This is a genomic window from Streptomyces sp. NPDC002643, assembly GCF_053592555.1.
In genome coordinates this window covers 1-57,671 of the sequence record NZ_JBSFVY010000024.1, presented here as the reverse complement: position 1 = coordinate 57,671, position 57,671 = coordinate 1, and the positions used below count along the sequence as shown (strand labels likewise).

The following is a 57,671-nucleotide window of genomic DNA, read 5'->3' as shown; positions in this document are numbered from 1 at the left end:
ACGCCCCCGACCCCACCGGGCGGGGCGACCCCACCGCCACCGCCTCCGGCTTCCTGAACACCTCACATCGACGGACGGCCGCGGAGCCATGGCGCTCCCGGCCGTCCGCCGTGTCCGGCCGCTCCGACGCGACGAGGGCCGCGCGACGTACGAGCTCCGGCGCGAGCCAAGGGCTACGAGGGCGACGCGAGCTGCGGAAGGCCGCGAAGAACTACGAGGGCTGCGACCAGGTCGCCACCAGGTAGCCGACGCCGTAGGGGGCGTCGTCGTACAGGAGGGTGCCGGTCAGGGATGTGTGCTCAGCGGCGCCCGCGAGGATCTGCCAGGGGGCGCGGCCGGAGGCCTTGAGTTCATGGGCCAGCACGGTGTCGAGGGTTTTGAGGGCGGCGATGTCGGCGGTGGCGAGCGCCTGAGCGATCCGGGCGTCGAAGCCGGCCGCGCGGTCGTCGAGATAGCCCGGGGCCTTCAGGGTGCGGCATGCGCTGGCGTCTCCCATCACGAGCAGGGCCACTCGCTCGGCCGATCCGGTGAGGTCCCTTCCGATGTGGATACAGCGCTCTGGGGCGAGATCCTTCGCCACGCCGAGACCGTGTACGGGGGCGCCGGACCAGTCGGCGCGGTCCAGCAGCCAGGCAGCCACCGCGAGGGAGGCGGGCAGCGTCGGTCCGGCGGGCGCCGCCTCCGGGGCCGGGCCCGCCCCGGTGGCTGGGCCGACGCCGGTCGCAGGGCCCGCGCCGGTGGCTGAGCCAGGGACGGTTGCAGGGCCAGGGACGGGTTCCGGGCTCGCGCCGGGGCCCGACCCCGCCGTACCGTCCCCGCGCCCCAGGCGGACGTCGAGGTCCACCCCGAAGCCCGTGAACGAGCCGCGCGCGCCCTCCTCGTACGCCCCGTTCTCCTCGGCGGGGCCCACGACCACCAGCCGGTCGGGGCGGGTGGCCGCGAGCGCGGCGAGCGCGTCGGCGCACGCGTCCCGCGCGGCGTCCAGCTCGGGCGCCGCCCCCGCGGCCACCTCGGGCACGAGCAAGGGCGGACAGGGGCAGACGGCGGCGGAGAGGAGCATGATCGGCAGGGTAATCCCACCGGGCCGGGCCCTGGGTAACGTTCCCGCTCGGCTCCCGGGCGGGTGCCATCCACGGAACCGTGCCGGATGCCGTCACACGACCGTGCGTCTCCGGCAGCGGTAGCCGGGGGCGTCAGTGACCGCCGCAGCCACCCGTGGCCACGGGCAGCGGCTCCGGGGCGCCGACCTTGGGCAGACCCAGCATCACACCCGCCGACTTCTCCTCCGGAGCTGTGTTCTCGACATTTCGCTTCTCCCAGGCGTCGCCCGCGCGGGTGCGGCGTACGTCGAGGACGGCGCCCTCGGCGAGGAGGTGGTGGGGGGCGGCGTAGGTGATCTCGACGGTGACGACGTCGCCGGGGCGGACCTCCTGTTCCGGCTTGGTGAAGTGGACCAGGCGGTTGTCGGGGGCGCGGCCGGAGAGGCGGCGGGTGGCGCCGTCCTTGCGGCCCTCGCCCTCGGCGACCATCAGTTCGAGGGTGCGGCCCACCTGCTTCTTGTTCTCCTCCCAGGAGATCTCCTCCTGGAGGGCGACGAGGCGCTCGTAGCGGGCCTGGACGACGTGCTTGGGGATCTGGTGGTCCATGGTCGCGGCCGGGGTGCCGGGGCGCTTGGAGTACTGGAAGGTGAAGGCGTTCGTGAAGCGGGCCTCGCGGACCACGTGCATGGTCTGCTCGAAGTCCTCGTCGGTCTCGCCGGGGAAGCCCACGATGATGTCGGTCGAGATCGCGGCGTCCGGCATCGCGGCACGGACCCTCTCGATGATCCCCAGGTAGCGGTCCTGGCGGTAGCTGCGGCGCATCGCTTTGAGGACCGTGTCCGAGCCGGACTGGAGCGGCATGTGGAGCTGCGGCATCACATTCGGCGTCTCGGCCATGGCGGCGATGACGTCGTCGGTGAAGTCGCGGGGGTGGGGAGACGTGAAGCGCACGCGCTCCAGGCCCTCGATCCCGCCGCAGGCCCGCAGCAGCTTGCCGAACGCCTGGCGGTCGCCGATGTCGCTGCCGTAGGCGTTGACGTTCTGGCCGAGCAGGGTGATCTCGGAGACGCCCTCGCCGACGAGGGCCTCGATCTCGGCGAGGATGTCGCCCGTGCGGCGGTCCTTCTCCTTGCCGCGCAGCGCCGGGACGATGCAGAACGTGCAGGTGTTGTTGCAGCCGACGGAGATGGAGACCCAGGCGGCGTAGGCGCTCTCGCGGCGGGTCGGCAGCGTGGAGGGGAATGCCTCCAGGGACTCGGCGATCTCGACCTGGGCCTCGTCCTGGACGCGGGCGCGCTCCAGCAGGACGGGCAGCTTGCCGATGTTGTGCGTGCCGAAGACCACGTCCACCCAGGGCGCCTTCTTCACGATGGTGTCGCGGTCCTTCTGGGCCAGACAGCCGCCGACCGCGATCTGCATACCGGGGCGACCCGCCTTGATGGGGGCGAGCCGGCCGAGGTTGCCGTAGAGGCGGTTGTCGGCGTTCTCGCGTACGGCGCAGGTGTTGAACACGACGACGTCGGCGTTCCCCTCGCCGCCGCCCTCGGGCGCGCGCACATATCCGGCCTCCTCCAGGAGCCCGGACAGGCGTTCGGAGTCGTGAACGTTCATTTGACACCCATAGGTGCGTACTTCGTATGTCTTGGATGATCGAACGTCCACTGCCGGGCTCCGGTCGCTGCTGCTGGTCATGGGCCAAGGGTAGGCCGTCCAGGGAAATGCGCCGCCCCGTGCGGTTCCGGGGACGCGGAGCCGCCGACCGGCGGCCGGCTCACCGCCGACATGCCTCAGCAGCTGCTCCCTTTCCGCGGCCTGAGGTCGGCAGCGGACTGGCTGCCGTCGTTGCCCGTGATGGGGAGCGTGACCGGGTTGGTGCCGACGGACAGGTACTCAAGCCGGTCGCCAGAGCTTGGGCCTTGGCAGCACAGTCGCACGCGGAACCGGCACCGTAGCCGCGGCCCGCGACGATGGCCGTGTACGTGTGGCCGCCCGGACCCGGCCGCCCGTCGAGCAGCAGGTTGGTGACCTCCGGGTCGGTGAAGGCGCCGCGCAGCGATGACCTCGTGGTTGCTGCGGCGGGTGGAGTACTTGTTCAGGTCGCGGCGGGGGACGCCCCGCTCGGTCAACCGGTGGTCGGCCACTCTGGGGGGATGTGGTCGGCGATTCGGGCGGCCACCACGCGCCGTGCGTCCAAGCGGAATCCGTCGATCGTGTAGGCGTACGGCAGATGCGAGTGGAAGGCGATGTGCAGGGGACCGGCCATCTCCCGCGTGGCGACTCACGACTGCGGCCCCAGGGACCGCTTCCCGGAGTCCACGTCCAGGGTCCGCCGCGTCACCTCCCGTATGTCCGAGCGTGTGAGCCTGATCGTCTGGGGCGGGTTCCCCGGTGAGCACGAGGGGGTCCATCCCGTCGAGTTGGCGCGCGAACTCGGGGTGGACGACCGCGTGTACTTCTGCGGCTGGCGCGGACACGACGATCTCGCCGAGGCTCTGCCCGCAGTCGACGCGCTCGTCGTTCCCCCGGTCAACGAGTCCTTCGGGCTGATGTACCTAGAGGCGATGGCCAGCGATGTGCCGGTGGCGGCCACCCGCACCGGCGGGCCCGTGGACTTCGTGGTCGACCACGGCGATTCGGCCAACGGTTGGCTTGTCCCGCCGGATGACGACGCCGTGCTTGAAGCTCATCTGGTGGAGATCATCGGGGACGGGGCGGAGCGCCGACGCCGGGGGCGAACGCCCTGCGCCGAGCCGTCGACGGATTCTCGTGGCACTCCGTCGCACGGCGTTATCGTGATCCATTCGCCGAGGCGCGTGCCGAAGGCGGACGGCGCCCCGCATCGCCGGATGCGCGGCTCGGACCGTCCGATGGCCTGGCCCTGCCCGACGCCCCCGGAGTCACGACACAAGGAGTTCGCCTGTGACCACCATTCGCAAGGCCGTTATCGCCGCCGCAGGACTGGGTACGCGCATGTTCCCGATCACGAAGGTGATCGAGAAGGCGATGCTGCCGATCGGCCGCCGGCCGACGATCGACTACATCGTGCGCGAGTGCGCTTCCGCCGGGGTGGAAGAGATCGCGATCGTGGTACGCAAGGGCAGCACGCAGATCCAGCGGTACTACGGCGACGACAGCGAGCTGCGCGCCCTGCTGAGCCGGCGCGGATGGGCGGAGAAGGCGCGCGCGCTCGACGAGATCGGCTCAGTCCCGTCGATCACCTACATCGAGCAGTCCCTGGAGGACAGCTATGGCACCGCCCTGCCGGTGATGCTCGCGAAGGACTTCATCGCCGGGGACAGTTTCTTCTTCCTCTCCAGCGACGACCTTCTCGTGGACGAGCCGGGCCGGTCCACCCTGGCGGAACTGGGGCGCGACGCCGAAGGCGGGTACGCGCTTGTGGGCCAGCCCGTGGCCAAGACGTCCCTGGAGCGTTACGGCCGCCTCCGTACGACCGAGACCGACGGACGGCTGTTGCTGACCGATCTCATCGAGAAGGACAGCAGCCTCCTCGACGGCGACCAGGCTCTGATCAACATCAGCAGGTACGCCTTCCCCGCCGGCTACCTCTCGGTTCTCGCCGCGGTGGCCGAGCACGAGGAGTCGGGGGAATACCGACTCACCGACGGGCTGCTGGAAGTCGTCCGTTCTCAGCCGGTCACCGTGACCGTCAGCCGCTGCAGCTACTACGACCTCGGCAGCGCACAGGGTCTGGCCGAAGCCTCCCAGCGGGTCGTCGGCGACTAGCACTTCACGGACAGCACGCCACCCATTCAAGGTGCCATCGTGGATACACCGGTTGAGACCAATCTGGCCCTGCTCACGCTCGTCCTCGGGGCTGCGGCCGCTACGCCATCATCGGCCTGCCCGACGTGCTTGCGATCAGCCGGTCCTGGCTCACGGCTCACCTCAGCCCGGAGCAGCTCGCCAAGGTCGAGTTCGTCGACGCCATGGACACCGACGCGCTGGCCTCGTTCGCCGGCACCAAGGCGGATGTCGTCGTGTCGACGTTCGCGTTGACCGGGATGCCCGGCGCCATGCGTCGGTGGTACGCGGCTTTCGTGCAGAGCAAGGCCGAAGCTTTCTACGTCGTCGGGCAGCGCACCTTCAAGGGCGCAATGTGGGCCGGACCGGCTGCAAAGCCCACCCGACCGAAATGTGCGGGCCGGACACTCCACACGTGATCACAAACGTGGCTACGCCACGCCCCCTGCGCACACCGCCGAAAACGCCGTGTCGGGCGACAGGCCTCGGGCCGGTCATCGCGCCTCGCACACCAGCTTGGACCGCGTCGCTCGCACCGCGTCCCGAACCCGTTCCGGGTTGCCCCGAACAAATGAAGAAGTGAAAGTGCCGACCCGTAGGTGCGGATTTCACAACTCTTGGGTGCGGGAACGTCCACTGCGAGGCTCCGGTCGCTGCCACTGGTCATGAATGTCGCTGCCGCTGGTCATGAATCACGGGTAGGCGGTCTCCTCGGCACCCCGTCCCCGGTGTCCGGAGGCCGGCGTGCGTGCGGATCATTGGTGGAGACGCCCGCCGGTGACGGACCCTGGAGCCTCGACATGAACGACGCAGCCTCTGCCCCACCGCTCGACGAGGTGGATGTACTGATCGTCGGCGCGGGCATCTCCGGCCTCGGTGCCGCGTACCATCTGCGGCGCGATCTGCCGGGGAGGACCTACGCCGTGGTCGAGGCGCGCGACGCCATCGGCGGCACCTGGGATCTGCACCGCTACCCCGGCATTCGGTCGGACTCCGACCTGTACACGTTCGGCTACGAGTTCAAGCCCTGGAAGGGCGACGCGATCGCCACGGCCGACGCCATCCTCGCCTATCTGCGTGAGGTCGCGACCGAGAACGGCATCCACGACCACATCCGCTTCCGCACGAAGGTCGTCGCCGCGTCCTGGAGCACCGCCGAGGCGCGATGGACCGTCGACGTCGAGAACACCGCGACCGGCGAACGGGGCCGGATCAGGTGCGCCTGGCTGTTCTGCGCCACCGGCTACTACCGCTACGACCGGGGTTACGTTCCCGACTTCCCGGGCCGTGAGCGGTTCGAGCGGGCCGGTGGGCTCGTGGTCCACCCTCAGCACTGGCCGGAGGACCTCGACCACACCGGCAAGCGTGTCGTCGTCATCGGCAGCGGCGCGACCGCGGTCACCCTCGTGCCCGCGCTGTCCGGCCGCGCCCGCCACGTGACCATGCTGCAGCGCTCGCCCGGCTATGTCGTGCCGCTGGCGGCGAAGGACCGGATCGCGGCGGTCCTGTACAAGGTGCTTCCGGACCGGCGTGCCCATGCGATCATCCGCAGGAAGAATGTGCTGGTGCAACGCGCGGTCTGGCGATCGTGCCAGCGGTACCCGAAGGCGACGCGGCGGCTGATCCGCCGCACGAACGCCAGGAGACTGCCGGCCGGCTATCCGGTCGACGAGCACTTCAACCCGCGTTACGACCCGTGGGACCAGCGGCTGTGCATGGTTCCGGACGGCGACCTGTTCCGGGCCATCTCCTCGGGCCGGGCCTCGGTGGTGACCGACACCATCGAGACGTTCACCGCGAAGGGCATCCTACTCACCAGCGGAAAGCGTCTGGAGGCGGATGTCGTCGTGACGGCGACCGGCCTGAATCTGCAGTTGCTCGGCGGTATCGACCTCACCGTGGACGGCACCCCGGTCGACCTGTCCGAGAAGGTCGCGTTCAAGGGCATGATGCTCACCGATGTGCCGAACTTCGCGTTCTCCATCGGCTACACCAACTCGTCCTGGACGCTCAAGGTCGGCCTCCTGTGTGAGCACTTCGCCCGCTTGCTCGCGCACATGGACGCTTACGGGTACGACAGCTGTCACCCGGCCCTGCCGCCCGGCATGGAGACCCGGCCGTTGCTCGACTTCGAAGCCGGCTACGTCCTGCGTGCCCTGGACCGGCTGCCCAAGCAGGGCCCCGGCTTCCCGTGGCTCATGTCCCGGGACTACCTGGCCGACGTCAAGCTGCTGCGGCACGGGCCGGTCGCCGACCCCAACCTCCGCTTCGCGACGAACGCGGTACGACCGGCGAAGGCGTCGGCATGACCATCGGCGCCGCCCGCGCGTGGGGTGGGGTGGGCCTACATCGACCCCTGGACGACGGAGAGCACATTGCCGGCGGGGTCCGTGAACCAGGCGATCAGTGGGCCCTCACCTCGGAAGATGCCCTTCTCGTCGGTCTCGAACTGGTCGTACCGCTCGAAGGCCACGCCCTTGCGGGTCAGCTCGTCGACAGCCGCTTCGATGTCGTCTACGGGGAAGTTGAGGATGGTGAACGTCGCCGGGGTGTGGTCGGCCTTGGGGTAGACCATGATGTCCCGGTCCCCCGCGATGTGCAGGGCCAGGTAACCGTCCTCGTCGGACACCCGCAGCCCGAGTGTCTCGCCGTAGAACGTCCTCGCCGCGTCGAGGTCGTCCACCGAGAAGCCGCTGAACGCCTTCGTCGTACCGAACATGATCGCCTCCATGGGGATGCTTCCGGTTCCGGAAATGCGTCTACGACCAGTCTGGGCACGCGGGCAGGTCACGACCACGCGGGCAGGTCACGACCATGCGGGCCAGGCACGACAAGGGCGGTCCCGGCCGCCCCTCACCCCGTCCAGCCCTGCTCCCGCAGCACGCCGGCGATGTCCGGTGCCCGGTAGTGCTCCCCCTTGAGCACCTTGCCGTCGGCGCGGCGGGCGACGCGGCCTTCGGGGCCCAGCTTGGTCATGTTGGAGCGGTGGATCTCGGCGATCACGGCGTCGAGGTCGATGCCGTGGACCAGGGCGGTGCCGTACGCCACGTACACGACATCGGCCAGTTCGTGCGCCAGCCGGTCGAGCGGGCCCTCGATGGACACCTCGGCCACCTCCGCGGCCTCCTCCGCCAGCAACTCGCCCCGGTGGGCCGCCAGCTCGGGTGAGACCTCGGTGGGCGCGGTACGGGTGTCGAGCCCGAAGGCGTGGTGGAACTCGCGGACCAGACGGGCGGGAGAGGAACTCATCCGACGAGCCTATCGACCCACCGTCCCGCCCCTCCTCCCATCGACCCACTGCCCCACCCCTCCTCCCGTCGCTTCACTGCCCCGTCCCTCCTCCCACCACCCCGGCGCCCGCAAATCCCTCTGCGGCCTGGGCTTCTGATGCCTCATCAGTAGCAGGGGGGTGGTGCGGGCCACAGTGACCACGCTCCGTACGCTTCTTTGAGTCTTCAAGAACAACCCCGAACGATTGAGGACCGACAGTGAGCGTTCCCCCCACCCCTGCCCCCACTCCCACGCACCGCGCCAAGTCCCGGATGACCCGGCGAACGGTGCTCGGCGCCGCCGGCGCGGTCGCGGCGGGTGCCGTGATCACACCGACCGTGATGGCGACGACCGGCGACTCCGAGCCGACCTCGGCCGATTCCAACGGCTCGAACGGCTCGAACGGCACCGAGGCCGGTACGACGACCGAGACCTTCCCGAAGACCCGCAGCGAGGCCGCCACCGGTGAGACACCCGTCGAGACCGCCTTCCCGATCGCCTATGTGGGTGTCCGCTGGGGCGGCACCGACGGGACCGCCGGCGGCGGTATCCGACTGAAGGGCACCGACGGCGAGCAGGGCGCGTGGAAGGCGTTCGGCGAGGGCGACTGCTCGGTGGCCAACGGCGGCGGTCTGCTGATCGCGGCCGACCAGGCCTCCGGCTACGAACTCAAGGCACCCGACGGCGCCACCGGGCTGCGTTCGCTGGCGCTCGACACCTTGCACGGGCCCGGCCGCGACTTCGACGTGCCGTCCGACCCGACCCGGGTGCGGGGCGTCCAGTACCTCTCGCGGGCCGCGTGGGGCGCCGACGAGAAGCTCCGCTTCAAGGCGGACGGGACGGAGAACACGCCGACCGCGTACTACCCGTTCCAGACGATCACCGTGCACCACACCGCGGGCATCAACAACGACCCCGACCCGGCCGCCACGGTCCGCGCGATCTACCAGATGCACGCGATCACCAACGACTGGGGCGACATCGGCTACCACTTCCTCATCGACGAGCAGGGCCGTATCTACGAGGGCCGCTACTCCGGTGACGACGGGCTGCCCGCCCACGACGCCGAGGGCAAGGTGGTGACCGCCTTCCACGTCGGCGGCTTCAACTCCGGCAACCTCGGTATCGCGCTCCTCGGCAACCTCACCGAGCAGGCGCCGACGGAGGCCGCCCAGAGGGCGCTGACCCGTCTGGTGCGCGTCCTGGTCCGGCTGCACGGGGTCGACCCGCAGGCCCGTGTGACGTACACGAACCCGGTCAACGGCACGCAGAAGGAGGTCTCGGAGATCAGCGGTCACCGGGACTGGATGGCCACGGAGTGCCCCGGCGAGATCATGTACGCCGAGCTGGACCGCCTCCGCGAGACGGTGTCGAACGGCCGCTGACCGTTCCCCACGCACCGGTGCCGGGCCCCTGGACGACGGGCCCGGCACCGTGCACCGCCGCGCCGGCACCGCTCATCACCCCAGTGTTACGAGCCGGCACCGGATGGCCCCGGTCCTTTCGGCGGGTCCGGTGAACTGGCAGGATCTCGCGCATGGTCCAGGTACTCCCCCGCGTCGGCGGGCGTCGCGCGCTGCTCGGCTCGGCGGCCGCGCTGGTGGTCCTAGGGCTGCTGGCGTGGTGGCTGTGGCCCAGCCAGGAGCCCCCGAGCGGGACGATCACCCTCAGCACGGGACCCGACCGGGGCGTCTACCAGGCGTACGGCACCCGTCTGAAGAACGCGGTCGGCGAGGACATGCCCCGCCTGACGATCGATCTGGACGAGAGCAAGGGCTCCCAGATGAACGTCCAGCGCGTCGCCACCGGAGAGGCCGACTTCGCCATCGCCGCGGCCGACGCCGTGCAGACGTACCTCGACGAGGAACGGCCCGGTGCCGACAAGCTGCGCGGCCTCGCACGGCTGTACGACGACTATGTGCAGGTGGTCGTCCCCTTCACCTCGTCCATCCAGAGCATCGCGGATCTGAAGGGCAAGCGGGTGGCCGTGGGGCCCGAGGGCTCCGGCGTACGGCTGATAGCCGGGCGGGTCCTGGCGGCGGACGGGGTGGACATCGACAAGGACATCGACGCACGGCCCGACACCATCGGCACCAGCCCCGACGCGCTCCGCGACGGAAGCATCGACGCCTTCTTCTGGTCGGGCGGCCTGCCCACCAAGGGGCTGAGCGATCTGGCGGACACGGGCTACGAGTTCCGGTTCATCCCGATCGACGGCGACCTCGTGGCGCAACTGCACGACGAGGACGACTCGTTCATCCACTACCGGGCCTCCGTGATGCCCGCCGACGCCTACCCGGACGTCGCGGGCTCCTCCGTGCCCACCATCGCCGTGGCGAACCTGCTCATCACCCGCGCCGACATGGACCCCCGGCTGACGGAGTGGCTGACCCGCACGGTCATCAAGAGCCGGGACAACATCGGCCAGGAGGTACACGCGGCCCAGCTGGTGGACCTGCGCACCGCGATCTACACCGACCCCCTGCTGCTGCAGAAGGGCGCCAAGCGGTACTACCAGTCGGTCAAGCCGTAGGAGCGGGCTCACGGGCCCTGCGTGGCCGCCGGCCGCCCTCTCAGCCCATCGGAAGCCCCATCGCCCCATCCGGGCCCGGCCCCGCGGAACTCAGCCCAGCGGGCGTGCCCTGGGCACCGTCACCGTCACCTTCAGGCCGTGGGGCTCGTGGTGGGCGTACGCGATGGCGCCGCCGCCGGAGGCGATGAGGGCCCGGGAGATGGAGAGGCCGAGGCCCGAGCCCTTGATGTTCTGGTGGGCGGTGCTACGCCAGAAGCGGTCGCCGACGCGCTCCAGTTCCTCGTCGCTGAGGCCGGGCCCGCCGTCGGTGACGACGACCGTGGAGGACTGTCCGTTGGAGGCGACCTTGACCTCGACGGTCTCCCCGGCGGGCGTGAACTTCAGGGCGTTGTCGATGATCGCGTCGAGGGCGCTGGAGAGGGCGACCGGGTCGGCCCAGGCGGTGGTGGCCGGGCAGTCGCCGACCAGTCGTACGCCCTTGTCGTCGGCGACGGGCGACCAGGAGGCGACGCGTTCGGCGGTCAGTTCGCCGACGTCGGTGATCCTCAGGTCGGCCTCGGCGTGCTCGGCGAGCGCGAGGTCGAGGAGGTCGTCGAGGACCTGGGCGAGCCGCTTGCCCTCGGTGCGTACGGAGGCGATCTCCTCGTTGTCCTCGGGGAGTTCGAGGGCGAGGAGGTCGATGCGCAGCAGCAACGCGGCGAGCGGGTTGCGCAGTTGGTGCGAGGCGTCGGCGACGAAGGCACGCTGCTGTTCGAGCACGTCCTCGACGTTGTCGGCCATCTCGTTGAACGACCGTGCCAGCCGCCGGAGTTCGGGCGGTCCGCTGGCCACTGCGACCCGGGACTTCAGACGTCCGGAGGCGATGGAGTGGGTGGTGGCGTCGAGGACGCGTACGGGCTTGAGGACCCAGCCGGTCAGCTGGAGCGCGGCGCCCACGGCGAGGAGCATCGCGGCGAACTCACCCGCGGCGATCACCAGCCAGCCGCGCAGGATCTTGGAGCGCATCTGCCCGGTGGGCGAGTCGGTGACGACGACGGCGACGACATCACCGTCGCGGATGACCGGGGAGGCGACGACGAGCCGGCCGTTCTGCCAGGGCCACACCTGTTCGGGATCGTGCGGGCGGCGACCGAGCAGCGCCTCGTCGAAGGCAGCGAGGCCCTCGCCCTCCAGGGGCACGCCCCAGTCGTAGGGGGCCCTGGCCATGGGCGGCTGCTCCTCGGCGCGGTAGAAGACACCGGCCTTGATGCCGTACACCCGGAAGTACTGGTCGAGTTCGCGCTGGAGGGTCTCCTGGCGGCCGTCGGTGGAAGTGTCCGTACGGGAGTTGGGCGGGTCGGTGACGAACTGGGCGAGGGCCGCGAAGCGCGCCGTGTCGTCGATGCGGTCGACGACCACCTCCTGCTGTCGCGCCGCCGCGAGGCTCACCGCCAGCGGGATGCCGAGTGCCAGCAGCACGGCGGCCATCAGGACGATGAGCAGCGGAAGGAGACGAGTGCGCACGCCGGAACGCTACGGTGTCGGGGCCACCAGCCGGTAGCCGACCCCTCGCACCGTCTCGATCAGGGCGGGCATGCGCAGCTTGGACCGCAGGGAGGCGACATGGACTTCGAGGGTGCGCCCGGTCCCCTCCCAGCTGGTGCGCCACACCTCGCTGATGATCTGCTCCCGGCGGAAGACCACACCGGGCCGCTGGGCCAGCAGCGCGAGCAGATCGAACTCCTTGCGGGTCAGCTGGACGACCGTGCCGTCGACGCTGACCTGGCGGGTGGGCAGTTCGATGAGCACGGGCCCGAGGCGCAGTCCCGGCTCGCCGGGTGCGGTGGCCTCGTCGGGACCTCGGCGCCGGGCCACGGCGTGGATACGGGCGAGCAGTTCGCCGGTGTCGTACGGCTTGACCACGTAGTCGTCGGCGCCGAGGTTGAGGCCGTGGATGCGTGATCGCACGTCGGAGCGGGCGGTGACCATGATCACCGGGATGCTGGTGCGTTTGCGGATCTTGCCGCAGACCTCGTAGCCGTCCTGGTCGGGCAGGCCGAGGTCGAGCAGGACGACGCCGAAGCCGGCGCCCTCGGGGACGAGCGCCTGGAGGGCCTCCTCACCGCTGCGGGCATGTGTGACGTCGAAGCCGTGCCTGGTCAGGACCGCCGACAGGGCGGCCGCGACATGGTTGTCGTCCTCGACGAGGAGAAGCCTCATTCCGGCCCCCTCCGGTTCACTCGTTCGTACGTTCGGTCATTCATGGTGGCGCATGTGCCGGGCGGACGCCCATGGACCGGGCACATTGCCCGAAGGTCAGGCGATCGCCCGAGGGTCAGACGTACATCAGACGCCAGGCGTACATCAGACGCCAGGCGCCGGTGGACGTGCATCGGCCCCATCGGTCTTGCCCACGGCCATATCCACGGCACCTGCATGCGCGGTCTGCCCCTTGGAGTCACACTGATGAGTGAGGACGCCGTCAAGGCCGTACAGGTTCCCCGAGGGTTCCGTTACGCAGCCGGTACGCACCCCCGCGCAGCCATTACGTGCGGTGTTCGCCCGGCTACCAGATCGTTATGCTCAATTCTCGCTCAGATGTAATGACGCTGGTCGTCGGCGGTCACTACTGTCCTCCCGAAACCGAGGAGGACGGAGCCAGAAAGCGATGACCGAAGTTTCGGTGGCCAAGGACGCCGTGGCCGCGACCGATGATCTGGTCGTCCTGAAGAACGTCAACAAGCACTTCGGCGCGTTGCACGTACTCCAGGACATCGATCTGACCATCGCCAGGGGTGAGGTCGTCGTGGTGATCGGGCCCTCCGGGTCCGGCAAGTCCACCCTGTGCCGCACCATCAACAGGCTGGAGTCGATCGACTCCGGCGACATCCTGATCGACGGCAAGCCGCTTCCCGCCGAGGGCAAGGCGCTCGCGCGACTGCGGGCCGATGTCGGCATGGTGTTCCAGTCGTTCAATCTCTTCGCACACAAGACGGTGCTGGAGAACGTGATGCTGGGACAGATCAAGGTCCGCAAGGCCGACAAGAAGAAGGCCGAGGAGAAGGCCCGGAACCTGCTGGACCGGGTCGGCGTGGGCACCCAGGCGGACAAGTACCCCGCGCAGCTCTCGGGTGGTCAGCAGCAGCGTGTCGCGATCGCGCGGGCGCTGGCGATGGACCCGAAGGTCATGCTCTTCGACGAGCCGACCTCGGCCCTCGACCCCGAGATGATCAACGAGGTCCTGGAGGTCATGCAGCAGCTCGCCCGGGACGGCATGACCATGGTCGTGGTCACCCACGAGATGGGCTTCGCCCGTTCGGCGGCCAACCGGGTGGTCTTCATGGCGGACGGCCGCATCGTCGAAGAGGCTGTGCCGGACCAGTTCTTCAGCAATCCCCGCAGCGACCGGGCCAAGGACTTCCTCTCGAAGATCCTCCACCACTGACGACCGGCCGAGGCCGGCACCGGCCCATGGCACCCGCACCACGACGGTCCGCATCTCTTCATCAGCCAAAGGATGTTCACCATGAAGCTTCGCAAGGTCTCGGCCGCCGCGGCCACCGCTCTCGTCCTCGCCCTCACGGCCACTGCTTGTGGTGGTGACGACGGGAACGACAGCGGCTCGGACTCCGGTTCCAGCGGTGGCGGCAAGATCAAGGTCGGCATCAAGTACGACCAGCCCGGTCTCGGCCTGAAGGAGCCGGACGGCACCTTCTCCGGCTTCGACGTGGATGTGGCCACCTACGTGGCCAAGGAACTCGGTTACGAGGCCGACCAGATCGAGTTCATCGAAACCAAGAGCGCCGACCGTGAGAACGCGTTGGATCGCGGCGACGTCAAGTTCATCGCGGCCACCTACTCGATCAACGACGAGCGCGCGAAGCTGGTCGACTTCGCCGGTCCCTACCTGCTGGCCCACCAGGACCTGCTGGTCAAGACCGACGCGGACATCGCCAAGGGCGAAGACCTCAACGGCAAGAAGCTCTGCTCCGTGACCGGCTCCACCTCGGCGCAGAACGTCAAGGAGTCGATCGCTCCGAAGGCCCAGCTGAAGGAAAACGGCACCTACTCCGAGTGCATCGCCGGCCTGCAGAGCGGCGCTGTCGACGCCGTGACCACGGACGACTCGATCCTCGCCGGCTTCGCCTCCCAGGAGCAGTACAAGGGGCAGTTCAAGCTCGCGGGTCTGAAGCTCAGCAATGAGAACTACGGCATCGGTGTCAAGAAGGGCGACACTGCGACCGTGGACAAGATCAACGCCGCGCTGGAGAAGATGGTCAGCGACGGTTCCTGGGAGACCGCGGTCAAGGAGAACTTCGGCCCGGCCAACTACAAGAACGAGCCCGCCCCGAAGATCGGCGACATCGTCGAGTAGCGCGGGCATCCGCGACAAGCGCGGGTCATCAGGCGCGCCGCCGTCCGCCGCAAGGCGCGGTGCGGACGGCGGCGCGCCGCGCCTTCCACGTACGCACGTCACACACACCCGGAAGCGCGGGAGACAGTGTTCGACTTCCTTTCTAAATACGACGACCCGACCCTGTTGGGCGCCTTCTGGGTGACGATTCAGCTCACCCTGTTCTCAGCGATCGGCTCCCTGATCTGGGGAACCGTGCTGGCCGCCATGCGAGTAAGCCCCGTTCCCCTGATGCGCGGCTTCGGCACCGCCTATGTGAACATCGTGCGGAACATCCCCCTGACCGTCATCATCGTCTTCACCTCCCTCGGCCTCGCCGACATCTTCGGCATGACGATGGGCGCGCCGGACGACTTCGAGCTCCAGGGCTTCCGACTCGCCATTCTCGGCTTCGTCGCCTACACGGCGGCCTTCGTCTGCGAGGCGCTGCGTTCCGGCATCAACACCGTGCCCGTCGGCCAGGCCGAGGCCGCACGCGCCATCGGGCTGAGCTTCAGCCAAGTCCTGACGCTCATCGTGCTCCCCCAGGCGTTCCGCTCGGTCATCGGCCCTCTGGCCAACGTACTGATCGCACTGACCAAGAACACCACCGTGGCGGCGGCGATCGGTGTGGGAGAGGCCGCGCTCCTGATGAAGTCGATGATCGAGAAGGAGGCTCAGACCGTGCTCATCGCAGCCGTCTTCGCCTTCGGGTTCGTGGTACTGACCCTGCCCACCGGCCTGCTCCTCGGCTGGCTGAGCAAGCGACTGGCGGTGAAGCGATGAGTTCCGTTCTCTATGACGCCCCCGGCCCCAGGGCCAAACAGCGCAACGCGATCCTCACCGCGGTCTTCGTCGTGCTGCTCGCACTGCTCGTGTGGTGGGTCTGGAAGACGCTGGATGACAAGAAGCAGTTGGAGTGGAAGCTCTGGGAGCCGTTCACCACGTCCCAGGCGTGGACGACGTATCTGCTGCCGGGCCTCGCGGAGACGCTCAAGGCCGCAGGGCTGGCCATGGTGATCGCTCTTCCGCTGGGCGCACTGTTCGGTATCGCGCGCCTCTCCGACCACCGGTGGATCCGTATCCCGGCCGGTGCCGTGGTCGAGTTCTTCCGAGCGATCCCCGTACTGCTGTTGATGCTGTTCGCCTTCCAGTTCTACGTCCGCTCCACGAACCTCAGCAGCGATGTCCGGCCCCTCTACGCGGTCGTCACCGGCCTGGTGCTCTACAACGCCTCGGTCCTCGCCGAGGTCGTACGTGCCGGCATCCTCGCCCTTCCCAAGGGCCAGACGGAGGCCGCCAAGGCAATCGGCCTGCGCAAGGGCCAGACGATGAGCACCATCCTGCTGCCGCAGGCCGTCACCGTGATGCTGCCGGCCATCGTCAGCCAGCTCGTGGTCATCGTGAAGGACACCGCGCTCGGCGGCGTGATGCTGACCTTCCCCGAACTGCTCAACTCCCGCGGCACCTTGGCGGCCAACTACGCCAACGTCATCCCAAGCTTCGTCGTGGTGGCGATCATCTTCATCATCCTGAACTTCATCATTACCAGCTTCGCGAGCTGGCTGGAGGGACGGCTGAGGCGAGGCAAGAAGTCGACCGGCGCGGTGATTCCAGCAGCGGCGATCGGGGGCACGACGGCCACCGGCGGGGAAGGCGGCGGTGCGCCCGGCCTCCACACCTACGTCGAAAAGAAAGACATCTGACGATTAATCAGGTGACAACCGTCTTGGGTGTCCCTCAAATCAGTCCCCCGGAGGGGCAGTGGCGTGATCGCCACTGCCCCTCCATCGCATTCCAGGACCATCCGGAAGGCGGGCTGACCCCGGCTCCGCCAAGAAAGTCTTCGAAAACCAGCTACCCGACAGTGAGCCGAAGCTGGGGCCGTCTTCGGCAAACTGACCGCGAAGTCGACACCCTCCTGGTGATCGTGGACCGACCCGCCTCGATCCGCGCCCTCCGGCTGGCCGTCGCTCGCGATACGGGCCACAAGACCGCCTACCTGCCCGGACTTGCCATGCACCGGATCGCCGACCTGTTTCCGGGAGAGGCGAAGACCGACGCGAAGGACGCCGCAGTGATCGCAGATGCGGCCCGCGTGATGGCGCACACCCGACGCTCACTGGAACTGATCGACTGCGCAAAGCCAGCCGCCGCAGATCGTCGAAACCATCAGGCCCACGGCCCCAGACATCGTTGCCAGCACCTGCACCCTCGACCTCGTCATCCCGTCGCCGCTCCGCTCACTCATCGCCGTCCACGAGCAACGCCGGGCCCGGAATTCCACGTCGAGACCTTGCTGGGGGGGGGAACACCCTCTTTCCCCTGTTCTGACCTCGATGCCGGGGGTTGCGGCCAGGACCGCCGCCGTCCTGCTGGTCACCGCCGGCGACGGCACCTTCTACGAACACCGAACCCCACACCTCCGTTGACGAAAGATATAGAGGAGCCCCCCCGACCAGCCACTTCGACTACCAGTTATTCACCGCCCTGAGCGAGACCCTGAACGTCGCAGCGGCATCCTCGCGGCCACGGCCCTCGACCAACGCGGCCACGGCGCGCATCCGCAACGCTTCCTGTGCCGACGGCGACCAGTACCGGGCGTACGACCCGTTCACTTCAGAACCCAGCCGATTCGAGCCAATAGCATGATTGACGGGAAACGAGTCGACGAATTCTGGCCATCTTGCGGCGAAAACTATACGCACGAATTCAAGCCGTCGCACGACCGAAAATTAACGCCTCAGTCACCCTCAGCGGCTTCCCGTTCCAGACTTTCCTCTTTTCTTTCGATGTTCAGCGACACGAAGCTCAAATAACCCTCAGAATTTCAACCTCACGCTTGCCCGAGTCCCGTCAGACATGAAATCGTCATGAGCATGCAGAGGACGAAAATCTCTCTGCACGCAGGGGGAAGCACGGCATATAGACCAATGCCATGCCTCCTGCTTCTCGTCAGGCAAAGTCACGGACTTTTGCCGCAGAGAAAGTAGGTGAAGAAAGTTGCTGAAGAGCATTCACATTCGCCGGACAGTCGCCGCCCAGGCATTTGGAATATTACTGATCGGCATGGTGTCTATTGGCACCGGAGCTCCCGCATCAGCCTCTGACGTCAACATCATGGCGCGGCCCACCGGTTGCAACTATGAGGTCTGGGGTTCATGGGGAAGCGTCGCCAACTGCCGAAATCACAACGGCGGATCTTACCGAGCCCTCGTCAGATGCAAGTACCCGGAAGGGAAGGTGCATGCCCTGGTGGGCCCATGGAAGCAGACGGGAGATTCCCGAGCATACTGCCAGGGGGACTCCAAAGCGGTTTCCGCAGGAATCGAGACCCGAGTCTAGAAAGCGACCGGATCATTCGAGAAAGAAGCTGAGCATTGAAGAAGAAGCATTCGAGCATGCTTGCCGCCATGGGAATGGCAGCCTGTTTCACTCTCGGACTCCAGGGAACGGCAAATGCGGCCTCTACGGGACATGCATCAGTCTCGGGTGATGTGTCCATCATGGCCTGGCCGACCGGGTGCTCCAACGGCAAGTACGGAGAAGGCTGGGAGGCTCAGTGCCGTAACAGCAATGGCGGGCACTACAAGGCGACCGTGACGTGCAGTCCCGACAGCGGCGGCAAAGCGATCGTTCGCTATCCTTCGGTTTGGAAGTCCAAGGGACTTTCCATAGTCCACTGCCCACCGCTCACCTTTGTCGTGGGTGGCGGCATCATCACAAAGGCCAGTTAGCGGTTTCGTGATCTTGTGACGAGCCCCAGCTAGATCGGCAGGTCACCGCGTGATCATCGGGAACGTGTGGACTCCTGAAGATTATGCGGTGGCCGCAGGCCCAGCATGCTGGCCGGCGATGTCCGATCAGTCGTTGGCCTGGATCGCCGGGCGCTTCGCCAGACTTGAGCCTGCGAAACGGCCCGCACCTAACTGCTCGTGGCCGCTACTGAACGCAAGAGCGTTGGCCAGCCGCTACAACGGCTCATACGCTGTACCCACTCTGAGGCACACGCCATCCGCGCCTATGCCACGGAGTGCGTCAACGACTCCCGAGCGGGAGTCGTTCCTCAGCTCGGCAACCGAGCAGGGGGGCGCTGATCGTTCGTCGGACCCCACCCGCCCAGGCACTCCCCGATCCCGATCCGCATTCACGCGATGGCTCCCGCATGACACGACGCCCAGAGGCACGCTGTAGACATGGGAGAACATCTCAGGGCCAACGGCCCGACCGCCACTGCCTCCGTCACTTGACGCAAACCCCGGCAATGGGTTGCATACGTTCTGTGATCGTGCACCCTGCTCCAACTTCCTGTTCAGATACGTCCGCCAGGACACCGCTGCGGGCAGGGGGCGCCGCGCCGTGGACCCGGTGATCATCGTCGGGGCGGGGCCCGTGGGGCTCGCGCTCGCCCTCGCGTTGGCCCGCCAGGAAGTTCCGTCCGTGGTCCTCGACGAAGGACCCGGCAAGGACGAACAGCGGCTCGCACGAACAGCCGTACTACACGAGGACACCGCCGCCCTGCTGGAACGGTTGTCCGGTGTCCCTCTCACCGAGGCCGGCTTCCGCTGGACCGGTTGGCGGTCGATGCGCCGCAAGCAGCTGATGCGCCACGTACGGTTCGAGGCATTTGGCGAAACGCATCCTCAGATCGGTGCGGGAGGCCCTCGCAGCGGCACGGACGACACCGTCGAAGGCTCTGCCGATCTCCCGCCGCTCCACATCGCCCAGCACGTCCTGACCACCGCTCTGCGGGACGCCATCGCCGGCGAACGGCTCGTCAAGATCGCCGTGGAAAGCCGTGTCGACGCCATCGAACAGGAGACGTCCGGCGTCACGGCCCACACCCGCGGTCCCAAGAGCACATGGTGGCGCGGCAGTTACCTCGTCGGCTGCGACGGGCCGCGTTCAACGGTCCGCAAGCTCCAGGACATCCGCTTCCCCGGTCGCACGGCCGTGGAGCGCCACGCCGTGGCCGCGCTGCGCGCCGAACTCCCCTGGCCCGGAGAAGCGTTGCTGCACCGTATGCCGCCGTGGCGGACAACGGGCCCCTCCGGCGGCGAAGTGGCCGCTCGCCCGCTCAACGACGGTGTCTGGCGCCTCGACTGGCTCCTGCCCCCGGGCAAGGACCTGGTCACACCCGAACTCCTCGTCGCCCGTGTCCGCGAGACCCTCGCGGGCTGGACCGGCGGCTCCACGCCGCCGTACGACCTGCTGGACACCGGCGTGCACACCGTTCACCACCGGCTCGCCCGGCGTTGGCGGGTCGGGCGGGTCTTCCTCGCCGGGGACGCGGCGCATCTGCTCGGCGCACTCGGCACCCAGGGCCTCGACGAGGGCCTGCGGGACGCCGACAACCTCGCCTGGAAACTCGCCCTGGCCTGGCACCACGGCCCGCACGAGGCCCTGCTCGACAGCTACCAGACCGAGCGGCGCGCGGTCGTCGCCGCGCGCCTGCGCACCGCCGACCAGGTGCTGCCACTCCTGCGCGGCGGCAAAGGGCTGCGCTCGTACGTCCCCGGCTCGGGCCGGGGCCATGACGCGCTGCTCGCCGAAGGCCATCTGGGGCGCGGCCAACTGGGTGCGCCGGGGGCGTACACCGACTCACCGCTGATGCCCCCGCCCGCCGAGTCGGAGGCACCGGTCGACACCGAACCGGGCGCCCAGGTCGCGGACGTCCAAGTCACCGCCGAGGACGGCACGTTCGTCCAGCTGCGGGATCGGCTCGGGCGTGGAGCGCTGCTGGTGGTGCTGGTCGCGCCGGGTACGGGGGTGTGGGAGCGCAAGCACTGGGTGAGCGCCGGTATCATGCCCCGGCTCGCGGCCGCCGTGTCCGCCCTCCCGCACTCCGCCGAGCTCCTGGTCGCCGAGAGCTACCCCGGGGCCGCCGCCCACACCGTCCTCCTCGTCCGCCCCGACGGCCACCTCGTCACCGCGCTCACCGGGGTACGCCCGACCGACCTGTACGCGGCGGCCGAGGCCACGCTCGGCGGGGCGAGGCAACAGCCCGAGACGACCGAGGCGACCGAGGCGACGGCTGGGTCACGCTCGGGGTGAGGGAGGCGCCGGGTGGTGGAGTGCGCCGCCATGCGGCACAGTCTTCCGCGGTGCGGGCCGGGGCCAGGGGCGCGCGGGGACGAACGCGCACTCCCGGAGCGCCTGTTCTCGAAGCGCGCACTCCCGGAGCGTCCCCTTGCCGGATCGCGCACTCCGAGACTCGATCACTCCACGCTCGAACTGCTCTCGATCAACCGTTCTCGGATCGGCCGTCACTGTGTGTCCACATGTTTACGGTCAGTTGACCGTTCCTCGCGGTCATGGTGTACTCCGGTCCGTGACCGACACCTCTACACGCCTGTGGCGGAGGGTCCATATGGACCTCCTCCGCTATGCGGGCTGCGTGTGTCGTCCGTCCTGCTGAATTCGCCACCCTCACTTCCCGCGCGCACCGCCCATGGGCCTGCGCGCGCCCACCGCGAACGCACTTCAGGACGGTACCCGTGTCTGTGTCCCCGCCCCCCTCCCCCGCCCCCTCGGGCCCAGCCTCCGCTCACCCCGCCTCCGCACCAGCCGCCCCGGCCCCGTCCCAAGCCGAACTGCTTGACTTCGTACGCCGTGTCGCCGCCGACGCCGAGCTGATCGCCTCGCTTCCGCTCGACCCCGAGGGTCGTACGTGGGTACGACTCGACGGCCCCGGCGGCAGTGAGGCGTGGCTCATCGGCTGGCCGCCCGGCACCGGAACCGGCTGGCACGATCACGCCGACTCGGTGGGCGCCTTCGTCACCGCCGCCGGTGCGCTCAAGGAGAACTCCCTCGCCGCCCGACTGCCCACCGACGGCTGGCAAACCCTCGAACTCACCGAAGGCGTCGACCGCGAACGGCAGTTGACCGCCGGCAAGGGCCGCTCCTTCGGCCGCCATCACGTGCACGAGGTCCTCAACGAGTCCCCGGACCGTCATGCGATCTCCGTCCACGCCTACCACCCCCCGTTGCCCCGCATCCGCCGCTACAGCCGCACCGGTCAGGTGCTGCGTCTGGAGCAGGTCGAACGCCCGGAGGACTGGCAGTGAGCAGCCACATCGACCGCCCGACGGGTGCCGGGGACGCCGTCGACACTCCCACGGCCGCCCCGGCGCACGGCCCCGCCGACGCCCCGGCGAACACCCCCGTCGGCATCGACGAGTTGCTGGAGCGGGTCCGGGCGAGCCTGGGCCGGGTGGAGCCGCAGGTGGCATTCGACGCCGCGCAGGCGGGTGAGGCCCTCCTGGTCGACATCCGCTACGCCGCGCTGCGCGACCGCGACGGCCTCATCCCCGGCGCCCTCGTCGTCGAACGCAACGAACTGGAGTGGCGTCTGGACCCCCGGGGCAGCCACCGCGCCCCCGAAGCCACCGACCACGACCTGCACGTCATCGTCATCTGCAACGAGGGCTACGCCTCCAGCCTCGCGGCCGCCTCCCTCCATCAGCTGGGGCTGCACCGGGCGACAGACCTGATCGGCGGCTTCCAGGCCTGGAAGGCTGCCGGGCTTCCGGTGACAACAGCTTCGTGACGTCCTGGTGATCGCCATGAGGGTCCTGGAGAGCAACCATGGCGGTTTCACCACCGCTACCGGATCACAGCAGCCTCGTATCGCCAACGGGTGATCAGGGCGGTCAGGGCAGTCGGCCGGAGCTGATCACAAAGGCGGGAAGGCGGCTGCGCTCCACGTCGTCCCGGGACAGGGAGACCCCGAATCGTCGCTGTATGACGGCCAGGGTGTTCCTGACCCGTACGCGGTGGTCGGAGCCGTCCGGCCCGGCGTATGTGCCGTCCGGGTGCAGTACACCGGCGTCGACCAGCTCGGGCAGCAACAGATCGGGCCGTTCGCCCACGCGCCACGCTTCCTCGCCTATGCCGAACGAACAGGCCAGGGTCCCGTCCTCGGCATAGGAGAACCTCGCCGGTGGATGGTCCCAGGCCGGGACCAGCTGTATCGCCTCCGCGCCCCGGGCTATGTCCTGCAGCCGATCCCCGCCGTCCTCGAACCCGTACAGGACGGCAAAGGCCCATCCCGCCTCGGAACCGACCCGCGCCACGGTCTCCTCGTCCGTGCCGAGATCCATCACACGGTCCCAGGCCTCCTGGCCCGTGAGCGGTGGGGGAACCGACGCCGGCAGCCCGCCCAAGCGCGCTCCGAGCTCCTCCGGTGTCACTCCACGAGCGAAGAACACGGTGTGCGACCAGTCGTCCTGGTCCGCCAACCACTCGATCCCGTCACCCATGACCGCATCTCCTCCCCCGTCTCGGCAGCGTCGGCTCAGTACCTCTTGTCTCAGTACCCCCCGTCCTCCAACCCCTCCGTGTCCTCCCCCTCCTCTTCCAACGCCTGCCGGACGACCCGGAGGGCCATGCCCTCGGCGTAGCCCTTGCGGGCGAGCATGCCCGCGAGGCGGCGCAGGCGCTTGTCGCGGTCGAGGCCCCGTGTGGAGCGCAGTTTGCGGGCGACGAGCTCGCGCGCGGTGGCCTCCTCCTGCTCCGAGTCGAGCTGGCCGACGGCTTCGTCGATCAACGCCGAGTCGACGCCCTTGGTACGCAACTCCCGGGCGAGGGCCCGCCGGGCCAGGCCCCGGCCGTGGTGGCGGGACTCCACCCAGGCATCCGCGAACGCGCTGTCGTCGATCAGACCGACCTCCTCGAACCGTGACAGCACCTCGTCCGCCACGTCGTCGGGGATCTCACGCTGGCGGAGGGCGTCGGCGAGCTGCTTCCGGGTGCGCGGGGTCCCGGTGAGCAGGCGCAGGCAGATCGCTCGCGCCCGCTCAGCCGGGTCCCCTGAGGACTCCTCTTTCCCGGCCCTCGACGAGAAAGAAGAACCCCCGTCCTTCGGCCCCCCGGTCGGCGAATTCCCGCCGCCCGGGCCGGAGTCCGGTCCGTCCACCGGTTCCCCGAAGCCACGCCGACGCCGACCGCGGCCGCTTCTGCCGCGCCCGACACCGTCCGCCTCGGGGCCGTACGGCCCCGGCTCCTCCATTGGTCCCAGTCCATCGGCCGGCCCGAACCCTTCCAGCGGTCCGAACCCGTCCCCGGCGGTTTTTCCGGTACCCCGGCGCCCCCGGCTCTCGGGGGCACTGGGGTATGCGTACTCGCCCCAGTCCGTTCTGCGTGTCACGGACTAGCTCTTCGCCGCTGCGGCCTTGGTCTTGGGGGTCTTGGCCGCGGTGGCGGACGCCGGCTTCGCGGCGTCGTCCGTGGCGGCGGGCGTCGCCGAGACCGCCGCGTCGGCACCCGGCTCGGCGGTGGGCTCCTCGGGCCGCACCCCCACGCCCAGCTTCTCCTTGATCTTCTTCTCGATCTCGTTGGCCAGGTCCGGGTTGTCCTTGAGGAAGTTGCGCGCGTTCTCCTTGCCCTGGCCGAGCTGGTCGCCCTCGTACGTGTACCAGGCGCCGGCCTTGCGGACGAAGCCGTGCTCCACGCCCATGTCGATCAGACCGCCCTCGCGGCTGATGCCCTGGCCGTAGAGGATGTCGAACTCGGCCTGCTTGAAGGGCGGGGCGACCTTGTTCTTGACGACCTTGCAGCGGGTGCGGTTGCCGACCGCCTCCGTGCCGTCCTTCAGGGTCTCGATGCGGCGGATGTCGATGCGCACCGAGGCGTAGAACTTCAGCGCCCGGCCACCGGTCGTGGTCTCCGGGGAGCCGAACATCACGCCGATCTTCTCGCGGAGCTGGTTGATGAAGATCGCGGTGGTCTTGGACTGGTTGAGCGCGCTGGTGATCTTCCTCAGGGCCTGGCTCATCAGCCGGGCCTGCAGACCCACGTGGCTGTCGCCCATCTCGCCCTCGATCTCCGCGCGTGGGACGAGCGCGGCGACGGAGTCGATGACGATGAGGTCGAGGGCGCCGGAGCGGACCAGCATGTCCACGATCTCCAGGGCCTGCTCGCCGTTGTCCGGCTGGGACAGGATCAGGTTGTCGATGTCGACGCCGAGCTTCTTCGCGTACTCGGGGTCGAGGGCGTGCTCCGCGTCCACGAAGGCGACCTGGCCGCCGGCCTTCTGCGCGTTCGCCACCGCGTGCAGGGTCAGGGTCGTCTTACCGGAGGACTCGGGGCCGTAGATCTCCACGACGCGGCCACGCGGCAGGCCGCCCACACCGAGGGCCACGTCGAGAGCGGTCGAGCCGGTCGAGATGACCTCGATGGGCTCCTTCGACCGCTCGCCCATGCGCATGACCGCGCCCTTGCCGAATTGTCGTTCAATCTGTGCGAGCGCGGCGTCGAGCGCCTTCTCGCGGTCGGTTCCTGCCATGGGTTCCACCCGGTTTGCTTGATTCGATCGCTTCACGTGAAAGACGCTAACGCCTGCCACTGACAATGGGCCCCGACGCCCGCCCAGCCTGTGGATAACTCGGGCACTTCTCCACGAAAACCCTTGCGAAATGCCCCTTCCAGGCCCCGCCGGAGCCTCCATAAGAATGGATGTTCGATTTTGGTGTCAAGCGCACCACGCGGCTCCCGGGGGAGTGGGCCGCCCACCGGCACGACAACGGCCGGATGCCGGGAATCGGCATCCGGCCGTGGGCCGTGTACAGGGGTGGGGAGGCGGGAGTCGCGCCTCGATCGGGCTCGCCGCCGGGCGGAAGCGCCGCTCTAGCGGGTGCCGTTTTGCGGCTCGGTACTGTCTTCCGACCCGGTGCCGCCTTCCCGTCCGGTGCCGCCTTCTCCTCCGGCGTCGGCGACGGACGCCGTGTCCGGGCTTTCCGTACCCGGGCTCTCCGTGTCGGGGCTCTCCGTGTCGGGGCGTGTGGCGTCCGAGCGCGCGGTGGCGTCGCCTCGCTCCGCCCGGTCGCCCGTCGCCCGCTTCGCGCCCCACTTCGGCTCCAACGTCCCCAGCCGCTCACGCACGCGCGCCAGGATGTCCGTGTCGGGCCCGGTCGCGCTCTCCGGCTCCTGTGGGCGTCTGCGTATCCGGGTGAGGAGGCTTCCCGAGCCGCGTCTGCGGTGGCCGTGCACCCGGGGGTCGTCCGTGACGTCGTACCGCTTCACGTACGCGCCGAGGAACGCCTGCAGGGTGGCGACGGCGGGGATGGCGATGAGCGCGCCGACCGCGCCGAGGAGCGCGGTCCCGGCGATGACCGATCCGAAGGCGACGGCCGGGTGGATGTCCACGGTCTTGGCGGTCAGCTTCGGCTGCAGCATGTAGTTCTCGAACTGCTGGTAGATGACCACGAAGACGAGCACCCACAGGGCGTACCAGGGGTTGACCGTGAAGGCGATCAGCATCGGCAGGGCACCCGCGAGATAGGTGCCGATGGTGGGGATGAACTGCGAGACCAGGCCCACCCAGACCGCGAGGGCGGGCGCGTAGGGAACGGTCAGGTACTCCAGCAGGATGTAGTGCGCGACGCCGGAGATCAGCGCCATCAGGCCGCGCGAGTACAGATAGCCACCGGTCTTGTCGACGGCGATCTCCCACGCGCGCAGCACCTCCGCCTGTCTGGCGGGCGGCAGCACGGAGCACAGCGCCCGGCGCAGCCGCGGTCCGTCGGCGGCGAAGTAGAACGAGAACAGGGCGATCGTCAGCAGCTGGAACAGGCCGCCCAGGACCTGTGCGGAGACGTCCAGGACGCCGGTCGCGCTGTTCTGCACATACCTCTGCAGCCAGTCGGAGCGGAGCAGCCCCTCCTGGATGTCGACGCGCCTCAGCTCGGTGTGGAAGCTCGTGTTGATCCAGCTGATGACCGAGTCGAGGTACGCCGGGAAGTCCTCGACCATCTTGATGATCTGGCCGGCGAGCATCGAGCCGAGCAGGGTGACGAATCCGGCGGCCCCGACCAGCGTGATCAGGAAGACGAGGCACGTGGCGAAGCCCCGGCGCAGCCCCTTCGAGGCCATCCAGCTCACCGCGGGCTCGATCGCGAGCGCCAGGAAGAACGCGATCAGGATGTTGATCAACAACCCGATGAGCTGGTGGAAGGCCCAGCTGCCCAGCTGGAAGACGGCGACGAGCGACAGCGCCAGCACCATGGCGCGCGGAAGCCAGCGGGGCATGCGGGCGCTCGATGCGGCGCCGGGTCCGGCCGGGGGCCCGGCGGGCGGCGGCGTACCGAACGGGGATGCCTGGGGCTCGATCTGCGCGGTCTCGTCTGTGGGGGCCACGGACCAAGTCTCGCCCACCACACTGACAATCAGTCCCCGCCCCCGTGTCCTGCGGGCTGGCAATGGACGACCGTCCGTCGAAGCGCGTGTCTCTTTCAGCGGTTTTCGGCCGGAACGCCCATGGTCGCGCACACCACGCGCCACACGTCCTTGGCCTCCCAGCCGGCGTCCAGCGCCTGGTGGACCGTACGTTCGCCGAGTTCGGACATCACATGATCGCGCGCGAAGGTTTCGACGTATCCCTCACCGAAGTGATCCGCCATCCGCTGCCAGAAGACCGTCAACCGCATGACTCCAGTATCCCGCCCCAGGGGGTGGGCCCGGCCGGGACGGCTTGCCGACACCGCTTTCCGCCCTACGGTCTGACGCATGGCCGAAACCGGAGCATCCCCACGCCCCTCGTCGCCCCCGGCGCACACTCCGCTGGTCCGCGCCGAGCGGTTCGTCTGGCTGACCGCGCGCGTGCTGGAGCAGCGCCGCTTCGCGTACCACTTCCTGAACGGGAGCGCCGACGCGGTCGAGACCGCGCTGGCCGCCTACCACAACGCCGACGAGGGATACGGTCACGCGCTCGAACCCGATCTGCGCGGGCCCGTGAGCCAGCCCCTGCACACCGGGCACGCGCTGAAGGTCCTGGACTCGATCGGACGGTGCGGTGGACAGCGGGCGGAACGCGTGTGCCGCTATCTGACCTCGGTGTCGACCGCCGACGGCGCCCTTCCTGCGGTGCACCCCGCCCAACGGGGTTATCCGGCCGCTCCCTTCGTACCGATCGTCGACGACCCGCCCAGTGATCTGTTGGCCACCGGGCCGGTGGTCGGGCTCCTGCACCGCAACCAGGTATGGCACGCGTGGCTGTTCCGGGCCACCGACTTCTGCTGGCAGGCGGTCGAGTCCCTGGAGAAGTCGCACCCCTACGAGGTCCAGGCCGCCGTGGCGTTCCTGGATTCCGTACCCGACCGCCCACGCGCGCGGGCGGCAGGCGACCGGCTGGGCCGTCTGGTGCGCGAGCAGCGGCTCGCCGTGCTGGCCCCGGACCGGCTGGAGGACTTTCCGGTGTCGGCCGGTTACGCGCCGGGCGAGCACCACTTCCCGCACGACTTCGCGCGTACTCCGGAGTCGCTCGCGCGCGCGTGGTTCACCGACGAGGAGATGGCCCTCTCCCTCGACCACCTGGAAAGCGAGCAGCAGGAGGACGGCGGCTGGCCCGTCCGATGGCGCCAGTGGGCACCGAGCACCTCCCTGGAGAGCCGTCCCATCGTGACGATCGAAGCGCTGCGCACGCTCCGCGCGTACGGGCGTCCCCTCGGCTGAGCCAGGATCAGATCCCCGCTCACCCCGGCTCGCCTCAGCCGGTGAGCGCCCGTACCCCGGCCGTCACGACCACCGCCGCCGCCACGACGACCAGGAAGGGAGCGCGCAGGAGCAGCGCGAGGGCCGCTGCGGCGAGCCCTGCGGCCCTCGCGTCCAGCACGAGCACCTGGCCGTCGGCGAAGGTCTGCTGGGCTGTGAGAGCGGCGAGGAGGGCCACGGGGAGCAGGGCGGCCAGCCGTTGCACGAGGGAGCGTTGCAGGACTCCCTCGGGGACCAGGAGACCGATGAGCTTGACGGCGTAACAGCCGAGGGCGGTCACGGCGATCGCGATCCAGACGTTCATCGGTCCGTCCCCTGTCGGCTCTCCTGGCGGTCGTCCAGGAGGTGGCCTCGCGGATCGTCCTCCGCGTCCACTCGCCCGTGGTGGGTCTTCCGGCGCCCCTCCGCCCAGAGGACGATCGGGGCGGCCAGGGCGGACACCAGAACGGGCACTCCGGCGGGCAGCACGGGCAGCAGGCCGAGCCCCAGGACGACGGCCGTACCGGCCACGACCCGCTCCCTGGTGGTCTTCACCATCGGTGCGAGCAGCGCCAGGAAGACAGCGGGTCCGGCGGCGTCGAGGCCCCATGCGTCGGTGTCGCCGATGGCCTCGGCGCCGAGTGCGCCGAGCAGTGTGGTGAGGTTCCACAGCACATAGAGGCTCAGCCCGGTGACGGTGAACCCGATGCGGGCGGCGCGGCGGGTGGGCTGGGCGAGGGCGACGACCGTGGTCTCGTCGATGACCCACTGGGCGGCGAACGGCCGTATCGCGCGCGGGAGGGCGAGCAACTGTGACAGACGCAGCCCGTAGAACGCGTTGCGCATCCCCAGGAAGAAGGCTCCGGCAGCCGCCGTGAAGGGATTGCCGCCGGCCGCGAGGGCGCCCACCAGGGCGAACTGGGAGGCGCCGGTGAACACCAGGAGGCTCAGCGCGCAGGTCTGCGGCAGGCTGAGCCCGCTGCCGGCCGAGGTCACCCCGAAGGCGAACCCGGACAGTCCGACGGCCACCCCGACTCCCAGGGCGTCCCGGACGACGGCTCGGTCCGGCTTGGGTCCACCTGCGTCGTCAACGCCTACGAAAGCTGTCTGCTCTGCCACGTCCGGGACGATAGGAGCAGCCACCGTCAGGAGTCTTGTACGTTCTTGCGGCGCCCACGCGTTCCTTCCCGATGGCCGGCGGCCGACGTCGCCCTCACACGCGCGTGCCTCATGCAGGACCTGCCGCGCGCTCCTTCTGGTACGCGCCCGGGGGCACGCCCACGATCCGGCTGAAGTGGCGGTTGAGGTGGGGCTGGTCCGTGAAGCCGACGGCGACGGCGGCCTCGGCGGGAGGCGTGCCCGCGTCGAGCAGGCTGCGGGCGCGGCGCACGCGGGCGTCCGTCAGCCAGGTGTGCGGTGGCATGCCGTAGGCGCTGCGGAAGGCCCGTAGCAGGGCGAAGGGGCTGGTGCCGAGGTCAGCGGCGAGCCGCTCCAGTGTCGGCGGCTCCGCCATGCGCTCCTCCAGCACGGCACGCGCGCGTGCGGCGACGCGGGCGCCGGCCGTGCGGACGGCGCGTTGGGGAAGCGGTCCGCCGTTCAGGCGCAGCAGCCGGGTCACGGTGACCCGGAGCAGGGTGTCGGCGGCGAGCGCGTTGCCCTCGTCCGCGGCCCTCAGCACCTGGTGGACGAGGCCCGCCGCGTACGGGTCGTCGAGGACGGGGCTGATGAAGCCGGGGGTGCCGCGGATCGTGGTGGTCTCGGCGGCGATCTCGGCCACGACCCCCGGCGACGGGTAGACCACGCCGTACCGCCAGCCCTCGGGGACGCCCGCCCGGCCCGTGTGCGGGGTGTCGGGGTTGACCAGGGCGAGCGTTCCCGGGCCCGCGTACTGGTCGGTGCCGCCGTGCTGGAAGACTTCCACCCCGTCGGCTATCGCGGCGATCACGAAGTGCTCGTGGGTGTGCCGCACGAACCTCTTCTCGATGTAGCGGGCCCGCAGCAGATCCACGCCGGGAAGGTCCGAGTACCGCCAGTGCCGCGCGCGCTCCGCCGAACCTGCCATGCCCCCATTCTGCGTCGCCGCCCGACCGATGCCCGCCGGTGCTCCCTAGCCTTCAGCGGTCCCGCCCGCCCCGCAGCCTTCCCCACCACCCCAGCGACCGCGTTTCCGCAGGTCCGGGCCGTTGTCAGTGGGTGGGTGCAGGATGGGGGCATGGTCAGCTCCGCAGATCGAGCCCTCGACGGCTTCTCCCCCGCGACCCGCGGCTGGTTCACGGGGGCGTTCTCCGCGCCCACCGCGGCCCAGGCCGGCGCGTGGCGGGCGATCGGCGAGGGCTCGGACGTGCTGGTGGTGGCCCCGACGGGCTCCGGCAAGACCCTGGCCGCGTTCCTGGCCGCGCTGGACCAGCTGGCGTCGACGCCTCCCCCGGCCGACCCGAGGAAGCGCTGCCGGGTGCTGTACGTGTCGCCGCTGAAGGCCCTCGCGGTGGACGTGGAGCGGAATCTGCGCAGTCCGCTGACCGGTATCCGTCAGGAGTCGGTGCGTCTGGGGCTGCCTGAGCCCGAGGTGAAGGTGGGCATCCGCTCCGGTGACACCCCGGCCGCCGAGCGCCGCGCGCTGTCCACACGTCCGCCGGACATCCTGATCACCACCCCCGAGTCCCTGTTCCTGATGTTGACGTCGGCCACGCGCGACGCGCTCACCGGCGTGGAGACGGTGATCCTTGACGAGGTGCACGCGGTCGCGGGCACCAAACGCGGCGCCCATCTCGCGCTCTCCCTGGAGCGGCTCGACGAGCTGCTGCCGAGGCCGGCACGCCGGATCGGCCTGTCCGCCACCGTGCGCCCCGTCGACGAGGTCGCGCGGTATCTCTCCCCCCGCCGCAAGGTCGAGATCGTCCAGCCCCCGTCCGGCAAGGAGTTCGACCTCTCGGTGGTCGTCCCGGTGGAGGATCTCGGCGAGTTGGGCGGCTCCCCGGTCGCCGACGGCAACGAGGGTGCGGAGCGACCGTCGATCTGGCCGCATGTCGAGGAGCGCATCGCCGACCTCGTCCAGGCCCATCGCTCCACCATCGTGTTCGCCAACTCCCGCCGCCTCGCGGAGCGGCTGTGCAACCGGCTCAACGAAATCGCGTACGAGCGGGCCACCGGCGAGCCCCTGGACGAGCACCACGCCCCGGCCCAGCTGATGGGCGGCTCCGGCGCGGCCCAGGGAGCGCCCCCGGTGCTCGCGCGGGCGCACCACGGCTCGGTCTCCAAGGAGCAGCGGGCCCTGGTAGAGGAGGACCTGAAGGCGGGTCGGCTGCCGGCCGTGGTCGCCACCTCCAGCCTCGAACTGGGCATCGACATGGGCGCGGTGGACCTCGTCGTCCAGGTGGAGTCGCCGCCCTCGGTCGCCTCCGGCCTCCAGCGCGTGGGGCGCGCGGGACACCAGGTGGGCGCCGTCTCCACAGGCGTGGTCTTCCCCAAGTACCGCGGTGACCTCGTCCAGGCCGCCGTGGTCACCGAGAGGATGCGCGGCGGCTCCATCGAGTCCCTGAGAATCCCCGGCAACCCCTTGGACGTGCTGGCGCAGCAACTGGTCGCCATGACGGCGATGGACACCTGGCAGTTCGACGACCTCCTGGCGATGGTCCGCCGGGCGGCCCCCTTCGCCTCGCTCCCGGAGTCCGCGTTCACGGCCGTCCTCGACATGCTCGCGGGCCGCTACCCGTCCGACGCCTTCGCCGAGCTGCGCCCGCGCGTGGTGTGGGACCGGGTCGCCGGTACGGTCACGGGCCGCCCCGGGGCCCAGCGGCTCGCGGTCACCTCCGGGGGAACGATCCCGGACCGGGGCCTCTTCGGGGTCTTCCTCGCGGGCGCCGACCCCAAGAAGGGCGGCGGCCGGGTCGGCGAGCTGGACGAGGAGATGGTGTACGAGTCCCGGATCGGGGACGTGTTCACCCTCGGCACCAGCTCCTGGCGCATCGAGGACATCACACGCGACCGGGTCCTGGTCTCCCCGGCGCCGGGTGTCCCGGGCCGACTGCCCTTCTGGAAGGGCGACCAGCTCGGCCGTCCGCTCGAACTGGGCCGCGCGGTGGGCGCGTTCCTGCGCGAGGTGGGCTCCCTCACCCAGGAGGACGCCCGGCTGCGTCTGCTGGCCGCCGGACTCGACGCCTGGGCCGCGGACAATGTGCTCTCCTACCTGGCCGAACAGCGCGAGGCCTGCGGCCATGTCCCCGACGACCGCACGATCGTCGTCGAGCGCTTCCGGGACGAGCTGGGCGACTGGCGGGTCGTCGTCCACTCCCCCTTCGGCGCCCAGGTACACGCCCCGTGGGCACTCGCCCTGGGCGCCCGTCTCTCCGAGCGGTACGGCATGGACGCCCAGGTCATGCACGCCGACGACGGCATCGTGCTGCGCCTGCCCGACGCCGACCTGATGGGCCTGGACCTCCTCGACATGGAGCCCACGAAGGGGGGCATGGAGTACGACGCCGAGCAGGCACCCGTCGGCGCGGCGGACGTCGCCTTCGACAAGGGCGAGGTCGACCAGTTGGTCACCGACCAGGTGGGCGGCTCAGCCCTCTTCGCCTCCCGCTTCCGCGAGTGCGCCGCCCGCGCGCTCCTGCTGCCCCGCCGCAACCCCGGCAAGCGCACCCCGCTGTGGCAGCAGCGGCAGCGCGCCGCCCAACTGCTCCAGGTGGCGAGCGAGTTCGGGTCGTTCCCGATCGTCCTGGAGGCGGTCCGCGAATGCCTCCGGGACGTCTTCGACGTCCCCGGCCTCGCCGAGCTGATGGGCGACATCGAGTCCCGCAAGGTCCGCCTCGTCGAGGTCACCACGCCCGAGCCGTCACCGTTCGCGCGTTCGCTCCTCTTCGGATACGTCGCCCAGTTCCTGTACGAGGGCGACTCCCCGCTCGCCGAGCGCCGTGCCGCCGCCCTGTCCCTCGACTCACGGCTCCTGGCGGAGCTGCTGGGCCAGGCGGAGCTGCGCGAACTGCTCGACGCCGAGGTGCTGGTCGAGTTGGAGCGCGAGCTTCAATGGCTCACCGAGGACCGACGCGTCAAGGACGCCGAAGGCGTCGCCGACCTGCTCCGCCTGCTCGGCCCGCTCACCGAGGCCGAGTTGGCCGAGCGGGGTGCCGAGCCGCAGTGGGCGCCGGAGCTGGCCCGGGCCCGCCGCGCCATCCGGGTCCGGATCGCCGGAACCGACCACTGGGCGGCGATCGAGGACGCCGGCCGTCTGCGGGACGCGCTCGGCACGGCCCTGCCCGTCGGTGTTCCGGAGGCGTTCACCGAGCCGGTCAAGGACCCGCTCGGCGACCTCCTCGCCCGCCACGCGCGCACCCACGGCCCCTTCACCTCGGCCACCGCGGCCGCCCGCTTCGGTCTCGGCGTGGCCGTCACCGACGGGGCGCTCCACCGACTCGCCGCGAACGGCCGGATCGTGCAGGGCGAGTTCCGCCCACCCGTCGCCCACCACCACCCTTCCAACGAGGCGCTTCGCGCCGCCTCTCTTGATCCGGGCAGCGGCCAGGAGTGGTGCGACGCGGCCGTGCTGCGCCGACTGCGCCGCCGTTCCCTGGCCGCACTCCGGCACGAGCTGGAGCCGGTGCCGCCCGCCGCGCTGGCCCAGTTCCTGCCCCAGTGGCAGCACGTGGGCGGCGGTCACGGGCTGCGCGGGATCGACGGCCTGGTCCGCGCGATCGAGCAACTCCAGGGAGCTTCCGTCCCGGCCTCCGCCCTGGAAAAGCTGGTCCTGCCGTCCCGGGTCGCCCACTACACCCCCGCGATGCTCGACGAACTCACCGCCGCCGGCGAGATCGTCTGGGCGGGCGCCGGAGCGCTCCCCGGCAAGGACGGCTGGGTCTCGCTGTATCTGGCGGACACCGCCCCGCTGCTCCTGCCGCCCCCACACCCCCTTGAGCCGACCGCGCTCCACCAGTCGATCCTGGACGCGCTCGCCGACGGCTACGGCCTGTTCTTCCGCCAGATCGCCGACCAGGTCCGCGCCACCACCCACCCGGACGCCACCGACCCTCAACTGGCCGACGCGCTCTGGGATCTGGCCTGGTCGGGCCGGCTGACGAACGACACCCTGGCCCCCATGCGCTCCCTGCTGGGCTCGGGCCGCACCGCCGGCTCCACGGCCCACCGCGCCAAACGCACGGTCCCGCGCGGCCGCTACGGCTCCCTGACCGCCGCCGCACGCCCCCAGTCCCGTACCGGCCCGCCCACGGTCGCGGGCCGCTGGTCACTGCTCCCCGCGCTCGAATCCGACCCCACGGTCCGCGCGCACGCCCTGGCCCGCACCCTTCTCGACCGCCATGGCGTGGTCACGCGAGGCGCCGTGACCGCCGAGGGCGTCGAAGGGGGCTTCTCCGCGACCTACCGCGTCCTGTCCGCCTTCGAGGAGACCGGCCAGGCCCGACGCGGCTATGTGGTCGAGGGCCTGGGCGCGGCCCAGTTCGCGATGGACGGCGCGGTGGACCGCCTACGGACGGTGGCCAACGCCCGCGAACGGGGCGAGCATCTGCCGCACACCACCTCGACCGACATCACCCACGGCCAAGACAGGACTCCCCTGCCGGACCGGGCAGCCACCGATCGCCCCGGCCCGACCTCTCACGCACCCGGCCCGGCCCCCCACGCGGGTGCCACCGACGTCCCCGACGGCTTCGGCACCGAGTTCGACCTGCGCGCCTTCACCGACCCGGACGACGACTTCGACGCGCTGCTCGGCACACCGGACACGAACACCGCACCTTCCACGGACGCGTACTCGGCAAGAAACCGCTCCCCTCACCGCGCCCGGTCCACCCCCTCCCCCCGGGCCGTGGTCCTGGCCGCCGCCGACCCCGCGAACGCGTACGGTGCCGCCCTCCCGTGGCCCGACCCTCCGACGGAGGCGGGGCACAAGCCCGGTCGCAAAGCCGGTTCCCTGGTCGTCCTCGTGGACGGCGAGCTGACCCTCTACATGGAGCGCGGCGGCAAGACACTGCTGGCCTGGCCTGCCGACCCGGACGCAAGGCCCATGGACGACGCACGCCTCCAAGACGCCACCGCCGCCCTGGCCGCGGCGGCTCGCGCGGGCTCCCTGGGCACGGTCACCGTGGAACGCGTCAACGCCACCCCCTCCCTCACCTCCCCCTACGGCCCCCTCCTGGAGTCCGCAGGCTTCATAGCCACCCCGAGAGGCCTACGCATTCGAGCCTGATCCAGCCCAACATCCTGATCCGGGCCGACACTTCACCCCGGTCCCTAGCCGACACTTCACCTCGGCCCAAGCCGCCACCACACCCCTGTCGCACCCACACCGATGACCGCGCCCCCCACGCCCCCAAAAGCCACCCCACCACCCCTCGCCCCCTTCCACCCCCTCACATGCCACCCTTGACCCATGCCCGAAGGTGACACCGTCTGGCAGACGGCGAAACGGCTGCACTCGGCCCTCGCCGGAAACGTGCTGGTCCGCTCCGACCTACGCGTCCCGAAGTACGCCACGGTCGACCTCACCGGCCGTACCGTCCTGGACGTCACACCGCGAGGAAAACACCTCCTCACCCGGATCGAGGGCGGCCTGACCCTCCACTCGCACTTGCGGATGGATGGTTCCTGGAAGGTGTACGGCACCGGCGAACGCTGGACCGGCGGCCCGGCCCACCAGATCCGCGCGATCCTGGGCACCACCGACCGAACAGCCGTCGGCTACCGCCTCCCTGTACTGGAACTGCTCCGCACCACCGACGAACACCGGGCGGTCGGCCACCTCGGCCCCGACCTGCTCGGCCCGGACTGGGACCCCGACAAGGCCCTGGCCAACCTCCTCGGCGACCCGACCCGCCCCCTCGGCGAGGCCCTCCTCGACCAGCGCAATCTCGCCGGGATCGGCAACGTCTACAAGAGCGAGCTCTGCTTCCTCCTCCGGGTCACCCCCTGGCTGCCCATCGGCGCCCTCCCGAAGGAGACCGCCGCCCGGCTCCCCGCCCTCGCCAAACGACTCCTCGAAGCCAACCGCGACCGCCCGATCCGCAGCACCACCGGCCACCACCGGCACGACCTCTTCGTGTACGGCCGCGCCCCCCGCCCCTGCCTCCGCTGCCACACCTCCATCCGTGCCGCCGACCAGGGCGACGGCTCCCGCGAACGCCCCACCTACTGGTGCCCCACCTGCCAATCGGGCCCAGCCCCACCACCGGGCACCCCACGCACATCCCGCCCACGCCCCCACCGCCGTACAGCCAACTGACCACAGACACCCCCCTCGCCCTTCCTCCTCCAGCCTCCCCCTCTCCCTTCCTCCGCCCTCTTCCCCTCCCCGTCCAACCAATTGACGCCCCGTCAGATCTGCTCGTACCGTCACCCCATGCCCACAACGGCGTACGACCTCACAGGCCGCACCGCGTTCGTGACAGGCGCCGGCGGTGGTATCGGCCGGGCGTCGGCCGTGCTGCTCGCCGAGGCGGGAGCGACCGTGCACTGCGCGGACCGGGACGCCCCGGGCCTGCACGAGACCGCGACGCTGATCAAAGCCGCAGGCGGCACCGCCCACACCCATCACCTCGACGTCACCGACCGCGCCCAGCTCGCGCAGGCGGTGGCAGCCTGCGAGGACCTGCATGTGATGGCGGCGATCGCCGGGATCATGCACAGCAGCCCCGTGCTGGACACCCACGACGAGGACCTGGACCGGGTGTGGAACGTCAACTTCAAGGGCGTGCTGTACGCCTGCCAGGAAGCGGCCCGGGTGATGATCGCGCGAAAGACCCGGGGCAGCATCGTCACCATGGCCTCCGGCGCCGTCGACACCGGCGGTCCCGGGCTCCTCTGCTACGGAGTGACGAAGGCGGCCGTGGTCCAGCTGACGAAGACCTTGGCGACCGAGGTGGGCCCGCACGGCATCCGTGTCAACGCCGTGGCCCCCGGCTGGATACGTACGCCCATGACCGCCCGCCACGACGCCGAGGCGCAGGCTCGGACCGAGTCGTTCATGGCCCGGCTGTCACCCCTGGGCCGGGTCGGCGAGCCCGAGGACATCGCCCACGCCGTACTGCATCTCGCTTCCGACGCCTCATCCTTCACCACGGGCCAGATCCTCCGCCCGAACGGCGGCGTGGCCATGCCTTGGTGACCACGCGCCCGAGCCACCCCACGAGCCCACCCGGGCGGGTTCTCCCCTTCCCGACATCCTCCGCGGCCGCGCGCCCCCCGGCCACGACCGCCCCACACCCCTTCGGCACGCAATGCACGGGCAGAAGGCTCAGCCCCCACCCCCCGGCCACGACCGCCCCCTCCACCGCACCGGCATCCGGCGCGGTGGCCAGCCGCAGCGCTCCCCACCACCACAGCGCACCGAGCCCCAGAGCCGCCCCCCAGCGCACTATCCGCATAGTCGCCACCTCCAGGCCTTCGGGCCCAACCACCACGACGCTAGACAGCCCCCGACACGGCCGGGGAGGGCGCACCACCGGCACAGGGACGCACGGCTCACTCATGTGGACCGCATGCCCACACCACCCGGTGCGCCCCGCGCCCCCTCCCCGCTCCCACCACGCACCCGACGCCTCCACCGCCCACGCGAACCCGCACAACCCGCGCAGCCCGCCCCGAAGCACCCACCCACGACACGAGCCGACCGAACGGGAGCCACCACGCACCCACCCACCCCGTGGGGCCGACCGAACCGACGCCCCACGACCCTCCAGCCACGCCCGCCCCAGCTCGGCCCAACCCTGCCCGGCCCGGCCCACCACGATCCAACCGGCGCTACCCGTTCTCCGCCTGAAACATCCAGTGATGCTTCTCAAGATCCGCCGTGATCCCGATGAAGATGTCCTGGCTCACAGGATCGGCCTCCGCGGTGTCCACCACCCGCGCCCTCATCCGTATGATCACCGAACCGAGCGCCTCCACCAGCGTCCGCACCGCGTCGGTGTCCTTGACCCACCCCTCGGCGACCTTGCCGATACCGCTGCTCGCGGCGACGGTCGAGGCCCGGCCGTCCGGCGAGACGCCGAGCGTGGCGGCGCGCTCGGCGACCGTGTCGGAGTGGAGCCGAGCGGTGCTCACGACCTCGTCGAGCTGAAGGTGGACGGAGCGGAAACGCGGCCCGACCACGTTCCAGTGCATCTGCTTGGCCACCAGGGAGAGGTCCACGAGATCGACGAGAGCTCCTCGCAGCGCCTCGGCGACGGTCTTGAGGTCGGCATCGGACAACGGGCTCTTCACGACGTACATCGGCACGCTCCGGGTTCCAGGTCCCATCAGACACGGCCGTACGAACACCTGTGACCCGCACGACCCCCGAGGCCCGCCCCTCCACCATGACCGCACACCCCCCGCCCGGCAAACGGGGACCAGCACCACCCGAAGCCGATCCCGCACACCCCGCACCCCGCACCCCGCACCACCCGAAACCCAGCCGCGCGCCCCCACGCACCCCCGCACAACGCGAAAGCCCCGGCCGGCACCCCCAGGTCTCCCTGAAGGCCCCGACCGGGGCTTCCGCTCGCTTCGCCTCATCGGCGTGCGTGCGACGTCACATATGAGACGCCGTCAGACGCACCCTCGTGGTCGTCAGGCGGCGACGACACCCACCGCTTCGCTGGCTGCCGGTGCCTTGATGGTCACCCGCTCCGGTGGCACACCGGCCACCGAGACGGAGTTGAGTACAGGACGACGCACTGGTGCTGGCACCGGCTCGGTGGCCGCTGCGGACTGGGCCAGCTCGGCAAGGGCGAGCTCGTCGCTCACTTCCCGCATGAGCTCGGACATCCGTACGTCCAGCGCGTCGCAAATGGCGGAGAGCAGCTCGGAGGAAGCCTCCTTCTGCCCCCGCTCCACCTCGGAGAGATAGCCGAGTGAGACTCGGGCGGACGAGGAGACTTCGCGCAGAGTACGGCCCTGGCGCTGGCGCTGCCGACGCAGCACGTCACCAAGCAGGCGACGGAGCAGAATCATCGGTGGCTCCCTCCTCGGACCGTGTAGCCGCATCCTTCACGCCCCACCGTACCGCCTCGCGCTGCGGCCGTGCGGGGAGCGCTGTTGTGTTCACTAAGGGCTGCAAACATCAAGTCCCCCCGTTCTGTTCCGTATCCTGTGCCCGCTCGTTCCCGGTCTGTTCGCCCGCAAGCTCCTCAAGAAGCAGTGCGAGTACGCTCCGTACACTCTCCATACGGATTTCCGTCCGGCCGCCGTTCAACCTCAACGACGCCACTTTCCCGCCACCGGTTGCCCCCGAATCCGCTGTGGACGGCCCGGCGACGGCCACATAGACCGTGCCGACGGGCCGGCCGTCCTGCGGTTCGGGGCCCGCGACCCCGGTGGTCGAAATTCCCCAGTCGGCGCCGAGCGCCTTGCGTACACCGTCCGCCATCTCCGCCGCGACCTGCGGGTCCACCGCGCCCCTCTGGTCCAGGAGGGTGGCGTCCACACCGAGCAAACGGTGCTTCAGGTCGGTGGCGTACGCGGTGACCGAGCCCCGGAACGCCTTGGAGGAGCCCGGGGCCGCGGTGATCGCGGCCGCGACCAGACCGCCGGTCAGGGACTCGGCGACGGCGAGCGTCTCACCCCTCACCGTCAGTAGTCGCAGCACGTCGGCGGCCGTGGACGTCACCGTTCCGCTCCCTCCGACGCGGCTTGGCGCTCGGCGATTCCGTGCCGGCGCAGCACAATGGCCTGTCTCACATAGTCGAGTCCGGTGACGACGGTGAGGACGACCGCCACGGCCATCACCCACCACCTCAGGGTCGCCAACGGCCCCTCCAGCACCAGGACGTACATCCCCACGGCGGTGCCCTGGGCGAGGGTCTTCAGCTTGCCGCCGCGGCTCGCCGGGATCACCCCGTACCGGATGACGACGAAACGCAGCAGGGTGATCCCGAGTTCCCGGCCGAGGATGACTCCGGTCACCCACCACGGCAGGTCACCCAGGGAGGACAGACAGATCAGCGCGGCACCCATGATGGCCTTGTCGGCGATGGGGTCGGCGATCTTCCCGAAGTCGGTGACGAGGTCGTAGGTCCGGGCAAGGTGGCCGTCGAAGATGTCGGTGATCATGGCGACGGCGAAGGCCGCCCAGGCCCAGGCCCGCCAGACCGGGTCGTAGCCGCCGTCCATGAGCATCAGTACGACGAAGCCCGGGACGAGGACCAGGCGGACCATGGTCAGGATGTTCGCGATGTTCCACAGGCTGGCCTGGTTGACGGCGGCGGCGCCCAGCTTCCCGCCACGCGGGGACCGCACGCCTCCGGAAGCGCCGGAGGCACTGGAAGCGCTCCCTCCGCTCTGCGCCCCCACAGCGGCGCCACCGGCATCCAGGGCGCCCTCGGCACTCCTGGCTCCCGGCGCGCCCCGGACCTCCTCGGCGCCCTCGGACACCGGGGCATCCTCGGCATTCACGACGCCCTTGGCCGCCGCGGGCCCTTCGGCGCTCGTGGCGCTCTTGGCGCCGGAGGAGCCGCCCGCCGCGGATGCCGGGACTCCCGTCATCTGGCCGCCTCCTCGGGACACACGGGGGAGCCGAGGGAGCTCGGAAGCGCCTCGGCCACCAGGTCGACACCTTCCGTGCCGATCACCTTGGCCTCGACCATGAGGCCGACGCTCAGTTCCTCGCCGCCCGTGAACAACACCTGACCGTCCGTCTCGGGTGCCTGGTGGGCGGCCCGCCCGCAGGCGCCGTCCTCGTCGTCGACCGACTCGACCAGCACCCGCACGGTCTGTCCGACCCTCTCCTCGGCGCGCTGCGAGACCAGCTCCTCGGCCAGCCGCGAGACATGGGCGAGCCGCTCGGCGACCACGTCCTCGTCCAGCTTGTTCTCGTACGTCGCCGCCTCGGTGCCCTCCTCGTCGGAGTACCCGAAGACACCGATGGCGTCCAGGCGGGCGCCGTTCAGGAAGCGCTCCAGCTCCGCGAGGTCGTCCTCGGTCTCGCCGGGGAAGCCCACGATGAAGTTGGACCGGACGCCCGCCTCGGGGGCCTTGCCACGGATGGTGTCCAGCAGTTCCAGGAAGCGGTCGGTGTCGCCGAAGCGGCGCATGGAGCGCAGTACGGCGGGGGCGGAGTGCTGGAAGGACAGGTCGAAGTAGGGCACGACCTTGGGCGTGGAGGTCAGTACGTCGATGAGGCCGGGGCGCATCTCGGCGGGCTGGAGATAGCTCACCCGCACCCGCTCGATGCCGTCGACCTCGGCCAGCTCGGGCAGCAGCGACTCCAGCAGGCGGATGTCGCCCAGGTCCTTGCCGTAGGAGGTGTTGTTCTCGGAGACCAGCATGATCTCCTTCACGCCCTGCTCGGCCAGCCAGCGGGTCTCGTTCAGCACATCGCTGGGGCGGCGGGAGATGAAGGAGCCTCGGAAGGAGGGGATGGCGCAGAAGGAGCAGCGGCGGTCGCAGCCGGAGGCGAGCTTCACGGAGGCGACGGGCGAGCCGTCGAGGCGGCGCCGCAGCGGTGCGCGCGGGCCCGAGGCCGGGGCGAGCCCGTCCGGAAGGTCGACGGGGGCGTGCCCCGGAAGCGCGACCTCGGCCGCGGACTCCTGCCGCTCGGCCGGGCTGATCGGCAGCAGCTTGCGCCGGTCGCGCGGGGTGTGGGAGGCGTGGATGCCGCCGTTCAGGATGGTCTGGAGGCGGTCGGAGATGTCGGCGTAGTCGTCGAAGCCGAGCACTCCGTCGGCCTCGGGCAGGGCCTCGGCCAGCTCCTTGCCGTACCGCTCGGCCATGCAGCCCACCGCCACGACGGCCTGGGTTCTGCCGTGGCCCTTGAGGTCATTGGCCTCCAGGAGCGCGTCGACGGAGTCCTTCTTGGCGGCCTCGACAAAGCCACAGGTGTTGACGACCGCGACGTCCGCGTTCTCGGCGTCCTCGACGAGTTCCCAGCCGTCCGCCTCCAAACGGCCCGCGAGCTCCTCCGAGTCGACCTCGTTGCGGGCGCAGCCAAGAGTGACGAGTGCGACGGTACGGCGTTCAGGCATGGGCTCAAGACTACTTCGTCCCACTGACACCCCACGTCTACGGGGTTGGCCCTTGTCGGCCAACCCCGTGGACGTACTGCTCTTCGATTCGTCTGTATGTCCGCTGTATGTCCGCGATCCGTATCCCGGTCGGATCAGCCGACCTCGGGGTCGCCCTTGGTGTAGGTCAGGCGTTCGACCTGGCCGGCCTGGAAGTCGTCCTCGATCTTCTTGCCGTTGACGTAGAGCTGGACGGCCCCGGCGTCGCCGAGGACGAGGTCGATCTTGGAGCTGTCCTGGAAGGTCTTGGACTGGCCCTGCTTGAGCAGGCCGCTCCACAGCATCCGGCCGTTGTGGTCCTTCGCGGACATCCAGGTGCGTCCGTCGGTGGCGCTGACCTGCACGGTCACCTTGTCACGGGGAGCCGCGGCGATGGCGCTGTCGGAGGGCTCCGGCTTGGGGTCGGCGTCGGGCTTGTCGGCCTTCGGGGTGGGCGAGGGGCTCTTGCCGGCGGTGGGCGTGGAGCCCTCCACGGCTTCGGTACTGCTGCTGTCGTCGCCGCCGTTGAACGCGGTGAAGCCGACGAAGCCGATCACCGCGACGATCGCGGCGACCATGGCGGCGGTCCAGTTGGGGCCGCGTCGCTCCGGACGGATGCGTTCCGCCTCGAACAGCGGGGCCGCGGGCGTGGGCGCGGGACGTCCGCCGTGCGCCTCGGCGAACTGTTCGAGCAGCGGTGCGGGATCGATACGCACCGCGCGCGCGAGGGTGCGGATATGACCGCGCGCGTAGACATCGCCACCACAGGCGGCGAAGTCGTCCTGCTCGATCGCGTGCACGATGGCGATGCGGACCCGGGTGGCGTTGCTGACGTCGTCGACGGTCAGGCCGGCCGCGATACGTGCCTGCTGGAGGGCACGGCCGATCGAGGGGCGTTCCGCCGTGCGTTCGTCGCGGTCGTCTTCGAACGGACGCTCGTCTTCGGGGGAGTTGCCGTCAGGGGAGTTGCCGATGGACACGGGGGCGCCTTTCGAGCGTGTAGCCACCTGTGCTGGAGGTTCAGTCTAGGGGGGGTACGAAAGGGTGGGGCAACCGGGCGGTGGGACTTTGTACGCCAACAGAATGGCCGGTCATCCTGGTGGTGGTGATGGTGGGACACATGGCCGTCCCTTCCTCCAACTTGACGTACGCCGAAGGGAAACGGTTGCTCACCATTTGCTTACGGGTGAGTCACGTTCGAATACCCGGATGACGCAACCCCGCCCGCCATCCCAGCCCCGCTTCTCCCGCCATCCCAGCCCCGCTTCTCCCGCCATCCCAGCCCCGCTTCTCCCGCCATCCCACCCGCGTTTCGCTCGCCGGACAACCGCTTTTCGACTCGGCGGCGCCGATGCGACCCCTTCGTACGCCCCCTATGCCTCAGTCTCCCCCCGGATCACCGCGAGCACTCCGTCCAGCTCATCGGGTTTCACAAGAACGTCACGTGCCTTCGAACCCTCGCTCGGTCCGACGACGCCCCGGGACTCCATGAGGTCCATCAGCCGCCCGGCCTTGGCGAAGCCGACGCGCAGCTTGCGCTGGAGCATGGAGGTCGAGCCGAACTGGGTGGAGACGACGAGTTCGGCCGCCTGGCAGAGCAGGTCGAGGTCGTCGCCGATCTCCTCGTCGATCTCCTTCTTCTGCTTGGTGCCCACGGTGACGTCGTCCCGGAAGACCGGCGCCATCTGGTCCTTGCAGTGCTGGACGATCGCCGCGACCTCCTCCTCCGTCACGAACGCGCCCTGCATACGGGTGGGCTTGTTGGCGCCCATCGGCAGGAACAGCCCGTCGCCCTTGCCGATCAGCTTCTCGGCTCCGGGCTGGTCGAGGATGACGCGGGAGTCGGCGAGCGAGGAGGTGGCGAAGGCGAGCCGCGAAGGAACGTTCGCTTTGATCAGACCGGTGACGACGTCGACCGAGGGCCGCTGGGTGGCGAGCACCAGGTGGATGCCGGCCGCGCGCGCGAGCTGGGTGATCCGCACGATCGCGTCCTCGACGTCGCGCGGCGCGACCATCATCAGGTCGGCCAGCTCGTCCACGATGACCAGCAGATACGGGTACGGCTGGAGCTCGCGCTCACTGCCCTCGGGCAGCTTGACCTTGCCGTTCCTTATGGCCTCGTTGAAGTCATCGATGTGCCGGAAGCCGAACGCGGCCAGGTCGTCGTAGCGCAGATCCATCTCGCGCACGACCCACTGCAGCGCCTCGGCGGCCCGCTTGGGGTTGGTGATGATCGGCGTGATCAGGTGCGGGATGCCCTCGTACGCGGTCAGCTCGACCCGCTTGGGGTCGACGAGGACCATGCGGACGTCCTCGGGGGTCGCACGGACCATGACCGAGGTGATCAGGCAGTTGATGCAGGACGATTTGCCGGAGCCGGTCGCACCTGCGACGAGCACATGCGGCATCTTCGCCAGATTGGCCATCACATAGCCGCCCTCGACGTCCTTGCCGAGCGCGACCAGCATCGGGTGGTCGTCCTCGGCGGCGTCCGCGAGACGCAGTACGTCGCCGAGGTTGACCATCTCACGGTCGGTGTTGGGGATCTCGATGCCGACTGCGGACTTGCCGGGGATCGGGCTGATGATCCGTACGTCCGGGCTGGCGACGGCGTACGCGATGTTCTTGGTCAGCGCGGTGATCCGCTCGACCTTCACCGCGGGGCCCAGCTCGACCTCGTAGCGCGTGACCGTCGGCCCGCGGGTGAAGCCGGTGACGGAGGCGTCGACCTTGAACTCGGTGAAGACGTTGGTGAGGGAGGCGACGATCGCGTCGTTGGCGGCGCTGCGCGACTTGCCGGGGCCGCCGCGCGCGAGCAGGTCGAGGGAGGGCAGTGAGTAGGTGATGTCGCCGGAGAGCTGGAGCTGTTCGGCGCGCGGCGGCAGGTCGCGGTGCTCGTCGGGGGCCTGTTTGGTGAGGTCGGGGACGAGGCTTTCCTGCTTGGCGGCCTTCGCTGCCTTGGCGGCCTGCGGGTCCTGCTTGGGTGTCTTGCCGCGCGAGGCGGGGATGGGCGTGGTCTCCTCGCGGTCCCCGACGGTGACGCCCTGGGTGAGGTCGGCGACGACCGGCGAGGGCGGCATGCCGTGCAGTACGGCCCCGTCGAGTGCGGCGGCAGCGGCGGCGGCCACGTCGACGGCGTCCATGGGCCGGTCAGGGTCGGGCTGGCGTACGGCGGAGCGGCGGGGCCGGCGACGGGAGAGGGCCTCCTGCTCGGCGTCGTCCGGGTCGTACTGCCGGGGGGCGGATGCGCGCCTGCGGGGGCGTGCGGGGAGCGAATCGCGCCACTGCTCGTCATAGCGCACGTCGTCGTCGCTGTACTGGTCGGACTCCTCGTCGTCCTTGTCGTCCGCGACGATGCCCAGCTTCTGCCCGAGCAGCCGCAGCCGCTGCGGGATCGCGTTGACCGGTGTCGCGGTGACCACGAGCAGCCCGAAGATGGTGAGCAGCACGAGCATCGCCACGGCGAGGGCCTCGCCCATGGTGTAGGTCAGCGGGGTGGCCGCGCCCCAGCCGATGAGCCCGCCGGCGTCCCTTATCGCCTGCATGCCGCCGTCGCGCGCGGGCGCCCCGCAGGCGATGTGGACCTGGCCGAGCACACCGATGGCGAGCGCGGACAGACCGATGACGATCCGGCCGTTGGCATCGGGCTGTTCGGGGTGGCGGATGAACCGTACGGCGATGATCGCGAGCAGTATCGGCACCAGCAGGTCGAGTCGGCCGAAGGCGCCGGTGACGAGCATTTCGACGAGATCGCCCACCGGGCCACGGAGGTTGGACCAGGTGCCTGCGGCGACGATCAGCGCGAGTGCGAGCAACAGCAGCGCGATGCCGTCCTTTCGGTGCGCCGGGTCGAGATTCTTCGCGCCCTGCCCTATGCCCCGGAAGACGGCGCCGACGGCGTGCGCGGCACCGAGCCAGACGGCGCGTACCAGTTTGAGCACGCCGGAAGTCGGGTTGGGCGCCGGCTTCGGCGGAGGGGCCGTCTTCTTCGCCGCCGCCTTCTTGGCCGGTGCCTTCTTGGCGGCGGCTTTCTTCGCGGGGGCCTTCTTCGCCGGAGCCTTCGTCGGAGCGGCCGCCTTCTTCGCGGGCGGCTTCTTCGCTGCGGACTGACGTGAGGCCATGAGTGTGAGGTTACCGGTGGAGGCCACAGCGGACACGTGCGACTACTGCTTCACCCGTTCGTGTCGCATGTCGGAAGTGGCCAAGCTGACGAGGCAGGTCGACGCACGCGTCCCGTGGGTCCGCCGACCACTAGCTGCCCCTGTCGTCCGGCCATGACTGCCCCGGTCGGCCGACCGCGATGCGGCACTGGGTGACGACTCGGCTCTGAACCAACGGCTCGTCGGCGGCCCTGATCTCAACCCGGCCCGGCTCCTGGCCACTTCAACGGCCCCAGGCCTGGCCGGGCCCGTGGAATGCGTCCCGCTCAGTTCTGCGAGGGCAGCGAGGCGGGGCCGCCCGTGCCCGGCTCCAGGGCGTCCAGCGCCCTGCGCAGCCCGGTGAGTTTGCGCTCCAGATGGGCCGCCGTCGCCACCGCCGCGGCGTCCGCGGAGTCGTCGTCGAGTTGTTTGGAGAGGGCCTCGGCCTGCTCCTCCACGGCCGCGAGCCGCGCCGACAACTCGGCGAGGATGCCTCCGGAGGGCTCCTTGGAGCCGCCCGCCGCGCCCTTGCCGCCACCCTCCAACTGGAGCCGCAGCAGCGCCGCCTGCTCCCTGAGCTGGCAGTTCTTCATATACAGCTCGACGAAGACGGAGACCTTGGCGCGCAGCACCCAGGGGTCGAACGGCTTGGAGATGTAGTCGACCGCGCCCGCCGCATAGCCACGGAAGGTGTGGTGCGGTCCGTGGTTGATGGCGGTCAGGAAGATGATCGGGATGTCCCTGGTCCGCTCGCGCCGCTTGATGTGCGCCGCTGTCTCGAAACCGTCCATGCCCGGCATCTGGACGTCCAGCAGGATGACCGCGAAGTCGTCCGTCAACAGCGCCTTGAGCGCTTCCTCCCCGGACGATGCCCGCACCAGTGTCTGATCGAGCGCGGAGAGGATGGCCTCCAGCGCCAACAGATTCTCCGGCCGGTCATCGACCAGGAGGATCTTGGCCTTCTGCACCATGGCCCGCCCTCCTCGCCCCGGCTTGGGGCCTCCCCTGTCCGCAGGACTCGGTGTGACACCGCTCGGCGCCACCCCAGGGGACGACTCCCTTGCGCCGCCCGTCCTTGTGCCGGTCATCGTAGCCGCACCCCGCCCGTCGCCACACCCTGTCACCGTGATGTCACTGTGCTCGTAGCAGAAACGCGGTGGGGCTCCAGAAGGTTCCCCGAATCCCGCACTTCTACACAGCCCTGGCCACACTCAGTCAACAACTTCGCGCGCCATCCATCGCGTTGCGACCACTCTCCCGCACGCCTCCGACATCGACGACACGGGGGGTGTCGGTTCCGACCGCGCGCGGGAACCCTGTCCGGCGCGCGGCGACTTGGTCACTCCCCGCGCATCCACTGCTCCATGACGGACAGCAGATGATCAGGATCGACCGGCTTGGTCACATAGTCGGAGGCGCCCGAGTCGATCGCCTTCTCCCGGTCGCCCTTCATCGCCTTGGCCGTCAACGCGATGATCGGCAGCCCCGCAAACTGAGGCATCCGGCGAATCGCACTGGTCGTTGCATACCCGTCCATCTCGGGCATCATGATGTCCATCAGTACGACCGTCACATCGTCGTGCTGCTCCAACACCTCGATGCCCTCACGACCGTTCTCGGCGTACAGCACGGACAGGCCGTGCTGCTCCAGGACGCTGGTGAGCGCGAAGACATTGCGGATGTCGTCGTCGACGATCAGCACCTTCTCGCCGTCGAACCGCCCACGGCCACGGGGCTGCGCGGCGGTGGCCTGCTGCGCCTGCATCCACGGCTCCTGCAGCTGCCCGCCCTGCCCCGGCAGGCCCGCGACACCGTTCGACACGGACCGGCGGCGCCGCCTGAACAGCGCGGCGGCCCCGTTCTGCGTCTCCCGGTACGACTTCACCTCGGCCGGAGTCTCGGTGGGCCCGCTCAACTCGTGCTCGGACGCGAGCAGTTCCCCCGCCTCCAGCGCGGCGGGCGCGTTGTGCGGGTAGCCCTGCGGGGGCAGTTCGCTCGGGTGCAGCGGCAAATACAGCGTGAAGGTCGAGCCGCGGCCGGGCTCGCTCTGGGCGTGGATCTCACCGCCCAGCAGCCGGGCGATCTCCCGCGAGATGGACAACCCCAGCCCCGTACCGCCGTACTTGCGGCTCGTGGTGCCGTCCGCCTGCTTGAACGCCTCGAAGATCACCCGCATCTTGCTGGCCGCGATACCGATACCGGTATCCGCGACCGAGAACGCGATCATGTCGGCGTCCGCGTCCCGCAGCGAACCGGCCTCCAGCAACTGCTCCCTGATGGCCATCGGCACATCCGCCCCGGCCGGCCTGATGACCAGCTCCACGGCCCCCGAATCGGTGAACTTCACCGCGTTGGACAGCAGGTTCCGCAGCACCTGCAACAGGCGCTGTTCGTCCGTGTGCAGCGTGGCGGGCAGCTCCGGTGAGACCCGTACGGAGAAGTCGAGGCCCTTCTCTGCCGTCAGTGGGCGGAAGGTGGCCTCCACGTAGTCGACGAGCTGGACGAGCGCGATCCGGGTCGGCGAGACGTCCATCTTGCCCGCCTCGACCTTGGACAGGTCCAGGATGTCGTTGATCAGCTGGAGCAGATCGGAGCCGGCCCCGTGGATCGTTTCGGCGAACTCGACCTGCTTGGGCGTCAGGTTGGACTCGGCGTTGTCGGCGAGCAGCTTGGCGAGGATCAGCAGCGAGTTCAGCGGGGTGCGCAGCTCGTGCGACATGTTCGCGAGGAACTCGCTCTTGTAGCGCATGGAGACGGCGAGTTGCTCGGCGCGCTCCTCCAGGACCTGCCGCGCCTCCTCGATCTCGGTGTTCTTGACCTCGATGTCGCGGTTCTGCCGGGCCAGCAGCTCGGCCTTCTCCCCCAGCTCGGCGTTGGACGCCTCCAGGGCCCGCTGCCGGACCTCCAGTTCGTCCGAGCGCTCCCGCAGCTGCTCGGTGAGCTCCTGCGACTGCTTCAGCAGTACCTCCGTCTTGGTGTTGACGGAGATCGTGTTGACGCTCGTCGCGATCATCTCGGCGATCTGGTTCAGGAAGTCCTTCTGGATATGCGTGAACGAGTTGAACGACGCCAGCTCGATGACGCCGAGGACCTTCCCCTCGAACAGCACCGGAAGCACGATGACCTGCGCCGGGGGTGCCTCACCGAGCCCGGAGGAGATCTTCAGATAGCCGCTCGGCGCGTTCTCCACGAGGATCGTGCGCTTCTCCTTGGCGGCCGTCCCGACCAGCGCCTCACCGGGCCGGAACGACGTCGGCATGGAGCCCATGGAGTAGCCGTACGAGCCGAGCATCCGCAGCTCGTAGTGGTCCTCGCCGCCCGGGGCGAGGTCCTTGCCGTCGACCAGGGGCATCGCCAGGAAGAACGCGCCGTGCTGCGCGGAGACCACCGGCGTCAGCTCGCTCATGATCAGCGAGGCCACGTCGTCGAGGTCCCGGCGGCCCTGCATCAGGGCGGAGATCCGGGCGAGGTTGCCCTTGAGCCAGTCCTGCTCCTGGTTGGCGATCGTGGTGTCGCGCAGGTTGGCGATCATCTTGTTGATGTAGTCCTGCAACTCCTTGATCTCGCCGGACGCGTCGACGTCGATCTTGAGGTTCAGGTCGCCCCGGGTCACCGCGGTGGCCACGCGCGCGATGGCGCGCACCTGCCGGGTCAGGTTCCCGGCCATCTCGTTCACCGACTCGGTGAGGTCCCGCCAGGTGCCGTCGACGTCACGCACGCGCGCGAGACCGCCCAACTGCCCCTCGGTGCCCACCTCGCGGGCCACCCGGGTGACCTCCTCGGCGAACGAGGACAACTGGTCGACCATCGTGTTGATGGTGGTCTTCAGCTCCAGGATCTCGCCGCGCGCGTCGATGTCGATCTTCTTGGTCAGATCGCCCTTGGCGATGGCCGTGGTGACCATCGCGATGTTGCGGACCTGCCCGGTGAGGTTGGACGCCATCGAGTTCACCGACTCGGTGAGGTCCTTCCAGGTGCCGGCCACACCGGGTACGTGCGCCTGGCCGCCGAGGATGCCGTCGGTGCCCACCTCGCGCGCCACCTTGGTGACCTGGTCGGCGAACGAACTCAGCGTCTTCACCATGCTGTTGAAGGTGTCGGCCAGCTCCGCGACCTCACCGCGCGCCTCGATCGTCACGGTACGGGTCAGATCGCCGTTGGCGACGGCCGCGGCCACCTGGGAGATGTTCCGTACCTGCATGGTCAGGTTCTTGGCCATCAGGTTCACATTGCCGCTGAGGTCCTTCCAGATGCCGGTGATGCCCGGCACGTGCGCCTGGCCGCCGAGGATGCCCTCGGTGCCCACCTCGCGGGCCACCCGGGTCACCTGCTCGGCGAAGGACGACAGCTGGTCGACCATCGTGTTGACGGTGGTGACGAGTTCGAGGATCTCGCCCTTGGCGTCGACGGTGATCTTCTTCGACAGGTCGCCCTTGGCGACCGCGGTCGTGACCTCGGCGATCTGACGCACCTGGATGGTCAGGTTGTTCGCCATGAAGTTCACCGACTGCGTGAGGTCCTTCCAGGTGCCGGAGACGCCCTGAACCTCGGCCTGACCACCGAGCTGGCCCTCCGTACCCACCTCACGGGCCACCCTGGTGACCTCCTCGGCGAACGACGACAGCTGGTCCACCATCGTGTTCAGCGTGTTCTTCAGTTCGAGGATCTCGCCCTTGGCGTCCACGGTGATCTTCTGCGAGAGGTCACCACGGGCCACGGCCGTGGCGACCTGCGCGATGTTGCGCACCTGGTCCGTCAGATTGCCGGCCATGCTGTTCACTGACTCGGTGAGGTCGCGCCACACACCGGCGACCCCGGGCACCTGCGCCTGACCGCCGAGACGGCCCTCCGTGCCCACCTCGCGGGCCACGCGGGTCACCTGGTCCGCGAAGGACGACAGCTGGTCGACCATCGTGTTGATGGTGTTCTTCAACTCCAGGATCTCGCCGCGCGCGTCGACGTCGATCTTCTGCGAGAGGTCGCCCCGGGCCACGGCCGTCGTCACCTGGGCGATGTTCCGCACCTGGGAGGTGAGATTGCCGGCCATCGAGTTGACGGAGTCGGTGAGCTCCTTCCACGTGCCGGACACACCGTCCACGCGGGCCTGACCGCCAAGTCGGCCCTCGGTACCCACGTCCCGGGCCATCCGCGTCACCTGGTCCGCGAACGAGGACAACTGGTCGACCATCGTGTTGACGGTGTTCTTCAACTCCAGCATCTCGCCCGCGACATCGACGGTGACCTTCTGCGAGAGATCACCGTTGGCCACGGCCGTCGTCACCGCCGCGATGTTCCTCACCTGTCCGGTGAGATTCCTAAACGCCGTGTTGACGGAGTCCGTGAGGTCCTTCCAGGTCCCGGCCGCGCCCGGCACCTGCGCCTGACCACCGAGCCGTCCCTCGGCGCCGACCTCGTTGGCCACCCGAGTGACCTCGGCACCGAACGCCGAGAGCTGGTCGACCATGCCGTTGACGGTGTTCTTCAGCTCCAGCATCTCGCCGGCCACATCCACGGTGACCTTCTGCGACAGATCACCGTCGGCCACCGCCGTCGTCACCGCCGCGATGTCCCGCACCTGCGTGGTGAGGTTCCGGAAGACCGTGTTCACCGAATCGGTGAGGTCCTTCCACGTGCCCGCCGCACCCGGCACCTGCGCCTGACCACCGAGCCGTCCCTCGCCACCGACCTCGTTGGCCACGCGCGTGACCTCGTCGGCGAAGATCCGCAGCGTCTCCGTCATCTGGTTGATCGTCTCGGCGAGCTTGGCGACCTCGCCCCGCGCCGGAACACTCACCTTCTGCGACAGATCACCATTGGCGACGGCCGTCGTCACCTGGGCGATCCCCCGCACCTGCTCGGTGAGATTGCCGGCCATGGTGTTCACCGAGTCGGTGAGTTCCTTCCACACCCCGGCCACACCCGGCACCTCGGCCTGACCGCCCAGCTGTCCTTCGGTGCCCACCTCACGGGCGACCCTCGTCACCTCGGAGGAGAACGCCGAGAGCTGGTCGATCATCGCGTTGACGGTGACCTTCAGCTCCAGCATCTCGCCGGCCACGTCGACCGTGACCTTCCGCGACAGATCACCCTTGGCCACGGCCGTCGTCACCAGCGCGATGTCCCTCACCTGTGCGGTGAGTCGATACGCCATCGTGTTGACGGACTCGGTCAGGTCCTTCCACGAACCGGACATACCGCGCACCCGCGCCTGCCCGCCCAGCTTGCCCTCGGTACCGACATCGCTGGCCAGCCGGGTGACCTCGTCGGTGAACGTCGACAACTGGTCGACGAGGTTGTTGACCGTCCGCGCGACCTTCAGGAACTCCCCGCGCAGCGGATGCCCGCTCCCGTCCCCCGCCGGCGTACGCAGCTCCATCCGCGGCGACAGATCACCGTCCGCGACCGCCGACAGCACCCGGCTGACCTCGGAGACAGGGCGCACGAGATCGTCGACCAGCGCGTTCGAGGCATCGATCGCCGTCGCCCACGAGCCCTCGCTCGCACCCGAGTCCAGGCGCTCGGTGAGCTTGCCCTCACGCCCCACCATGCGCCGTACACGCGACAACTCACCGGTCAGATGCAGATTCCGGTCCGCGACCTCGTTGTAGACGGCGGCGATCTCCGCCATCACACCGTCACCCGAAACAGTGAGCCGCTTGCGGAAGTTGCCGTCCCGCATCGCTTCCAGGGCCGTCAACAGCCGGTTCAGGGCAGCCGTGTCCACGGTGGTCGTCCCGTTGCGCGATTTGCGAGGTTTACGCTGTTCGCTCAGGGACTGTCCGCCTTTCGCGCGCGCCTTGTTGCCCCGCGTCGCTACGCCAGACTCCACTGTGTCCCTCCCGCAAGGGTCGACCGTTTCCTGCTCGGCATACTTCGGACCTCGGACTTCACGCATCCCGCTCGGCAGACCGGCTACCGTTCCCCGGGCGCACCGGTGAAGGTACTCGGCCTGGCGCGGCCTCCTCCCGGAAGCCTGCCCAGTGTTTCACCATGCCTGAACCAGGCCATAACAGTTCGGCAGCTTCGTACACGGTCCGCACACCTCCGCACACCTCCGGACACCTCCGGGCGGAAACACAGACGACCGGCATCCGTATGGACCGCGAAGGTAAGTAACCTTGCATGCGGCTGTCCAGCCATGCCGGTCCCGTCCGGCCTGGGCGGTGGCGCACGAGCACGAGCGGGCAGGCATCGGAGGGGCGGCCAGCACCATGACCACCGGACTGCATCCCGGGGAAGCACCCCGGGACCCCAGGCCGACGCGTAACGAGTCTCTGCCGCGGCAGGAGGCCGACCGCGGCTCCCCGCACGTGGAGCACGCCGAGAACCGGACAAGGAGTTCTGTGATCACCGCGCGCGCGGCCGCCAGCTTCGCTGCCGTCTCACGTTCCGTCGCGACCGCCCGCTCCTTCGTCCGCGACACCCTCCAGGGCTGGGGATTCGCCGACATCGTCGACGACGCCGTGGTCCTCACCAGTGAGCTGGTCACCAACGCGGTCATCCACGCGGGCACCTCCGCCGACGTCCTGTGTCTGCGCAGCGCCGACGGCGTCCGCATCGAGGTCGCCGACCGCTACCCCGAGCGCGAGATCCCCCTCCAGTCTCTCCCCGTCAACATGGGCAGCCCCGATCGCGAGGGTGGACGGGGCCTCCAGCTCTGCGCGGCCATGGCGGCCCGCTGGGGCGTCGAGTACACCCCCACCCACAAACAGGTCTGGTTCCAACTCGACCTCCCCGACCGCCCGGTGGGCACCCGCACCGCCGGCCCGTCCCTCCCCGCCGACCTGCTCCCGCTCGCCGACGGACGGGTCCGCGTCGCCGTCGTCCAGATCGACCGCGCGGGCGCCATCGGCTCCTGGAACGAGGACGCCGAGGAACTCTTCGGCTACGCCCCCGACCACGTCATCGGCAAGCCCCTCACCGACCTCGCCGCCTGGCCCCACACCCCCGGCACCAGCACCGGAGTCGCCGAGGCCCTCCAACTCTCCCGCTGGGAGGGCAGCTACGGCATCCGCGACGCCACCGGCCGCGTGACCCCCGTCTACGCCTCCCACCTCCGGGTACGCGACACAGCGGGCGACCCCTCCACGGTCTGCCTCCTCGTACGAGACCACGAGCGCGCGGTTCTGCAGACCCCGCTGCGCGTCCCGACCGGCGACGCGCCCGGCTCCGGCGAGGGCCAGGCCACGGACCCCTTCGAGGTCTTCATCGGCTCCCCCGCCCCCGACGACCTCGACGGCCTGCTCCAGCGCACGGTCGAACGCGCACGCGACATGCTCGACGGCGACTCCGCGTTCCTGCTCCTCGCCACCGACGACGAGACCGAGCTGGAAGTACGGGCCTCCACGGGGCTCCCCTCGGCCCGCCAGCGCTTCGCCCGCGTCCCTGTCGAGGCAGGCCCGGGCCGCTACGGCTCGGCCCGTATGCCCGCCGTCCACGACGACCTCACGGCCGTCCCCGGCGCCGTCCCCCTGCTGAGCGGCACGGGCATGCGCTCGGTCGTCACGGTCCCACTGAAGGTCGAGGGCCGCCTGACGGGCTCCCTGGGCGTCGCCGCCGAATCCCCGAGCCGCTACTCCAACGAGGAGGCCCTGCGCCTCCAGTTCGCCGCCGACCGCATCGCCCTCGCCGTCGAATCGGCCCGCCTGGGCGAGCTGGAGCGCCTGCGCCGGGGCTCCCTGTCCTTCCTCGTCGAGGCCTCCGACCTCCTCGCCGGCACCCTGGACCGTGATCAGACCCTGGCCCTGATGGCCCAGATGACGATCCCGACCCTGGCCACCTGGTGCGCGGTCTACACGATCGCCGACCAGGCCTCCGACCCGTACCTCTCCTACGTGCTGCACGAGGACGAGGACCTCATCGACGGCCTCAAGGCCCTCCTCGCCAAGATCCCCCCGCCGGAGCCGATCCCGACCCCGGGCGCCCGCGTCTGGACGGCACCGGCCGAGGCGGCCCACCACGCGGCCCTGCGCACCTCCATGCGCAGCCTGGGCCTCGGGGAGCCCGCCACGGTCAGCTCGGGCATCGGTACGACCCTCGCGACGGCCTCCGCGGTCGGCGGCGAGACGGTCGTCCTGCCCCTCGTGGCCCGCAACCGCGTCATCGGCATGCTGACGCTCGGCAAGCCGACCGACGAACACTTCCGCCAGGAGATCCTGGAACTCGCCGAGGACCTCTCCCGCCGGGCCGCCCTCGCCCTGGACAACGCCCGCCTCTACTCGGAGCGCATGGCCATCAGCCAGTCCCTCCAGCGCAGCCTCCTGCCGCCCGAACTGCCACAGATCGACGGCGTCGAGGTCGAGGTCATCTACCGCGCGGCCGGCGAGGGCAACGAAGTCGGCGGCGACTTCTACGACCTCTTCCCGATCCGTGACGGCGCGTACGGCTTCGCCATCGGCGACGTCTGCGGCACGGGCCCGGAGGCCGCCGCGGTCACCGGCCTGGCCCGCCACGCCCTGCGCCTGCTCGCCCGCGAGGGCTACGCGGGCCCCGCGGTCCTGGAGCGCCTCAACTCCGCGATCATCGACGAGGGAGCCCGCAGCCGCTTTCTGACGCTCCTGTACGGCGAGTTGTGGCCCCAGGAGGACGGCAGCGCCCTGCTGAAGGTCGTCTGCGCCGGACATCCACTGCCCCTGCGCCTCCGCCAGGACGGCACGGTGGAGCCCGCCGCCGAACCCCAGGCACTCCTGGGCGTCATGGAGGACCTGGAGCTGTACGAGCAGACCGTCACCCTCGATCCCGGTGACGTCCTCCTCTGTGTCACGGACGGAGTGACCGAACGCCGAGAGGGCACCCGCATGTTGGGCGACGACGGCCTCACCGAGGTCCTGACGACCTGCACGGGCCTCACCGCCGGCGCGGTAGCGGCCCGCGTCATGCGTGCCGTGGAACGCTTCGCCTCCGACGCCCCGTCCGACGACATGGCCATCCTCGCGATGCGCGTACCGGGCCTTCAGAACGACTGAGAACGGAACGCGAAAGCCCCGGGCCGACATGGCCCGGGGCTTTCACGTCGGTGAATTCGAGCCGAACATGAAAAAGGCCCCGCCCAATTGGGCGGGGCCTTTTGGCTGAGCCCCCAAACGGAATCGAACCGTTGACCTTCTCCTTACCATGGAGACGCTCTGCCGACTGAGCTATAGGGGCTTGTCACCTTGCCGAGGTTTCCCTCGCGGCAACGGAATAGATCATACCCCGAACAGACCCGTGCTCCCAAACCGCGCTCGCGCGATCAACGGGGCTTCTCCCAGGGCCGCTCAGAACGCCGGCTGCAGCAGCCCACCCAGCGCGTTGCAGGCCGACACCAGCCGGTGCAACTCGCGCCGCGACATCCTGTCGGCGATGGGCAGCGCCAATGTTTCGTCAGCGGCCCGCTCGGTCTCCCGCAGACACACGTCCCGCCGGAACCCGGGCATCCGATGCACCGGCGTTTTCACGGGCACGCTGCACTCAATTCCCTTGGCCCGCAGGGCCCGTGCGAAGGCGTCCCGGTCCGGCCGCCCATTGCCCGGCACCCGCACGACGTACTGCTGGAACGTGTGCGTGCCACCCCCGTCGGGGGTCCATACGCCCTTCAGCTTGGCACTGAGGTACGCGGCCCGCTGCCGACGCTCCCCGACCTCGCTGTACGGCGTCTCGGACTCGCCCTGTTCCAGCACCAACAGGTTGTGCCGGCGGCCCACTTCACGCAGCCCGGCGATGTCGGCGGACCGACCGAATCGATGCACGACGACGACCGCGACCGTCTGCGAGGTCACGACGGCTTCGACGGCCGAGGGAGCCAGGCAGTACGTCATCGGGTCTATGTCGGCGAAGACCGGCATCGCCCCGGCTTCCGCGACCGCCTCGGCGACCTCCGAGTTCCCGAACGCCGGCACGACCACCTCGTCACCGACGCCGACCCCTGCGGCCCTGAGCATTCCAACGGTACCCATGCTCGGATCTTGGACGCGGAACGTGAACGCGGAGTGACAGGCAACAAAAAAGAGCTGGTCCCCGAACCGAAATTCAGGGACCAGCTCTTTCAATATTTGTTCGGCGGCGTCCTACTCTCCCACAGGGTCCCCCCTGCAGTACCATCGGCGCTGTGAGGCTTAGCTTCCGGGTTCGGAATGTAAC

45 protein-coding genes, 1 tRNA gene, 1 rRNA gene and 2 pseudogenes (1 of these 49 running past the window's edge) are annotated in these 57,671 nt (G+C 69.7%); 22 read left to right on the top strand and 27 right to left on the bottom strand.

Features of this window, described 5'->3' with window-relative positions:
* On the top strand, positions 1 to 57 hold the end of the coding sequence (locus tag ACWD4G_RS31315) for an antitoxin (RefSeq protein ID WP_451299359.1). The gene continues 228 nt to the left of window position 1, outside the view; only the last 57 of its 285 coding nucleotides appear in the window; its start codon lies off the left edge, out of view; it ends in the stop codon at positions 55 to 57.
* A 154-nt stretch (positions 58 to 211) separates the two neighbouring features.
* On the opposite strand, the gene ACWD4G_RS31310 is transcribed toward ACWD4G_RS31315, so the two are convergent.
* The 3 genes from ACWD4G_RS31310 to ACWD4G_RS31300 all read right to left on the bottom strand — a co-directional run bounded on the left by ACWD4G_RS31310 (position 212) and on the right by ACWD4G_RS31300 (position 3,303).
* A complete protein-coding gene (locus ACWD4G_RS31310) occupies positions 212 to 1,060 on the bottom strand; it encodes a class III extradiol dioxygenase subunit B-like domain-containing protein (protein WP_451299357.1) in 849 nt (282 codons plus the stop codon).
* 133 nt (positions 1,061 to 1,193) lie between these two features.
* Positions 1,194 to 2,732 (bottom strand): tRNA (N6-isopentenyl adenosine(37)-C2)-methylthiotransferase MiaB, encoded by a 1,539-nt coding sequence (miaB, locus tag ACWD4G_RS31305; RefSeq protein WP_451299355.1) that lies wholly within the window; start codon positions 2,730 to 2,732, stop codon positions 1,194 to 1,196.
* 430 nt (positions 2,733 to 3,162) lie between these two features.
* Positions 3,163 to 3,303: a hypothetical protein gene (locus tag ACWD4G_RS31300; protein ID WP_451299353.1), complete on the bottom strand. Its 141-nt coding sequence runs from the start codon at positions 3,301 to 3,303 to the stop codon at positions 3,163 to 3,165.
* Between ACWD4G_RS31300 and ACWD4G_RS31295 the strand changes: the two are divergent.
* The 4 genes and pseudogenes from ACWD4G_RS31295 to ACWD4G_RS31280 form a co-directional block, all read left to right on the top strand.
* Positions 3,284 to 3,757, top strand: a pseudogene (locus ACWD4G_RS31295) (glycosyltransferase); the annotation flags it as partial. The gene ACWD4G_RS31300 and the pseudogene ACWD4G_RS31295 sit on opposite strands and share 20 nt — an antisense overlap.
* Positions 3,758 to 3,959: 202 nt before the next feature.
* Positions 3,960 to 4,784 (top strand): sugar phosphate nucleotidyltransferase, encoded by an 825-nt coding sequence (locus tag ACWD4G_RS31290; protein WP_451299351.1) that lies wholly within the window; start codon positions 3,960 to 3,962, stop codon positions 4,782 to 4,784.
* 125 nt (positions 4,785 to 4,909) lie between these two features.
* On the top strand, positions 4,910 to 5,221 hold the full coding sequence (locus tag ACWD4G_RS31285) for a hypothetical protein (protein ID WP_451299349.1): 312 nt from the start codon (positions 4,910 to 4,912) through the stop codon (positions 5,219 to 5,221).
* 381 nt (positions 5,222 to 5,602) lie between these two features.
* A complete protein-coding gene (locus ACWD4G_RS31280; RefSeq protein WP_451299347.1) occupies positions 5,603 to 7,111 on the top strand; it encodes a flavin-containing monooxygenase in 1,509 nt (502 codons plus the stop codon).
* Positions 7,112 to 7,146: 35 nt separating this feature from the next.
* Here the strand turns inward: ACWD4G_RS31280 and ACWD4G_RS31275 are convergent, their stop codons facing one another.
* Positions 7,147 to 7,521: a VOC family protein gene (locus ACWD4G_RS31275; RefSeq protein ID WP_451299345.1), complete on the bottom strand. Its 375-nt coding sequence runs from the start codon at positions 7,519 to 7,521 to the stop codon at positions 7,147 to 7,149.
* Between the two features lie 134 nt (positions 7,522 to 7,655).
* A complete protein-coding gene (locus ACWD4G_RS31270; protein ID WP_451299343.1) occupies positions 7,656 to 8,051 on the bottom strand; it encodes a pyrophosphohydrolase domain-containing protein in 396 nt (131 codons plus the stop codon).
* A gap of 239 nt (positions 8,052 to 8,290) precedes the next feature.
* On the opposite strand from ACWD4G_RS31270, the gene ACWD4G_RS31265 reads away from it, so the two are divergent.
* The gene (locus ACWD4G_RS31265; protein WP_451299341.1) at positions 8,291 to 9,457 is read left to right on the top strand and encodes a peptidoglycan recognition protein family protein; all 1,167 of its coding nucleotides are present in this window, start codon (positions 8,291 to 8,293) and stop codon (positions 9,455 to 9,457) included.
* Positions 9,458 to 9,609: 152 nt separating this feature from the next.
* Positions 9,610 to 10,605 carry a TAXI family TRAP transporter solute-binding subunit gene (locus ACWD4G_RS31260; protein ID WP_451299339.1) on the top strand — a complete coding sequence of 332 codons (996 nt, stop codon included), beginning with the start codon at positions 9,610 to 9,612 and terminating at the stop codon, positions 10,603 to 10,605.
* 90 nt (positions 10,606 to 10,695) lie between these two features.
* On the opposite strand, the gene ACWD4G_RS31255 is transcribed toward ACWD4G_RS31260, so the two are convergent.
* Positions 10,696 to 12,108, bottom strand: coding sequence for an ATP-binding protein (locus ACWD4G_RS31255; protein ID WP_451299337.1), 1,413 nt, complete (start codon positions 12,106 to 12,108; stop codon positions 10,696 to 10,698).
* A gap of 9 nt (positions 12,109 to 12,117) precedes the next feature.
* The gene (locus ACWD4G_RS31250) at positions 12,118 to 12,804 is read right to left on the bottom strand and encodes a response regulator transcription factor (protein ID WP_451299336.1); all 687 of its coding nucleotides are present in this window, start codon (positions 12,802 to 12,804) and stop codon (positions 12,118 to 12,120) included.
* A gap of 448 nt (positions 12,805 to 13,252) precedes the next feature.
* Here ACWD4G_RS31250 and ACWD4G_RS31245 point away from each other — a divergent pair, with 448 nt between their 5' ends.
* The 10 genes and pseudogenes from ACWD4G_RS31245 to ACWD4G_RS31200 all read left to right on the top strand — a co-directional run bounded on the left by ACWD4G_RS31245 (position 13,253) and on the right by ACWD4G_RS31200 (position 22,526).
* Entirely contained in the window at positions 13,253 to 14,029 is a 777-nt protein-coding gene (locus ACWD4G_RS31245; RefSeq protein ID WP_451299334.1) for an amino acid ABC transporter ATP-binding protein, read from the top strand.
* 81 nt (positions 14,030 to 14,110) lie between these two features.
* Positions 14,111 to 14,959 (top strand): glutamate ABC transporter substrate-binding protein, encoded by an 849-nt coding sequence (locus ACWD4G_RS31240; RefSeq protein ID WP_451299332.1) that lies wholly within the window; start codon positions 14,111 to 14,113, stop codon positions 14,957 to 14,959.
* A gap of 126 nt (positions 14,960 to 15,085) precedes the next feature.
* Positions 15,086 to 15,763: an amino acid ABC transporter permease gene (locus ACWD4G_RS31235; RefSeq protein WP_451299330.1), complete on the top strand. Its 678-nt coding sequence runs from the start codon at positions 15,086 to 15,088 to the stop codon at positions 15,761 to 15,763.
* Complete coding sequence (locus tag ACWD4G_RS31230; RefSeq protein WP_451299328.1) at positions 15,760 to 16,683, top strand: amino acid ABC transporter permease; 924 nt, start codon at positions 15,760 to 15,762, stop codon at positions 16,681 to 16,683. The genes ACWD4G_RS31235 and ACWD4G_RS31230 overlap by 4 nt, the downstream gene beginning before the upstream one ends.
* An 83-nt stretch (positions 16,684 to 16,766) precedes the next feature.
* Positions 16,767 to 17,382: pseudogene (locus ACWD4G_RS31225) on the top strand (IS110 family transposase); the annotation flags it as partial.
* A gap of 975 nt (positions 17,383 to 18,357) precedes the next feature.
* On the top strand, positions 18,358 to 18,714 hold the full coding sequence (locus tag ACWD4G_RS31220; RefSeq protein WP_451299326.1) for a hypothetical protein: 357 nt from the start codon (positions 18,358 to 18,360) through the stop codon (positions 18,712 to 18,714).
* Positions 18,715 to 19,336: 622 nt separating this feature from the next.
* Complete coding sequence (locus ACWD4G_RS31215) at positions 19,337 to 21,031, top strand: FAD-dependent monooxygenase (RefSeq protein ID WP_451299324.1); 1,695 nt, start codon at positions 19,337 to 19,339, stop codon at positions 21,029 to 21,031.
* 217 nt (positions 21,032 to 21,248) lie between these two features.
* A complete protein-coding gene (locus tag ACWD4G_RS31210) occupies positions 21,249 to 21,395 on the top strand; it encodes a putative leader peptide (RefSeq protein ID WP_451299322.1) in 147 nt (48 codons plus the stop codon).
* Between the two features lie 79 nt (positions 21,396 to 21,474).
* Entirely contained in the window at positions 21,475 to 22,044 is a 570-nt protein-coding gene (locus tag ACWD4G_RS31205) for a cysteine dioxygenase (protein WP_451299320.1), read from the top strand.
* Positions 22,045 to 22,148: 104 nt separating this feature from the next.
* The gene (locus ACWD4G_RS31200; RefSeq protein ID WP_451299536.1) at positions 22,149 to 22,526 is read left to right on the top strand and encodes a rhodanese-like domain-containing protein; all 378 of its coding nucleotides are present in this window, start codon (positions 22,149 to 22,151) and stop codon (positions 22,524 to 22,526) included.
* Between the two features lie 103 nt (positions 22,527 to 22,629).
* On the opposite strand, the gene ACWD4G_RS31195 is transcribed toward ACWD4G_RS31200, so the two are convergent.
* The 5 genes from ACWD4G_RS31195 to ACWD4G_RS31175 form a co-directional block, all read right to left on the bottom strand.
* Positions 22,630 to 23,238, bottom strand: a complete 609-nt coding sequence (locus ACWD4G_RS31195; protein ID WP_451299318.1) for a DUF6461 domain-containing protein — start codon at positions 23,236 to 23,238, stop codon at positions 22,630 to 22,632.
* Between the two features lie 50 nt (positions 23,239 to 23,288).
* Complete coding sequence (gene recX, locus ACWD4G_RS31190) at positions 23,289 to 24,125, bottom strand: recombination regulator RecX (RefSeq protein ID WP_451299316.1); 837 nt, start codon at positions 24,123 to 24,125, stop codon at positions 23,289 to 23,291.
* 3 nt (positions 24,126 to 24,128) lie between these two features.
* Entirely contained in the window at positions 24,129 to 25,262 is a 1,134-nt protein-coding gene (recA, locus tag ACWD4G_RS31185) for a recombinase RecA (RefSeq protein ID WP_451299314.1), read from the bottom strand.
* A 341-nt stretch (positions 25,263 to 25,603) separates the two neighbouring features.
* Positions 25,604 to 27,004 (bottom strand): AI-2E family transporter, encoded by a 1,401-nt coding sequence (locus tag ACWD4G_RS31180; protein WP_451299534.1) that lies wholly within the window; start codon positions 27,002 to 27,004, stop codon positions 25,604 to 25,606.
* Positions 27,005 to 27,207: 203 nt separating this feature from the next.
* On the bottom strand, positions 27,208 to 27,402 hold the full coding sequence (locus tag ACWD4G_RS31175; RefSeq protein ID WP_451299312.1) for a DUF3046 domain-containing protein: 195 nt from the start codon (positions 27,400 to 27,402) through the stop codon (positions 27,208 to 27,210).
* A 79-nt stretch (positions 27,403 to 27,481) separates the two neighbouring features.
* Between ACWD4G_RS31175 and ACWD4G_RS31170 the strand changes: the two genes are divergently transcribed.
* Positions 27,482 to 28,426 (top strand): hypothetical protein, encoded by a 945-nt coding sequence (locus tag ACWD4G_RS31170; protein WP_451299310.1) that lies wholly within the window; start codon positions 27,482 to 27,484, stop codon positions 28,424 to 28,426.
* A 34-nt stretch (positions 28,427 to 28,460) separates the two neighbouring features.
* On the opposite strand, the gene ACWD4G_RS31165 is transcribed toward ACWD4G_RS31170, so the two are convergent.
* From ACWD4G_RS31165 to ACWD4G_RS31155, 3 genes are all read right to left on the bottom strand, one after another.
* The gene (locus ACWD4G_RS31165; protein ID WP_451299308.1) at positions 28,461 to 28,769 is read right to left on the bottom strand and encodes an AzlD domain-containing protein; all 309 of its coding nucleotides are present in this window, start codon (positions 28,767 to 28,769) and stop codon (positions 28,461 to 28,463) included.
* A complete protein-coding gene (locus ACWD4G_RS31160; protein WP_451299306.1) occupies positions 28,766 to 29,563 on the bottom strand; it encodes an AzlC family ABC transporter permease in 798 nt (265 codons plus the stop codon). Before ACWD4G_RS31160 ends, ACWD4G_RS31165 begins: the two co-directional genes overlap by 4 nt.
* Before the next feature lie 109 nt (positions 29,564 to 29,672).
* Complete coding sequence (locus ACWD4G_RS31155; RefSeq protein WP_451299304.1) at positions 29,673 to 30,506, bottom strand: AraC family transcriptional regulator; 834 nt, start codon at positions 30,504 to 30,506, stop codon at positions 29,673 to 29,675.
* 150 nt (positions 30,507 to 30,656) lie between these two features.
* Between ACWD4G_RS31155 and ACWD4G_RS31150 the strand changes: the two genes are divergently transcribed.
* The 3 genes from ACWD4G_RS31150 (at position 30,657) to ACWD4G_RS31140 (ending at position 37,559) form a co-directional block, all read left to right on the top strand.
* Entirely contained in the window at positions 30,657 to 35,645 is a 4,989-nt protein-coding gene (locus ACWD4G_RS31150; RefSeq protein WP_451299302.1) for an ATP-dependent helicase, read from the top strand.
* Positions 35,646 to 35,828: 183 nt separating this feature from the next.
* Positions 35,829 to 36,677, top strand: coding sequence for an Fpg/Nei family DNA glycosylase (locus ACWD4G_RS31145; protein WP_451299300.1), 849 nt, complete (start codon positions 35,829 to 35,831; stop codon positions 36,675 to 36,677).
* Positions 36,678 to 36,794: 117 nt separating this feature from the next.
* Entirely contained in the window at positions 36,795 to 37,559 is a 765-nt protein-coding gene (locus ACWD4G_RS31140) for an SDR family NAD(P)-dependent oxidoreductase (RefSeq protein ID WP_451299298.1), read from the top strand.
* Positions 37,560 to 38,194: 635 nt separating this feature from the next.
* Here ACWD4G_RS31140 and ACWD4G_RS31135 read toward each other — a convergent pair.
* The 9 genes from ACWD4G_RS31135 to ACWD4G_RS31095 form a co-directional block, all read right to left on the bottom strand.
* Positions 38,195 to 38,665 carry a Dps family protein gene (locus ACWD4G_RS31135; protein ID WP_451299296.1) on the bottom strand — a complete coding sequence of 157 codons (471 nt, stop codon included), beginning with the start codon at positions 38,663 to 38,665 and terminating at the stop codon, positions 38,195 to 38,197.
* Between the two features lie 339 nt (positions 38,666 to 39,004).
* Complete coding sequence (locus ACWD4G_RS31130; RefSeq protein ID WP_451299294.1) at positions 39,005 to 39,388, bottom strand: helix-turn-helix domain-containing protein; 384 nt, start codon at positions 39,386 to 39,388, stop codon at positions 39,005 to 39,007.
* Positions 39,389 to 39,497: 109 nt separating this feature from the next.
* Positions 39,498 to 40,043 (bottom strand): CinA family protein, encoded by a 546-nt coding sequence (locus ACWD4G_RS31125; protein WP_451299292.1) that lies wholly within the window; start codon positions 40,041 to 40,043, stop codon positions 39,498 to 39,500.
* On the bottom strand, positions 40,040 to 40,918 hold the full coding sequence (pgsA, locus tag ACWD4G_RS31120; protein ID WP_451299290.1) for a CDP-diacylglycerol--glycerol-3-phosphate 3-phosphatidyltransferase: 879 nt from the start codon (positions 40,916 to 40,918) through the stop codon (positions 40,040 to 40,042). The genes ACWD4G_RS31125 and pgsA overlap by 4 nt, the downstream gene beginning before the upstream one ends.
* Complete coding sequence (rimO, locus tag ACWD4G_RS31115) at positions 40,915 to 42,396, bottom strand: 30S ribosomal protein S12 methylthiotransferase RimO (protein ID WP_451299288.1); 1,482 nt, start codon at positions 42,394 to 42,396, stop codon at positions 40,915 to 40,917. The genes pgsA and rimO overlap by 4 nt, the downstream gene beginning before the upstream one ends.
* A gap of 134 nt (positions 42,397 to 42,530) precedes the next feature.
* Positions 42,531 to 43,394: a helix-turn-helix domain-containing protein gene (locus ACWD4G_RS31110; protein ID WP_451299286.1), complete on the bottom strand. Its 864-nt coding sequence runs from the start codon at positions 43,392 to 43,394 to the stop codon at positions 42,531 to 42,533.
* 393 nt (positions 43,395 to 43,787) lie between these two features.
* Entirely contained in the window at positions 43,788 to 46,535 is a 2,748-nt protein-coding gene (locus ACWD4G_RS31105) for a DNA translocase FtsK (RefSeq protein ID WP_451299284.1), read from the bottom strand.
* Between the two features lie 305 nt (positions 46,536 to 46,840).
* Positions 46,841 to 47,524 (bottom strand): response regulator, encoded by a 684-nt coding sequence (locus ACWD4G_RS31100; protein ID WP_451299282.1) that lies wholly within the window; start codon positions 47,522 to 47,524, stop codon positions 46,841 to 46,843.
* A gap of 368 nt (positions 47,525 to 47,892) precedes the next feature.
* On the bottom strand, positions 47,893 to 53,382 hold the full coding sequence (locus ACWD4G_RS31095; RefSeq protein ID WP_451299280.1) for a HAMP domain-containing protein: 5,490 nt from the start codon (positions 53,380 to 53,382) through the stop codon (positions 47,893 to 47,895).
* Between the two features lie 382 nt (positions 53,383 to 53,764).
* On the opposite strand from ACWD4G_RS31095, the gene ACWD4G_RS31090 reads away from it, so the two are divergent.
* Positions 53,765 to 56,518 (top strand): SpoIIE family protein phosphatase, encoded by a 2,754-nt coding sequence (locus ACWD4G_RS31090; protein WP_451299278.1) that lies wholly within the window; start codon positions 53,765 to 53,767, stop codon positions 56,516 to 56,518.
* A gap of 108 nt (positions 56,519 to 56,626) precedes the next feature.
* Here the strand turns inward: ACWD4G_RS31090 and ACWD4G_RS31085 are convergent.
* The 3 genes from ACWD4G_RS31085 to rrf all read right to left on the bottom strand — a co-directional run.
* A tRNA-Thr gene (locus ACWD4G_RS31085) sits at positions 56,627 to 56,699 on the bottom strand.
* A gap of 110 nt (positions 56,700 to 56,809) precedes the next feature.
* Positions 56,810 to 57,472, bottom strand: a complete 663-nt coding sequence (locus ACWD4G_RS31080; protein ID WP_451299532.1) for a DegT/DnrJ/EryC1/StrS family aminotransferase — start codon at positions 57,470 to 57,472, stop codon at positions 56,810 to 56,812.
* Between the two features lie 113 nt (positions 57,473 to 57,585).
* Positions 57,586 to 57,671 (bottom strand): 5S ribosomal RNA (gene rrf / locus ACWD4G_RS31075); the annotation flags it as partial.

Coding starts and splice junctions, on each gene's coding strand:
- ACWD4G_RS31180 (WP_451299534.1), bottom strand. CDS start 27,004: ATGCCCCGCTGGCTTCCGCGCGCCATGGTGCTGGCGCTGTCGCTCGTC.
- rimO (WP_451299288.1), bottom strand. CDS start 42,396: ATGCCTGAACGCCGTACCGTCGCACTCGTCACTCTTGGCTGCGCCCGC.
- ACWD4G_RS31230 (WP_451299328.1), top strand. CDS start 15,760: ATGAGTTCCGTTCTCTATGACGCCCCCGGCCCCAGGGCCAAACAGCGC.
- ACWD4G_RS31310 (WP_451299357.1), bottom strand. CDS start 1,060: ATGCTCCTCTCCGCCGCCGTCTGCCCCTGTCCGCCCTTGCTCGTGCCC.
- ACWD4G_RS31140 (WP_451299298.1), top strand. CDS start 36,795: ATGCCCACAACGGCGTACGACCTCACAGGCCGCACCGCGTTCGTGACA.
- ACWD4G_RS31275 (WP_451299345.1), bottom strand. CDS start 7,521: ATGTTCGGTACGACGAAGGCGTTCAGCGGCTTCTCGGTGGACGACCTC.
- ACWD4G_RS31260 (WP_451299339.1), top strand. CDS start 9,610: ATGGTCCAGGTACTCCCCCGCGTCGGCGGGCGTCGCGCGCTGCTCGGC.
- miaB (WP_451299355.1), bottom strand. CDS start 2,732: ATGACCAGCAGCAGCGACCGGAGCCCGGCAGTGGACGTTCGATCATCC.
- ACWD4G_RS31270 (WP_451299343.1), bottom strand. CDS start 8,051: ATGAGTTCCTCTCCCGCCCGTCTGGTCCGCGAGTTCCACCACGCCTTC.
- ACWD4G_RS31135 (WP_451299296.1), bottom strand. CDS start 38,665: ATGTACGTCGTGAAGAGCCCGTTGTCCGATGCCGACCTCAAGACCGTC.
- ACWD4G_RS31175 (WP_451299312.1), bottom strand. CDS start 27,402: ATGCGGTTGACGGTCTTCTGGCAGCGGATGGCGGATCACTTCGGTGAG.
- ACWD4G_RS31245 (WP_451299334.1), top strand. CDS start 13,253: ATGACCGAAGTTTCGGTGGCCAAGGACGCCGTGGCCGCGACCGATGAT.
- ACWD4G_RS31155 (WP_451299304.1), bottom strand. CDS start 30,506: ATGGCAGGTTCGGCGGAGCGCGCGCGGCACTGGCGGTACTCGGACCTT.
- pgsA (WP_451299290.1), bottom strand. CDS start 40,918: ATGACGGGAGTCCCGGCATCCGCGGCGGGCGGCTCCTCCGGCGCCAAG.
- ACWD4G_RS31280 (WP_451299347.1), top strand. CDS start 5,603: ATGAACGACGCAGCCTCTGCCCCACCGCTCGACGAGGTGGATGTACTG.
- ACWD4G_RS31195 (WP_451299318.1), bottom strand. CDS start 23,238: ATGGGTGACGGGATCGAGTGGTTGGCGGACCAGGACGACTGGTCGCAC.
- recA (WP_451299314.1), bottom strand. CDS start 25,262: ATGGCAGGAACCGACCGCGAGAAGGCGCTCGACGCCGCGCTCGCACAG.
- ACWD4G_RS31105 (WP_451299284.1), bottom strand. CDS start 46,535: ATGGCCTCACGTCAGTCCGCAGCGAAGAAGCCGCCCGCGAAGAAGGCG.
- ACWD4G_RS31145 (WP_451299300.1), top strand. CDS start 35,829: ATGCCCGAAGGTGACACCGTCTGGCAGACGGCGAAACGGCTGCACTCG.
- ACWD4G_RS31150 (WP_451299302.1), top strand. CDS start 30,657: ATGGTCAGCTCCGCAGATCGAGCCCTCGACGGCTTCTCCCCCGCGACC.
- ACWD4G_RS31130 (WP_451299294.1), bottom strand. CDS start 39,388: ATGATTCTGCTCCGTCGCCTGCTTGGTGACGTGCTGCGTCGGCAGCGC.
- ACWD4G_RS31100 (WP_451299282.1), bottom strand. CDS start 47,524: ATGGTGCAGAAGGCCAAGATCCTCCTGGTCGATGACCGGCCGGAGAAT.
- ACWD4G_RS31240 (WP_451299332.1), top strand. CDS start 14,111: ATGAAGCTTCGCAAGGTCTCGGCCGCCGCGGCCACCGCTCTCGTCCTC.
- ACWD4G_RS31165 (WP_451299308.1), bottom strand. CDS start 28,769: ATGAACGTCTGGATCGCGATCGCCGTGACCGCCCTCGGCTGTTACGCC.
- ACWD4G_RS31170 (WP_451299310.1), top strand. CDS start 27,482: ATGGCCGAAACCGGAGCATCCCCACGCCCCTCGTCGCCCCCGGCGCAC.
- ACWD4G_RS31080 (WP_451299532.1), bottom strand. CDS start 57,472: ATGCTCAGGGCCGCAGGGGTCGGCGTCGGTGACGAGGTGGTCGTGCCG.
- ACWD4G_RS31090 (WP_451299278.1), top strand. CDS start 53,765: ATGACCACCGGACTGCATCCCGGGGAAGCACCCCGGGACCCCAGGCCG.
- ACWD4G_RS31250 (WP_451299336.1), bottom strand. CDS start 12,804: ATGAGGCTTCTCCTCGTCGAGGACGACAACCATGTCGCGGCCGCCCTG.
- ACWD4G_RS31300 (WP_451299353.1), bottom strand. CDS start 3,303: ATGGCCGGTCCCCTGCACATCGCCTTCCACTCGCATCTGCCGTACGCC.